The following is a 45,998-nucleotide window of genomic DNA, read 5'->3' on the forward strand; positions in this document are numbered from 1 at the left end:
GGTCAGAGGTCGAGGAGGAGGGTGCGGGGGCCCACGTTGACGCTCTCGACCAGCATGTGGGCGCGGAAGCGGCCAGTCTCGACCCGGGTGCCGCGGGCGCGTAGTGCGTCGACGACCGCGGTCACCAGGGGTTCGGCGAGCTCCGCGGGGGCGGCGGCGGTCCAGCTCGGACGCCGGCCCCGGCGGGCGTCGCCGTACAGGGTGAACTGGCTGACCAGCAGAATCGGGGCGCCGGTGTCGGCGACGCTGCGCTCGTCGTCCAGGATGCGCAGTTCGTGGATCTTGCGGGCCATGCTCTGCGCGATCTCCGGGGTGTCCGAACGGGCCACCCCGAGCAGCACCAGCAGCCCGTCGGCGATCTCCCCGACCACCTGGCCGTCGACCGTGACGCTCGCCCGGGACACCGTCTGCAGCAGCGCACGCATCAGGTCACCGGTTCGATGATGCCGCGTTCGACCAGGTGCGCCACGATCGGCCCGGCCGCCTCGGTCAACTCCTGCGGCGGCACGTCGTGCGCGGCGGCCAGCAGGGCCAGCTGGTCGTGCAGCGCGAGCCGGCCGTCGCATCCGCCGACCAGGGCCAGCACCAGCGGGTCGATCTCCTCGGTCCAGCGCAGCCCGTGCGGCATGGCCAGCGTCTGCCGGTCCACCGCCCAGCCGTCGTCGCCCATGGTGGCCTCCTGGCGCAGTTGCAGCCCCTCGGCGGCCCGGTAGCGCTCGGCGAGCAGCGCGTCGGTGTCGCGTACCCGCAGGAAGTCCTGGCGGTCGAACCAGGCGGCGATCCGGTCGCCCATCGGCGGCTCGACCCGCTGGCGTAGGTCCTCCACCCGGACCACCGGGTCCGCGTGCCCGGACCGGCGCAGCGACACGATGCCGAAACCGATCGCCTCCACCCTGTGCGCGTCGAACCAGTCCAGCCAGGCGGCCATCCGCTGCGGGTCGGCGGCCTCGCCGACGTCGGTGAGCCACAGGTTGACGTACGCCATCGGGTCGGCCACCTCGCGCTGGATCACCCAGGCGTCGCATCCGGTACCCGTGAACCAGCCGGCCACCCGCTCGCCCCAGTCCTCGCCGGCCACGTGCACCCAGTTCGCCAGGTACTGCATGGTGCCGCCCGCGGTGAGCAGGCCCGGCGCGGCGGCGGCCAGCTCCGCGCCGATCGTGTCGCCGACCCGGCCGGAGTCGCGGTAGACGTGGGTGGTGGTGCCGGGACCCACCACGAAGGGTGGGTTGCTCACCACCAGGTCGAAGCGGCGGCCGGCGACTGGGGCGACCAGGTCGCCGCGGAGCAACTCCCAGTCCTGGTCGTTGAGGGCGGCGGTGGTGGCGGCGAAGCGCAACGCCCGCTCGGAGATGTCGGTGGCGGTGACCCGGCGGGCGTGGGTGGCCAGGTGCAGCGCCTGGATACCGGAACCGGTGCCCAGGTCCAGCGCGGTCGCCACCGGTCGGCGCATGGTCGCGCCGATCAGTGTCTGGGTGGCCCCGCCGATGCCGAGCACGTGCTCGGCGTGCAACGGCCGGCCGGGACGGGCGCTGGCCGGCAGGTCGGCCAGCACCCACCAGTCGTCCCCGTACGGCTCCAGGTCGACCCCGGCGCGCAGGCCGTCTCCGTGCCGCTCGACGATCCCGCCGGCCAGGGCGTCGGCGATCGGCAGCGGGGCGAGCGCGGCGGCGACCACCGCCTCGGACTCGGTCTGGTCGCAGATGAACACCCGGATCAGGGTCGCGAGCGGATCGCGGTCGGCGGTGGCGCGCAGGGCGGCCCGGAAGTCGTTGCGGGCGATGCCGCCGGTGGCCGCCGGGCCGAGCCGGCCGGCGATGCCGTTGGAGGTGAAACCGGCCCGGTCCAGCGCGGTACGCAGCGCCTGGACGCCGGCCGGGGAGAGCAGCATGTCGTGTCGTTCCACGTCGACATCCTGCCTGGCCGAGGAGTCGCGGCGGTCGGCACCTGTTACATCCATATCGCTGCCTGGATAGATTCGCTGTTATCTCTTTCATGCATCTCGATGGATGGCTAGCATTCCCCCCAACATCCGTCGATGGGCGTCCCCGCGGCCAGGAACCGCCGGACGCACCGGTAGGGAGTTCAGACGATGTCGACCGTGCCCGTTAACCGGCGCCACGTGATCCGCGCGTTCACCATGACGGCCGCGGCGGCGGCCCTCACCGCCGCCGCCACCACCCCGGCCCTCGCCGCCCCGACCGGCGAGATCCGCCACGCCTCCGCCCCGAACGCGATCAGCGGCAGCTACCTCGTCGTCCTGAAGACCGACGCCGTCGGCGCCGCCAACACCCGCGCCGCCCGCAGCGCCGTGCCGGACCGCGCCACCGCCCTCACCAAGCGGTACGGGGGCAGCGTCGGCGACGTCTACAGCGCCGCGATCACCGGCTTCAGCGCGAAGATGAGCGCCGCCCAGGCCCGCCGGCTGGCGGCCGACCCCGCCGTCGCGTACGTCGAGCAGGACCAGGTGTTGACCGCCCAGGCCACCCAGACCAACCCGCCGTCGTGGGGCCTGGACCGCATCGACCAGCGCTACCTGCCGCTGAACCGCAGCTACACCTACCCGAACACGGCCTCGAACGTGCGGGCCTACATCATCGACACCGGCATCCGGACCACCCACACCGACTTCGGCGGCCGGGCGACCTGGGGCACCAACACCGTCGACAGCAACAACACCGACTGCAACGGCCACGGCACCCACGTCGCCGGCACCGTCGGCGGCACCGCGCACGGCGTGGCCAAGGGCGTCCGCCTGGTCGCCGTCAAGGTGCTCAACTGCCAGGGCAGCGGCACCACCACCGGCGTCATCAACGGCGTCAACTGGGTGACCGCCAACGCCGTCAAGCCGGCCGTGGCCAACATGAGCCTCGGCGGCGGCGCCAGCAGCGCGCTGGACAACGCGGTGACCAACTCGATCAACTCCGGTATCACGTACGCGCTGGCCGCCGGCAACTCCAACGCCAACGCGTGCAACTCGTCGCCGGCCCGGGCCGCCGCCGGCCTCACCGTCGGCGCCACCACCAGCAGCGACGCCCGGGCGTCCTTCTCGAACTACGGCACCTGCGTGGACATCTTCGCCCCGGGCGCGAGCATCGTCTCGGCGTACCGGACCAGCGACACCGCCACCAGCAGCCTCAGCGGCACCTCGATGGCCGCGCCGCACGTGGCCGGCGCCGCCGCGCTGGTGCTCGGCGCCAACCCGTCGTACACCCCGGCGCAGGTGGGCAACTTCCTGACCAGCAACGCCACCACCGGCGTGGTGGGCAACCCGGGCAGCGGCTCGCCGAACCGGCTGCTCTTCGTCGTCAACTGACGACCCGCCCCAGCGGCCCGGTGGACGTCCCCCCCGTCCACCGGGCCGCGTCGCGTCGGTCAGCCGACCGGCAGCGCCGGGGTCGGCACCGGGGTAGGGTTCGGCGCGGCGGGCCAGGCCCGGGCCCGGCCGTCGACGTGGACGCCCACCTCGGCACCGACCGGTACCGGATCCGCCTCGTCCCAGATCCGCGCGGTGACCCGGGTGCCGTCGGCCAATCGCAGGGCGACCAGGGCGTCGTGACCGTGGAAGTCGTGGCGCAGCACGGTGGCGGTCACCGCCGCTCCGCCCGCGGCGGCGGTCAGTCGCAGCTGTTCCGGCCGGACCAGCACGGTCACCGGGCCGTGCGCCGCGCCGATGATCGGTAGGGTCCCCAGCGGGGTACGGGCCGTGTCGCCGGAGGCGACCGCCGGCAGCAGCACCGCGTCCCCGACGAACCCGGCCACCCACTCGTCGGCGGGTTCGCGGTACAGCGCGGTCGGGGAGTCCGCCTGCACCACCCGCCCGGAGCGCAGCACCGCCACCCGGTCCGCCACCGACAGGGCCTCACCCTGGTCGTGGGTGACCAGCACCGCGGTCGCGCCGTCGGTGCGCAGCGCCTCCCGGATGTCGTGCCGCAGGCCGGCGCGCAGCCCGGCGTCGAGCGCGCTGAACGGTTCGTCCAGCAGCACCAGCGAGGGCCGTGGGGCCAGTGCCCGCGCCACGGCGACCCGCTGCTGCTGGCCGCCGGAGAGCTGGTGCGGCATCCGGTCGCCGTACCCGGCCAGCCCGACCAGGGCCAGCACCTCGTCGACCCGGTCGCCGCGCCGGGCGGCCCGGTCCAGGCCGTACGCGATGTTGGCGGCCACGCTCAGGTGCGGGAAGAGGGCGCCCTCCTGCGGCACCACGGCGATCCGGCGGCGGTGCGCCGGCAGGTGGCGACCCGGGCCCGCCACCTCCCGCCCGTCGACCCGGATGGTGCCGGCGTCCAGCCGCTCGAAACCGGCCAGGCAGCGCAGCAGGGTGGTCTTGCCGCAGCCGGACGGGCCGAGCACCGCGGTCAGCGCGCCGGCCGGGACGGTGAGGTCGACCCCGTCCAGCGCGGTCACCGGGCCGTACCGTTTGCCGACGCCGGCCAGCACGACCTCGCTCATCGATCCTCCTTGTCGAGCAAGCCACCCCGGGCGACCAGCCACCAGGTCGGCAGCGCCGAGATGGCCACCAGCAGCGCGGCGTACGGCGCGGCGGCGGCGTACGCCCCGACGGAGGTGGCCGTCCACAGCTCGGTGGCGAGGGTGTCGGTGCCGGTCGGGCGGAGCAGCAGGGTAGCCGGCAGTTCCTTCATGCCGGTGAGGAAGACCAGGGCCGCCCCCGCCCCGATCCCGGGCAGGGTCAGCGGCAGGGTGACGGTGCGCAGCACCGCCAGCGGCCCGCGCCCCAGCGAGCGGGCCACCTCCTCCAGCCCGGGCGGGGCCTGGCCGGCGGCGCCGGCCACCGCGGCGACGGCCAGCGGCAGGAAGAGCGTGGCGTAGGCGAGCGCCAGCAGCCACGACGTCTGGTAGAGCGGTCGGGCCACGGTGATGCCGAAGAAGATCAGCGACAGTCCGATCACCACGCCGGGCAGCGCGTGGGCGAGGTAGGCGAGCCGGTCCAGCGCGGTGGCCAGCGGGCCGGGGGCGCGGGCGGTGAGCAGTCCGAGCGGCAGGGCCAGCAGCATGGTCAGGGCGGCGCCGGCCAGCGACAGCCCGAGCGAGTTGCCGGCGGCGGCGGCGACCTCGGCCAGCGCGCCGGGGCGGGAGACCCCGCTGAGCAGCCGGCGGGCCAGGCTGACCGCGGGTACCCCCAGCGCCAGGGCGGCGACGGCGAGCAGCGCCGCCAGGGCCGGCCAGTGGGCCGGACCGAGCCGTAGCCGGGCGGCGGGGCGGCGGGCTCCGCCGAGCCGGGCGTATCGGGCGCCGCGCCGTCGGGTCGCGGTCTCACCGGCCAGCAGCAGTACGGTCAGCGCCACCAGGACGCTGGAGAGCACCAACGCGCCGGTGCGGTCGAAGCCCAGGTCGAAGGCGACGAAGATGGCCCGGGTGAAGGTGTCGGTGCGCAGGATCGACACGGCGCCGAAGTCGGCCAGCACGTAGAGCGCGACCAGCAGTGCCCCGGCGGCGGTGGCCGGGCGGATCTGGCGCAGGGTCACGTCGGTGAAGGTGCGCCAACCGCCCCGCCCCAGCGAGCGGGAGACCTCCTCCTGCGCCGGGTCGGCGCCCTTGAGCGCCGCGGCGACGGGCAGGAAGACGTACGGGTAGGAACAGAGGGTCAGCACCAGCGCCGCCGGCCAGAACCCTTCGAGGCGGTCGACGGTGGAGACCCAGGCGAACGCGGCGATGTAGGTGGGCACGGCCAGCGGCAACGCGGCGAGCACCGCGAAGAACCGCCGCCCGGGCAGGTCGGTGCGGGTGACCAGCCAGGCGGTGGCCACCCCGAGCACCACGCAGGCGGTGGTGACCACGGCGGCCAGCCCGAGACTGCGGGCGGCGAGCAGCCCGACCCGCCCGGTCCACAGTTGCGCGCCGAGCCGCCCGACGCCGGCCTCGGCGGTGCGTACCGCGAGGTAGACCAGGGGGATCAGGGCTACGGCGACCGCGGCGGTGGAGGCCGCGAGCAGTGCCGGGCGTGGCGCCAGTCGGCGTGCCCACCCGCGTACGCCGAAACGGGCCGGCCCGATCCGGGCCGGCCCCGCCTCGGGGGTGGTGGTGGTCATGCTCAGGGCACCAGGCCCGACTCCGTGATCATCTTGATGGTGACGTCGAGGGTGTCCAGGTCGTTCAGGTCGATGTCGGGGGTGTCCAGGTCGGCCAGGGGCGGCACTCCGGCCGGCGCGGCGACCCCGGTCACCACCGGGTACTCGAAGGTCTGCTCGGCGAAGTACCGCTGCGATTCGGGGTTGAGCAGGAAGTCGACGAAGGCCTTGGTGTCCGGGTCCTCGGCGGAGCGCTTGAGCACCCCGACGCCGGCGACGTTGACCAGCGCGCCGGTGTCGCCGCCGGGGAAGAAGTGCAGCTTCACCTTGAGCCCGTCGGGCGTGGTGCCCTTCTCCTTGGCGACCTCGCCGAGGTAGTAGTGGTTGACCAGGCCGACCGGGATGGTCCCGTTGTCCACGTCCTCGACGATCTTGACGTTGTTGTCGCGGATCTGCGGCTCGTTGGCCTTGAGGCCGGCGAGGAAGTCCTTGGCCTTCTGATCGCCGTGCTGCACCCGGATCGCGGTGACGAACGCCTGGAACGACGCGTTGGTCGGGGCGAGGCCGATCTTGCCCTTCCACTTCGGGTCGGTCAGCTCGAACACCGACCTGGGCAGCTCGGCGGCGGGCACGGTGTCGGCGTTGTAGGCCAATACCCGGGACCGGGCGCTGACGCCCACCCACTGGCCGGTGCGGGACCGGAAGGTCTGCGGCACCTTCTCCAGGTCGGCGGCGGGCAGCGGGGCGAACATACCGCGCTTGGCGACCGCGCCGAGGGCGCCGGCGTCCTGGGCGAAGAAGGCGTCGGCGGGGGAATTGTCGCCCTCTTCGACGAGCTGGGCGGCGAGCTGCGCGGTGGTGGCGTACCGGGTCTTGACCGTGATTCCGGTCTGCTCGCTGAACCTGTCCAGCAGCGGCTTGACCAGTGTCTCGTTACGGCCGCTGTAGACCGTGATCGTCTTGTCGCCGGGCTTGCCCGGATCCCCGGCGTCGTCGCCGCCGGAGCCGCAGGCGACCAGACCGAACGAGAGCAGCCCGGCGGCGGCGACGGCCGCGAGGGGCCTGCGGGCGGGGACGGGCACGGTGTACTCCTTCAGCTCGCTCGACGGGCGCTCCGCCGACCGGCCTGAAGTTAGCACAGCCTTACCTCATACCGTATCGGCCCTGGTGGCAGGCGGGATGAACGACACACCGGTGGGATCACGGCCGGCGTTGGTTGGCTGTGCGGGACAGCTGACCTGAGATCACTCCGCTCGCGCCTGGACACCACCGACCGGCGCAGACGGAGTCGATCAACGCCGGGTGAGGCATGGGAGAGCCGACGGGGGCGGGCAGAGGCGATCACCTGAGGAGTCGGCCTGACGGCCAGTCACACCGGCAGCGCCAGCCGGGTACGGCATCATCAGGACATGGCGCTCTCCCTGCCGATCGACCCCGCGGCGAACGACCTGCTCAACCGCAGCCCACTGGCGCTGCTCACCGGCATGCTGCTGGACCGCACCTACGGCGCCCACAGGAAGCTTCTACCACCTCTTTTCAGGCCGGCAGAAGCTCGTGTTCCTGGAGACGGGCTGCGGCTACTCGTACGTGCTTGTCTGTGAACATGCGCGCCTTGCGGAGACTCCAGGACGCCACTCGCTCGGCCAATTCGGCAGGTGAGCCTGTCGGAGGTGCCTGGATGGAGGCGAAATGCACCGTGGCGAGTAGTTCGAGGCTGTAAGGTGTCTCGAAGCCATCAACCAGCTTTAGCAGCTCACCGATCCGCCGAACGATCTCATCCTCGCCTCGTAGGACTGCTTCGGCTGCCTCGAGGCCGTCAGGAAGTGGGTTGATGGGAGCGAACTGGGTCACCGACGCGGACCGGTCACCGATGCCCGACAGGTAGTGGCCCTCAAGGCTGACCAGCACATGACCGAGACTCGGCGCGTAGGGTCCGTACGCTCCCCGGTTGAACGCCAATCTCAACGGCGTGCCCAGGACCTGGAGGAAGTAAGCGAGTTTCTGGATCTCCAACTCACTGATCCCCTCCCGGACCTCCTGCAGGCGAGCGCGGTCTAGGTATCGGGCGACCGCGATCAACAGCACGGCGCGCAGGGGAGTCAGCACCGGGGGTGGCGTCGCGTTGGGCATGGCGGCAGGCGGCGGAGCCCCTTCCGGAGGAAAGATCACCACGCGCACGCCGGGCAAACGCTCGGCTGCCTGCTCGATGAGCGGACGGACCTCGCTCCACCGCAGGCCGCCGTTGCCGCATCCCAGGGCAGGTATGGCGATCGAGGTGATAGCACGTTGGTTGACCACTTCGACCAGAGAGTCCAGGCCCGCTGCGATGTCCTCCAGCTGCGAGCTGCCACGCCAGTGTCGCTTGGTGGGGAAGTTCAGGATGAATCGGCGGGAACCGAGCACCCCGGTGTCGAATGTCCAGACCTGACCCATGCGAACCTCGCCCCTGGCGCAAGCGGCACGGTAGGCGCGGAAGTTGGCGGGGAAGGCTCGCTTGAACTGCAAGGCGATGCCCTTGCCCATTACCCCAACCGTGTTGACCGTGTTGACGAGAGCCTCCACCTCAGCGGTGAGCAGGTTGCCGTGCCCTTCCTCGATCATGCTTCTCACCTCCTTTCGTACCCGTAGTACCAGGTCGGCCTGACGATAATCCGGTCTGCCAGCGGATGCCCTGCCAGGAGCGCCTGCACCCGCGAGCGGTGATGATCGTCGTGGACGCCGATCCACTGGATCAGCGGCGTGGCCAACGTGTGGTGAACGAGGAATTCTGCCTGACGCCTGCGCTGGCGGTCCATGTCTTCGGCGGTGTTGTTCCACCGCTCCGCGGTCATGAGCGGCCAGTCGACCATCTCGGCCAACGTCTGCAGGTCGGCGGTGAACTCAGTGGTAGCGGTGGCGGCGTTACCGTCGGTGCCGACCCAGCCAGAGAGACCGGTGACCGCGACTCCCACCCGGGTTACGAGATACACGAGCGGTCGGTCCCCGCCGGGATAGCAGTTCGGTTTGCTGTCCCGGTGGTCGCAGGCAATACGGTACATCATGGGTGATTTCGGAGCATAGTAGAACGGCACGTAGTCACCCACTTGCCCGCCGGGGCCAGCCAACACCGGTCGCTGACGGCGAGACTCCTTGATCGCCGGGTCGCCGACCTCGGTCCGCGTCAAGCCGCCGCGTGCGACTGCGTCACAGGCCAGGTAGCCGCAATCGAAGATCGCCTTGATGTTGTCCAGGTGAGTGAAGTGGTAGATCCACCGATCCCTTACGTTGATGCCTTCAGGCATGCCGAGGCATCTCCCGGTTCGCCGTCATGGGCACTCGACTCCTGCGTCTCGTGGGCCCCCGGGCGCAGACTCTAACGAACCGGTTCCGCTCGGCGGCCAGTCGAAGGAGCAGCGCCAGCTGGGGTACGGCATCATCAGGACATGGCGCTCTCCCTGCCGATCGACCCCGCGGCGAACGACCTGCTCAACCGCAGCCCACTGGCGCTGCTCACCGGCATGCTGCTGGACCAGCAGATTCCGATGGAGAAGGCGTTCTCCTCGCCGTACGTGCTGGCCCAGCGGCTCGACCGTGACCCGGACGCCCGGGAGTTGGCCGAGTACGACCCGGACGCGCTGCTGGAGATCTTCGCCCGCCCGCCCGCGTTGCACCGCTTCCCGAAGGCGATGACCACCCGGGTGCAGGAGCTGTGCCGGGCCCTGGTCGACCGGTACGACGGCGACGCCGCCCGGCTCTGGGCCGACGTCGCCGACGGCGGGGATCTGCTGCGCCGGGTCGGTGAACTTCCCGGCTTCGGTCGGCAGAAGGCACAGATCTTCGTGGCCCTGCTCGGCAAGCGCTACGACGTCCGTCCGGCGGGCTGGCGGGAGGCCGCCGGCGCGTACGGCGAGGAGGGCGCGTACCGGTCGGTGGCGGACGTGGTCGACCCGGAGTCGCTGCGCCGGGTACGCGAGTTCAAGCAGGCCGCCAAGGCCGAGGCGAGGGCCGCGAAGGACTGACGGCCCGGCCCGGTGCGGCCACGCCCGCCGCCGGGGTGGCGGTTCAGGCGGCGGTGGGCCGGGACAGCGACGCCAGCGCGCGCCGCACGTCGGCGAGCGAGACGGTGGCGGAGTCGTCCAGGTCGGCCAGCCCGGCCTCGATCCACTGCCGCATCAGGGTGGTGACGCCGATGCCGCGGGCCTCGGCGGCGGCCCGTACCCGCTCGTACGTCTCCAACGGCAGGCGTACCGAGCGGCTGACCATCGGCACGTCGGTGTCGGGGGTGGGCAGTTGCGCCGGCTGGCTCTCGTCGATGAGTTCGGCGAGCGCGTCGCCGCCGTCGTGGAACCGCTTGGTCGCCTCGTCACGGTGCATGGTGACCGTCTCCTCGTCGCCGGTCCCTCCGCACCGCCTCGTCGTAGCGCTTGGCCTCGACGTCGCTCAGCTCGCGGGCGGAGAGAATGTCCCAGTCGTTGTCGGTGCCGTCGGCCTCGGTGAGCAGTACGGCCAGTCGTCGGCCGCGGTGGCTGGCCGCGTAGACGACCATGACGTCGTCACCCAGGTGGCGGATCACCCGGCGGGTGCTGTGCAGCGCCTCCCAGACTTCCCCCGGTGTGACGTCGTAGACCCGCAGGTTGGCCAACGCCTCGGCGGTGAAGCTGAACCGGCTGCCCACCAGTGGAGCGTACCACCGGCGTAACACCTACACGATTCGGATGGATTGTCGCTGATCAAGGCCGGCCGGTGACAGGATGGGGCGTACCCCTCGAGGAGGTCCGTGTGAAGCGTCAGGCGTACCAGCCGATCCTGATCACCGACGCCGCACGCAGCCAGGACGACCAGCTCACCAGCCGGCAGAAACGCTACGTGCTGATGATGGGCGTCCGGGTGGCCTGCGTGATCGTCGGCGCGATCCTGGTCGGCGCGCAGGCCCCGCTGCTCTGGCTCTGGCTGCCGCTGGTCGCGCTCGGGATGATCCTCATTCCGTGGCTGGCCGTGCTGCTGGCCAACGACCGGCCGCCGAAGGAGCAGCACCGGTTGGCGGGCCGGTTCCAGCCCCGCAGCCGGGACGAGACGCCGCCGATGAGCCTGGCGGCCGAGGAACACCCCCACAAGGTCATCGACGCCGAATCCTGACCGGCGCGTCTGCCGGTCGGCCGGCGCGGACGTCAGCCCGCCGTCGGGCGCGGACGTCAGCCCGCCGGCCGGGCGCCGACCAGCGAGACCGCCAGGGCGCCCAGGTCGCTGGCCCGGGTCAGCGCCGCCCGGGGCGGCGCGCCGGCCAACCAGGCCGCCAGCAGTCCCGCCGCGAACGCATCCCCGGCGCCGGTCACGTCGACCACCGCCACCCGCCGGGACGGCACCACCTCCAGCGTCGCGTTCCGGTCGTACCAGACCGCGCCGGCTCCGCCCCGCTTCACCACCACCCGCCGGGCCGCGGCCGACAACGCCCGTGCCTGCGCCTCCGGATCCAGCCCGCCGGCGAGCACACCGGCCTCGTCGGCGTTGACCAGCAGCAGGTCCACGTCGCGTACCCAGGACAGGAACGCCGCCGCGCCGGTCCGCCGCAGCGGCGTCGCGGAGGCCGCGTCCACGCTGGTGGTCAGGCCGCGTCCGCGCGCGGCGGCCAGCGCGGCCAGCCCGGCCGGTCGGGACGCGGCATCCAGCAGCGGGTACCCGGACAGGTGCAGGTGCGCGGCGTCGGGTGCCGCCGCCAAGGCCTGCTCGACGTGCCCGACGGTCAGCCGCAGGTTCGCGCCGCGCTCGGCGACCATGGTGCGCTCGTCGCCGGTGGCCAGCACGATCACCGTGCCGGTGGGGACGTCCGGGCGCACCTCGACCGCGCACCGCACCCCGACCCGCTCCAGCTCGGCCACCCGGTCCCGGCCGGCGCTGTCGTCGCCGACCGCACCCACCAGCGTCACCGGCACGCCCTGCTCGGCGATCCAGGCGGCCGTGTTCGCCGCCTGGCCACCCCCGACGACCCGGATGCCCGCCGCCGTGTCCGATCCGGGGGCGAGCGGTCCGGCCAGCACCGCCACCACGTCGGTGATCAGGTCACCCACCACCACGATCCGGGACGGGCGGGTCATGCCCGGTCGCGCCCGGCGGCCACCGCGATCCGGCCGGCCAGATCGGCGTTGCGCAGGATGATGCGTACGTTGACCGCCAGGCTCGCGCCCTCGGTGGCCGAGTGGAAGTGGGACAGCAGGAACGGCGTCACCGCCTTGCCGGTCACCCCGTTGCGGGCCAGCCGGGCCAGGCCCTCGGCGAGGGTACGGTCGTGCAGCTCCGGGTCGAGCTGCTCGTCGGCCGGCAGCGGGTTGGCCACAATCAGCCCGCCCTGGTGCACACCCTGCCGTGCCCGGGCGGCCAGCACGTCCGCCACCTGCTCCGGGGAGTCCACCGACCAGTCCAGGTCGAAGCCGGCGTCGGTGAGGTAGAAGCCGGGGAAGCGTCGGGTGCGGTAGCCCACCACCGCGACCCCGAGGGTCTCCAGCCGTTCCAGGGTGGCGCCCACGTCGAGGATCGACTTGACCCCGGCGCAGACCACCGCGATCGGGGTGCGGGCCAGGGTGGTCAGATCGGCGGACTCGTCGAAGCTCTGGGCGGCCTCGCGGTGCACCCCGCCGAGCCCGCCGGTGGCGAACACGCCGATCCCGGCCGCGGCGGCCACCGCGCTGGTGGCGGCCACCGTGGTCGCGCCGTCCGCGCCGGTCGCCGCGGCCACCGCGAGGTCGCGCACGGAAAGCTTGCTCACCCCGTCTGCGGCGGCCAGCCGGGTCAGCTCGGCGTCGTCCAATCCGACGACCAGTTCACCGCCGATCATGCCGATGGTTGCCGGGACCGCCCCGGCGTCCCGTACCGTCTGCTCGATCTCCCGGGCCACCCGCAGGTTGTCTGGGCGGGGCAGGCCGTGCGAGACGATGGTGCTCTCCAGGGCGACGACGGGACGACCGGTGCGCAGGGCGGCGGCGACCTCGGCGCCGGGACGGATGTGGAAGTTGGTCACCTGGGTACCGTACGGGCCGCCGTTGGGCGGGCTGCGGTGGACCAGCTCTTTCCGACCTGCCAGACTAAAAAGTTGGAGGTGCGATGTGAGTGCTCAGATTCTTGAGCGTCCAGAGCTGAAGGACGCCGACACCGGTCCCGAGATGTTCCACTACGTCCGTAAGGAGAAGATTGCCGAGAGTGCCGTCATGGGCACCTACGTGGTCGCGCTCTGCGGCGAGACGTTCCCGGTGACGAAGGCCGCGAAGCCCGGGTCCCCGGTCTGCCCGAAGTGCAAGGAGATCTACGACTCGTACGCCGACTGATTCGAGGGCGGCCAGGCCGCCCACCCGAATCAGCGTGGCGTCGAGTGGGGCGACCGACCGCCGCTGGTTATGCTGAGCCGGCCTTCGCGGCACCCGATGCGCGAGGGCCTTTTCATGGGCGGCGGCACCCGTGGCCCTCGGCCGGGGTCCGCCTGGTGCGGTCGGAGAGGAGCTACGCGTGGCACCCCGGTTGCCTGCGCTCGACACGTTTCCGCCCCTGCGTGCCTGGCAGCGCAAGGCGATGGTGGAGTATCTGCGTCGTCGGACCGAGGACTTCACCGCGGTCGCCACCCCCGGCGCCGGTAAGACCACCTTCGCTCTGCGGATCGCCGCCGAGCTGCTCGTCGACGGCACCGTCGAGGCGGTGACCGTGGTCGCCCCGACCGAACACCTGAAGACCCAGTGGGCGCAGGCCGCCGCCCGCGTCGGCATCCAGCTCGACGCCGCGTTCCGCAACGCCGACGTGCACTCCGCCGCCGACTTCCACGGCGCGGTCGTCACGTACGCCCAGGTCGGCATGGCCCCGCAGGTGCACAAGCGGCGCACCCTCACCCGGCGCACCCTGGTCATCCTGGACGAGATCCACCATGCCGGCGACTCCCGGACCTGGGGTGACGGGGTCAGGGCGGCCTTCGAGCCCGCGGTACGCCGCCTCATGCTCACCGGTACGCCGTTTCGCTCCGACGACAACCCCATCCCGTTCGTCAGCTACGAACGCGGCGGGGACGGTTTCCTGCGTTCCCGCGCCGACTCGGTCTACGGTTACGCGGACGCCCTGCGTGACGGTGTCGTCCGGCCGGTGCTGTTCCTGGCGTACTCCGGGGAGACCCGGTGGCGGACCAACGCCGGGGACGAACTGGCGGCGCGGCTCGGTGAGCCGATGACCCAGGATCTCGTGGCGCAGGCATGGCGTACCGCCCTGGACCCGGCCGGGGACTGGATGCCGCAGGTGCTGCGCGCCGCCGACGCCCGGCTGACCGTGCTGCGCAACGCCGGCATGCCCGACGCCGGCGGCCTGATCATCGCCAGCGATCAGCAGAACGCCCGCTCGTACGCCCGGCTCATCGAACAGGTCACCGGCGAGAAGGCCGCGGTGGTGCTCTCCGACGACGTGGGCGCCTCCGCCCGGATCGCGACGTTCGCGGCGTCCGAGCAGCGCTGGCTGGTCGCGGTCCGGATGGTCTCCGAGGGTGTCGACATCCCCCGGCTGGCTGTCGGCGTGTACGCCACCAGCGCCAGCACCCCGCTCTACTTCGCCCAGGCGATCGGGCGTTTCGTGCGGGCCCGCCGCCCCGGCGAGACCGCCTCGGTCTTTCTGCCCAGCGTCCCGCACCTGCTCGGTCTGGCCAGCGAGATGGAGGCCGCCCGCGACCACGTCCTCGGCAAGCCCAAGGAGCGGGAGGGCTTCGACGACGACCTGCTGGCCCGCGCCCAACGTGACGAGCAGGCCAGCGGGGAGTTGGAGAAGCGCTTCACAGCGCTCTCCGCCACCGCCGAACTGGACCAGGTGATCTTCGACGGCGCGTCCTTCGGCACCGCCGCCCAGGCCGGCACCCCGGAAGAGGAGGAGTACCTCGGCCTACCCGGCCTGCTCACCGCCGACCAGGTTTCCCTGCTGCTGACCAAGCGGCAGGCCGAGCAGCTCGCCGCCCAGCGCCGCAGAGCCGCCGCCAGGGCCGCTGAGCCGGCCGCTGCGCCCCCCGCGCCGCCCGCGCCGATGAGTGCCGCCCAGCGCCGGGTGGCGTTGCGACGCCAACTGAACGCCCTGGTGGCCGCCCGGCACCACCGGACCGGCCAGCCGCACGGAAAGATCCACGCCGAGCTGCGCCGGCTCTGCGGCGGCCCGCCCAGCGCCCAGGCGACGATCGAACAACTCGAAGAGCGCATCGCCACCGTCCAGACCCTCTGATCCCGGCGGGGCTGTGCGCGCCGCCGCGCCGAGCTACGCGGATTGCGGCATGGTGCGGCGTCCCAGGGTCGGGTTGCCGCGACGCACCCGGAGTGGATCACTTGGGTTGCGGCGTGGACAGAGACCTGGCGGACGCAGAAAGCCGACCGGAGGGGGCCTGTCGGGCCACCTCCGGTCGGCTATGTCGTCGCTCTTGCGATTCTGCGGACTCAGTTCGCCATCAGATCGGCGCCTCGCCAGCTGAACTCCGGGTCCGTCGCGTACTTCACGGTGATCTTCACGAGATCCTCCGCGTACTTGTTCGCGTGGTGCCCACAGAACACCAGCTCGCTCCCACCCGCCAGAGTGATCCGGAGCTTGCCGGCAGCATTGCAGCGGTCGCACCGTTCATCGGCGGCTGGGGGAGCCACCGTCTCGGGCGGCGGCGTGAGGGTCGGGGTCATCGCCTTCCTCCTCTGGTCGTCACCGATGAACACTCTCTTCGGTCGTTGCTCACTCATCGTGCAACACCCTTGCCAAGCCCTGCCTTCCCTGTGTGCCCCCGGGCGACCGAGGTCACACATGGCAGGACGACAGTGTGCCGTGTGCCAAGGGTGCCACGTCAACGATCACAAGCGGGTAATCGACCGGTCACCTTTGGGTGTTCTACGGCTGGTGGTCAAACCGACACGTTTAGTTGACGAAAGGGGTCAGTCCAGGTAGTCGCGCAGCACCTGGGAGCGCGACGGGTGCCGGAGCTTCGACATCGTCTTCGACTCGATCTGCCGGATCCGCTCCCGGGTCACCCCGTACACCTGGCCGATCTCGTCCAGGGTGCGCGGCTGCCCGTCGGTCAGGCCGAAACGCAGACGTACCACGCCCGCCTCGCGCTCGGAGAGCGTCTGCAAGACCTGCTGGAGCTGGTCCTGCAGCAGTGAGAACGAGACGGCGTCGACCGCCACCACGGCCTCCGAGTCCTCGATGAAGTCACCGAGCTGACTGTCGCCCTCGTCGCCGATCGTCTGGTCCAGCGAGATGGGCTCCCGGGCGTACTGCTGGATCTCCAGCACCTTCTCCGGTGTGATGTCCATCTCCTTGGCCAGCTCCTCCGGGGTGGGCTCGCGGCCCAGGTCCTGGAGCAGCTCGCGCTGGATCCGGCCGAGCTTGTTGATCACCTCGACCATGTGCACCGGGATGCGGATGGTGCGGGCCTGGTCGGCCATGGCGCGGGTGATCGCCTGGCGGATCCACCAGGTGGCGTAGGTGGAGAACTTGTAGCCCTTGGTGTAGTCGAACTTCTCGACCGCCCGGATCAGGCCCAGGTTGCCCTCCTGGATCAGGTCGAGGAACGCCATGCCCCGGCCGGTGTAGCGCTTGGCCAGCGAGACCACCAGCCGGAGGTTGGCCTCCAGGAGGTGGTTCTTGGCGCGCTCGCCGTCCCGGGAGATCCAGAGCAGGTCGCGCTGCATCTCACGGGTGAGCTTCTCCTCGCCCTCCTCGGCCGCGCGCAGCCGCTCGGCGGCGTAGAGGCCGGCCTCGATCCGCTTGGCGAGCTCCACCTCCTGCTCGGCGTTGAGCAGCGGCACCTTGCCGATCTGCTTCAGGTATGCCCGGACGGAGTCGGCGGACGCGGTCAGCTCGGCGTCCCGGCGAGCCTGCTTGAGCGCCTCGGACTCCTCGTCGTCCCACTCGAAGTCGTTGTCGCTGGCGGAGTTGGCGGCGTCGGTCTCGGCGGCCTGGGCCAGCTCGGCCGGCTCCTCGACCACCACGTCCTCGATCTCGGCCGCGAGCTCCTCGGGATCGATGTCGCCCTCGACGCCCTCGCCCTTAACCTTGCCGGCGGCCTTGGTCGCGTCGGCGGCGGCCACGGTCGCCTTGGTGGCGCGGGTGGATCGGGTCGCCTTCGCGGCCGGCGCGACGGCCTTGGCCACCCCGGCGGTGGTGGCCTTGCGGGCCGCCGCCTTCCGCGGGGCGGGGGCCGGGGCCTCGTCGGCGGCGGGCGCCTGCTTCGGAGCGGGCGCGGCGGCCTTCTTGGTGGTCTTGGCGGTGGTGGCCCGGGACGCCGGCGTGGCGGACCGGGCGGCGGCGACCCGACGGCGGGTGCTGGCCGAGCCGTCCACGACCACGGTCACGCCCGCCTCGGAGAGCGCCCGCAGGATCTTCTTGGCCTGGGCCGGGGTCACCTCAGCGGACTCGACGGTGCGCGCGAGCTGCGCCGACGTCAACTGGCCGCCGGCGCTCTGCGCGTGTGCGATCAGAGTATCGGTGAGTGAGCGAACGTCGGCGCCGGTCTGGCGGGGTTCTGTCACGAATGACCTTCCGGAGGCGAAGAGCGAGCACGGCCGGGTCGTCCGGCGCAGCGTGGGGCACCACGCCGGGCGATGTCGTTGAGAGACCCCCGTGTCCCGGGCCGGCCGTCGGTGGCGGTCCGTGGCGCGTGGGCAGGGTGAATTGTAACGCCGTCTGCGGCGATCATCCTGCGGCGCACGGCGAACCGGCGGCGGGACCGCCGATTGGGCGCAGTTGTGGACTTTGTAAGGATGATAACCACGCGTGCGGCGGCAGGTCCCGGACGCGCGGGAAGGGGTACGGATCATGACTCGTTCGGCGCCGGCGCCGACGGAACTGCTCGCGGTCGCGGTCGACGTCGCCCGGGAGGCGGCGCGGACGGCGTACCGGATGCGCGCCGAGGGGGTCTCGGTCGCCGCGACCAAGACCACCGTCACCGACGTGGTCACCGCCGCCGACCGGGCGGTGGAGCGGCAGGTCCTCGACACCCTGGCCAAGCTCCGCCCGGACGACGCGGTGCTGGGCGAGGAGTACGGTGCGGGGGAGGGCGCGGGCTCCTCCGGTGTGCGCTGGATCGTCGATCCGATCGACGGCACCGTCAACTACCTCTACGGCATCCCGTACTGCGCCGTCTCGCTGGCCGCGGAGGTCGACGGCGACATGGTCGCCGGGGTGGTCCGCAACCTGTACACCGGTGAGGAGTGGACCGCCACCGCCGGCGGCGGGGCCTGGCGGGACGGGCGACGGCTGCGCTGCTCCACCGAGACCGACCTCGGCCAGACGCTGGTCGCCACCGGCTTCGGCTACGACTCGGCCCGGCGGGCGCACCAGGCACGGGTGGTCGCCGAGTTGATCCCGCACGTGCGCGACATCCGACGCCTGGGTGCCGCCTCGCTGGATCTGTGCCTGGCCGCCGAGGGGCGGGTCGACGCGTACTACGAGAAGGGTCTGGCCGCCTGGGACCTGGCGGCGGGCGGACTGGTCGCGGCCGAGGCGGGGCTGCGGGTCGGCGGGCTGGCGGGCCGCCCGGCCGGGCCGGACCTGGTGCTCGCCGCGCCACCGGCGCTGTTCGCGCCGCTACACGACCGGCTCGCCGCCCTGGACGCCTCCGGTGGCCCGTGACCGTCCGGCCTGAGTGAACACCCCGGCGGCGGTGTCCCGGGACACCGCCGCCGCGGTCACTTCCCGACCGGCATCGGGCAGGTGCCGGGCGGCGCGGTCGGCGAGCCAAGATCGCCGAGGGACTGATTGACCTCGGTGGTGGTGGCCAGTTGCTGGAAGTCGCTGCCGAGCACCACGTCGACCGTGTCGTCCTGACGCTCGACCTCGAACTTCGTGTCGGCGTTGCCGAGGAAGTACGCCAGCAGCAGGTGCGCCGAACCCACGCCCTTTGGGCCGAACCGCAGCACCGCCACGCGGTCGACCTGCTTCTTCTGGTCGGTGACCTTCTTCACCTGGAACTGCCGGTTACGGAACTCGTCGGCGACCTCGCCGGCCAGGCCGGGGCGGTCCGTGCCGTTGATGACGTTGAGCTTCACGTCCTTGCGCTCGCGCAGCGCCACGTCGGCCAGTGGCCAGCCCTCGGGACAGCCGCCGTTGGCACCCGCCCCGCTCTGGCTGTCCTTGACGATCGCGACCACCACGAAGACCAGGGCGACGACCGCCAGCAGACCGACGACAACGAGTGCTCGCACTCGCGCAAAGCTCATCTGGGCGCTCCCCGGACAGTGGTGGGTGGCGGCGGTCGGCGGTCGGACCCACCGGCCATCGGGTACGCCGCTGAGGTTAACGGGTGTCCGACCGTCGCGTGGAAACAGTCCGACATGCCGGCGCGCCACCCGGGAAGCGGGTACTACTACCCCTATCTTCGTGTCGCCTGAGTCACATTGGGAACAACTCGGGGCGCTGGGGCGTACATCTCAGCCGCGAGGGCGGTATACATGCCTCGCCCGTAGGGGGGTAAGGTTCCGCGCTCGCCGGGGAGTCCTCTGGCGGCACCGGTCCGAACGGCCGTCGGGTCGGGTGACCGACACATTGGTGGCCGGCCAGTGGGAACCGAAACAACGTCGCCCGGCGTTACACCGGCAGCGACAATATCGATATGGGAGAGTGAACCGATGGCCACCGACTACGACGCCCCGCGTCGCGACGAGGTCGACCTCGGCGAGGACAGCCTGGAAGAGCTCAAGGCCCGGCGGGTCGACTCACAGTCGGGTGCCGTGGACGTCGACGAGGCCGAGGTGGCCGAGAGCTTCGAGCTGCCCGGCGCTGACCTGGCCGACGAGGAGCTGACCGTCAAGGTCCTTCCGATGCAGCAGGACGAGTTCCGGTGCGGCCGCTGCTTCCTGGTCCACCACCGCAGCCAACTCGCCGTCGAGCGCAACGGCGAACTGATCTGCCGCGAGTGCGTCTGACCCTGATCCGGGCGGCGGCCTCCTCACCGGGGGCCGCCGCTGCCCGAGCTGCCGTGCGCGCGTGGCGGGAAGCTGCTTGACTCGTTGACGGGCGGTCGGCACGCCGACGCAACCTCGGGAGGTCGGGCGGATGAGTGGACGGACGGGCCGGTTCGGGGCGGACGGTCCTCGAGACGACACGCAGCCGGACGGCACGGCCGGCGAGGCGCCGGCCAGCCGGTCGGCCGTGGGGCCCGACGAGGGGGCGACGGCGGTCGGCGCCGACCGGCCCGGCGAAGGGACCACAACGGGCCGGACCGACCGCGTCGACGACGAGCTGGGCGCGACCGTCGCGGCGCTGACCGCCGACGACATCGAGCCGGCACGTCGGCGGCAACTGCTCACCCGGCTGGTGGGCCAGGCCCGCTCACGCGGGCTGGGCGACCTGTTCAAGCCCAGGGCCGCGCTGCGCTGGATGAGCGACACGATCGCCGACATCGCGCCACACGTGCCGATCCGCGACCTGGCCACCCTGCGCCGGCACTTTCCCGGCCTGGACGACGAGGCGCTGGCCGAGCGGCTGGTCCGTAACGCGAGCCGGGCCACCGCCGGGGTGGGCGCGGCCGGAGGTGGGGTGGCCGCGGTGGAGTGGGCCGTCACCCCCGCGCTGCTCTCCGCGCCGGTGCTGCTGGCCGCCGAGACCGTCGCCGTGGTGGCGGTCGAGCTGAAGCTGATCGGTGAGCTGCACGAGGTGTACGGCCTGCCGCTGCCCACCGGCGGCACCCAGCGGACGGTGGCGCTGGTGCAGTCCTGGGCGAGCCAGCGGGGCATCAACCCGATGCTGCCCGGGGTGGGTGTCGGCGCGGTGCTGGGCACCGCGGCCCGCAAGGAACTGCGGGACACCCTGCTGCGGCGCTTCGGCCGCAACCTCACCACCCTCGGCCCGTTCCTCACCGGCGCGGCGGTCGCCAGCTACCTCAACCGCCGGGCCACCCGCGCCCTGGCCGACCAGCTCCGAGCAGACCTGCGGCGGCAGCGTACGGCGCTGGGCGGCGGGCGACCCGCCCTGCCCTGAGAATCAGCCGGCGTCCCGGGCGGCCAGGATCGCCCCGGCCAGCTCGGCCGGACGCCGGCTGCTCACCACCCAGAACGGCGTCGGATCGGCCGGGTCCTCCAGGACCACCTGCACCGCGCCGGCCACCCAGGGACGCTGCACCACGAACGCGAGCGGATCGGCGCCGACGCCGAGCACCTCCCGCCGCCCCGCCGCGTCCAGCGGAACCGCGTCGGCCACGTACCGCACCGGCAGGTGGGCGTCGTCGACCCAGAGCTGCCCGTCGCGCACCTCCACCCGGACCCGGCCCCACCACCACAGCGCCGCCGCGGTGGCCGGCGGCAGCACCACGAACGGCAGCCACGACCGGACCCCGGAGGCACCCATCCACACCTCGAACGCGAGCAGCGTGGCCAACGCCAGACCGGCCAGCCAGAACCACCAGGGCAGCCGGAGCCGTTCGGAGTACCGCCCGGCCGCCGCGGTGCGCGGCGCCGACGACGACGCAGAAGACGACAGGCTCACTCCTGCCAGGGTACGGCGCGCGACCCGCCGCGCACCGGGCAGGATGGCAGGGTCACTCCGCGAATCGGACGGAAGAGGGAGACCGTGACCCACGTCGTACCCGTGCCCGTGCGTCAGCTCGATCCGCAGCTGCCGTTGCCCGCGTACGCCCACCCCGGCGACGCCGGTGCCGACCTGGTGGCCGCCGCGGACGTCGAGCTTCCTCCCGGCGGCCGGGCCCTGGTCCCCACCGGGGTGGCGCTGGCGCTGCCCGAGGGGTACGTGGGCCTGGTCCATCCCCGCTCGGGGCTGGCGGCCAGACTCGGTGTGACGGTGCTCAACGCGCCCGGTACGGTCGACGCCGGCTACCGGGGTGAGATCCTCGTGAACCTGATCAACCATGATCGGGACACACCGGCGAAGATCTCCCGTGGCGATCGCATCGCACAGCTCGTTGTGCAGCGGGTGGAGCGGGTCGATTTCCGGCCGGTGGCCGAGCTGCCCGGGTCCCGTCGCGGGACCGGCGGACACGGTTCGACCGGGGGACACGCCGGGCTGACGCAGTCCGTCGGCGACCCGACCGCGCGGTCGCAGCTCGCCGACCGGGCAGGCGGACAGACGGAAGAGGTGGCAGGGTGAGTGCGAACAGCGGAGGGTGGGCGAAGTGATCTTCAGCCGCAAGCGGGCCGGTGACGGGCGGCGTGCCCGTGCCGAGCGGGCCGCCGAGGTCCCCGACTCGTACGACGCCGAGGGGGCGAGCGCCCCGTCGCGCGGTCCCTACGACATCTCCGAGGCGCCGGACGGCGTGCAGCGGCTCGACCTGGGTAGCTTGCACGTCCCGGCGGTGCCGGGGGTCGAGGTCCGGGTCCAGGCCGACCCGCAGGGGGTGATCCAGCAGGTCGTACTGGTGCACGAGGAGAACGCGCTCCAGCTCGGGGTCTTCGCCGCGCCGAAGTCCGAGGGCATCTGGGACGAGGTGCGCGAGGAGATCCGCCGGTCCCTGTTCGCCGACGGCGCCGCCGCCCAGGAGGTGCAGGGCGAGTACGGCACCGAGCTGCATGCCCGGGTGCGGACCCCCGACGGCCTGACCGACCTGCGCTTCGTCGGTGTGGACGGCCCCCGCTGGATGGTCCGGGGCGTCTACCAGGGTGCCGCTGCCACCGACCCGGCCGCCGCCGGGCCGCTCGCGGCGTGCCTGGAGGGCCTCGTGGTCGACCGCGGCCAGGAGGCGAAGCCGGTCCGGGAGCCGCTGCCGTTGCGGCTGCCCCGCGAGGTCGCCGACCAGGCGGACACCGCCGAGAACGATGCCGTGCCGCCCGCCCCACGGCAGGCCTGACCGGCGGCACACCCATTGTCGTCGGGCCCGGCGTCGTCCACCGACGGCGTCGCGCCCGACGCCGTCCGGCGGGAGAGGACGGGCCGGCTCCGGCGAAGCGGGCTACGCTGTCGGGACGGGGCCGGCGCCAGGATCGTCCGGCCAGCGTGGAGAGGGTGGCGCGGAGGTCATGTCGACCGACGAGAGCCGGGGGTCGCTGCGGCGGATCCTGCGACGGTTCACCGCGAGCGAGGCCGAGATCGAGGCGCAGGAGCTCCAGCGCGAGAGCGCCGAGTCCGGTGGCACACCGGCGCGGCAGTGCTGCCGGGGCGAGGTGGTGTCGGTGAGTGGGCGGCTGCGTACCGTGGTCTACACCCCCCGGACGAACCTACCGACGCTGGAGGCGGACCTGTACGACGGCAGCGACGTGGTGACACTGGTCTGGCTGGGCCGGCGGCACATCGCCGGCATCGAGCCGGGGCGGCACGTGACCGCCCGGGGCCGGGTCGCCGTCCGCGACGAGCGCAAGGTCATCTACAACCCGTACTACGAGCTGGAGCCGCCGAAGTGACGACCGGACACCCCTCGGCCGCCGAGCCGGGTACCGCCGCCGCGGACGACGAGAAGCTGCCCAGCATCGCCGAACAGATGGCCGACCAGCTCGGCGGCTGGCGGGGGCTGGTCGAGTCCAGCGTCCCGGTGGTCGTCTTCGTGGTGGCGAACATCATCGGCGAGCTGCGCCCCGCCGTGATCGCCTCGGTGGCTGTCGCGATGCTGATCGCGGTGGTCCGGCTGGCTCAGCGGCGCCCGATCCGGCACGCCGTCAACGGGTTGTTCGGCGTCGCCATCGGCGCGGCCATCGCCTGGCGGACCGGCGACGAGCGGGACTTCTACCTCCCCGGCATCCTCTACGGCATCGCCTACGGGGTGGCGCTGCTGGTCTCGGCGGCGATCCGGCAGCCGATCGTCGGCTGGATCTGGTCGGTGCTGGTTGCCAAGGGGCGCTCCGAGTGGCGTGACGACCCGCGCCTGGTGCGTACCTTCACCGGGCTCACCGTGCTCTGGGGCGTGGTGTGGCTGGCGAAGGTGGGCGTGCAGGCCGGGCTCTACCTGGCCCACCAGGACACCGCGCTGGGGGTGGCCCGGCTGGTGCTGGGGTACCCGCCGTACGCGCTGCTGCTGCTGATCACCGTCTGGGTGGTCCGCCGGGAGACCCGGCGGACCGCGGCACAGCCGGTTCCCGGCGCCTGACCACCCGCGGCGGCTCAGCCGTTGGCGCGGGTCCGCTCCACGCTGTCCGGCCCGAGAATGACGGCGCGGACGTCGTCCTCGACGTCGGCGGTGCAGACGAAAACCAACTCGTCGCCGGCCTCGATCGGGTCGTCGGGGCTCGGCACCAGCACCCGCTTGCCGCGGACGATGGCCACCAGGGCGGCGTCGCGGGGAATCGGCACCGCGTGGATCGGCTGGCCGACGTAGGGTGCGGTCGGCGGCAGCGTGATCTCGACCAGATTCGCCTCGCCCTGTCGGAAGGTCATCAACCGGACCAGGTCGCCGACGGTTACCGCCTCCTCGACCAGGGCGGCCATCACCCGTGGCTTGCTGACCGCCACGTCGACGCCCCACTGCTCGGTGAAGAGCCACTCGTTCTCGGCCCGGTTCACCCGGGCGACCACCCGGGGCACCGCGAACTCGGTCTTGGCCAGCAGCGAGACCACCAGGTTGACCTTGTCGTCGCCGGTCGCCGCCACCACCACGTCGCAGCCGGCGATGTTGGCCTCCTCCAGGCTGGTCAGCTCGCAGGCGTCGGCCAGCACCCAGTCCGCGGCCGGCACCCGGTCCGGGCGCAGCATCCGGGGCTGGCGCTCGATCAACATCACCTGATGGCCGTTCTCGATCAGCTCTTGGGCGATCGAGCGGCCCACGTTCCCGGCGCCGGCGATGGCGATGCGCATGGCTCAGTGCCCTCCTTCGGGCGGTGCCGCGGCCACCGCGGTGACCGAGGCGGCGATGTCGTCGGTGACCAGCACGTGGAGCTGGTCACCCTCCTGCACGACGGTGGAGGCCGTGGGGAGCGTGCCGATGCCGAACCGGGTGAGATAGGCCACCCGGGCCCCGGTCGCCTCCTCCAGCTGGTGCAGTGGCCGGCCCACCCAGTCCCGGTGTACCGCAACCTCCATGATCGAGACGGTGCTGGTCGGGTCGCGGAAGATCTCCACATTCCCCTCCGGCACCAGTTGCCGCAGTATCCGGTCGGCCGTCCAGCGGACGGTCGCCACGGTCGGGATGCCCAACCGCTCGTACACCTGGGCCCGGCGCTGGTCGTAGATGCGCGCCGCGACCCGGGAGACGCCGAACGTCTCGCGAGCCAGCCGGGCCGAGATGATGTTGGAGTTGTCGCCGCTGGAGACCGCGGCGAAGGCGTCGGCCCGCTCGATGCCGGCCTGGCGCAGCACGTCGCCGTCGAAGCCGGCCCCGGTGACCGTGACGCCGGCGAAGTCGGGGCCGAGCCGGCGGAAGGCGTCGGCGTCGTGGTCGATCACCGCCACCGAATGGCCCCGGGACTCCAGGCTGTGGGCGAGGGTCGACCCGACCCGGCCACAGCCCATGATCACGACATGCACGGTGTCCCTCCCAAGGTGCGTCCCCGTCGACGGCGCAGACGTCGACAACCGAGCCTGCCACGTCCCGCGCGACGGCGGGGGACCGAACGGTACCGCGTCGGCCTGCGGCATCTGCTCAGGCACCCCTGAGGGCCAGCACGGGGTGGCCGTACCCTTAGCGCTTGTGGCCAGTCCCACCTCGCTGCTGAAGCGGCTGCTCGTCGGTCGACCGTTCCGGTCCGACCGGCTCCAGCACACCCTCCTGCCGAAGCGCATCGCGTTGCCGGTCTTCGCTTCCGACGCCCTCTCCAGTGTCGCGTACGCCCCGGACGAGATCCTGCTGACGCTCTCCATCGCGGGCGCGTCGGCGTACTTCTTCTCGCCGTGGATCGCGCTGGCGGTCGTCGTGGTGATGCTGACCGTGGTGGCCAGCTACCGGCAGAACGTGCACGCGTACCCCTCGGGCGGCGGGGACTACGAGGTGGCCACGGTCAACCTCGGTCCCCGGGCCGGCCTGGCGGTGGCCAGCGCCCTGCTGGTCGACTACGTCCTCACGGTCGCGGTCTCGGTCTCCTCCGGAGTGGCCAACCTCGGTTCGGTGGTGCCCTTCGTCGCCACCCACAAGGTGCTCATCGCGGTCAGCGCGGTGGTGCTGCTGACCGCGATGAACCTGCGGGGCCTGCGCGAGTCGGGTCGGGCCTTCGCCATCCCGACCTACGGCTTCGTCATCGTGATGGTCGGCATGATCGCGACCGGGTTGATCCGCGTGCTCGTGCTCGGCGAGGACCTGCAAGCCCCCAGCGCCGGGTTGGAGATTCAGGCCGAGCACAGCGTGACCGGCTTCGCCCTGGTCTTCCTGCTGCTGCGCACCTTCTCCTCCGGCTGCGCCGCGCTCACCGGCGTGGAGGCCATCTCCAACGGCGTGCCGGCCTTCAAGGCCCCCAAGAGCCGCAACGCGGCGACCACGCTGCTGCTGCTCGGCACCATCTCGGTGACCCTGCTGGTCGGCATCATCTGGCTGTCCCGGCTGACCGGACTGCAGTTCGTCGAGGACCCGAACCTGCAGATCATCTCCGGCCCCGAGGGGTACGTGCAGAAGACCGTCACCGCCCAGCTCGGCGAGACCGTCTTCGGTGCCGGCTCGCTGCTGCTCTACGTGGTCGCCGCGATGACCGCCCTGATCCTCTTCCTCGCCGCGAACACCGCGTTCAACGGGTTCCCGGTGCTCGGCTCGATCCTGGCGCAGGACCGCTACCTGCCCCGCCAGCTGCACACCCGGGGCGACCGGCTGGCCTTCTCCAACGGCATCGTCTTCCTCGCCGTCTTCGCGATCGTGCTCATCGTCGGTTTCCAGGCCGAGGTCACCCGGCTCATCCAGCTCTACATCGTCGGGGTGTTCGTCTCCTTCACGCTCTCCCAGGCCGGGATGATCCGGCACTGGAATCGGCACCTGAGCCGTGAGCGGGACCCGGGGGCCCGCCGGCGGATGCTGCGCTCCCGGGCGATCAACACGTTCGGCATGGCGATGACCGGGACGGTGCTGGTCATCGTGCTGGCCACCAAGTTCCTGCTCGGCGCGTGGATCGCCATCGCCGCGATGGGGGTGATCTACGTGCTGATGCTCGCCATCCGCCGGCACTACGACCGGGTCGCCGAGGAACTGGAACCGACCGAGGTCCGGGGAGTGCTGCCCGCCCGCAACCACGCCATCGTGCTGGTGAGCAAGCTGCACCAGCCGACCCTGCGGGCCATCGCGTACGCCCGGGCCACCCGGCCGGACACCCTCACCGCGGTCACCGTCAACGTGGACGAGAAGGACACCCGCCAGCTCCAGCAGGAGTGGGAACGGCGGGAGTTGCCCGTCCCGCTCACCGTGATCGACTCCCCGTACCGGGAGATCACCCGGCCGGTGCTGAACTTCGTCGCCAACACCCGCCGGGAGTCGCCCCGCGACGTGGTCACGGTCTTCATCCCCGAGTACGTCGTCGGCCGCTGGTGGGAGAACCTGCTGCACAACCAGAGCGCGCTGCGCCTCAAGGGGCGGCTGCTCTTCGAGCCGGGCGTGATGGTGACCAGCGTGCCGTGGCAGCTCGCCTCCACCGCCAACAAGAACCTGGACCGCCTCGACGAGAACCTGACCCGGACCCCGGCCCGGGGACCCCGGGTGGTGCCTCGTGGCGCGCTGCCGCCGGGCGACACCGGCCCGAGCGACGGGGACGGCCGGTGACCACCCGACGCCCGGCGCCGACCGGGGCCGGGCGGCCCGGGCTGGAGGAGGCCGAACGCGTCGAGCTGACCGTGGACGCGGTCGCCCCGGGCGGGCACTGCGTGGCCCGGTTCGACGGGCAGGTCGTCTTCGTCCGGCACGCGCTGCCCGGCGAGCGGGTGGTCGCCGAGGTCACCGAACTGCACCGGGGGTTCGCCCGTGCCGAGGCCGTCGAGATCCTGGACGCCGCCCCCGACCGGGTCGAGCAGCCCTGCCCGTACGCGAAACCGGGCCGCTGCGGCGGCTGCGACCTGCAACACGTCACGCCCGCCGGCCAACTGCGCTGGAAGACCGAGGTGGTGCGCGAGCAGCTCACCCGCCTCGGTGGGCTCACCGGCGCGCAGGTCGACGCGCTCGGCGTCACCGTCGCGGCGCTGCCCGGCGGGCCGCTCGGCTGGCGCTCCCGGGTCCGGTACGCGGTCGACGCCGCCGGCCGGGCCGGACTGCTCAAGCACCGCTCGCACGAGGTGGTGCCGATCGACCGCTGCCTGATCGCCCACCCGGCGATCCAGGAGCTGCCGGTGCTCACCGGGTCCGGCGCGCGCTGGCCGGACGCGGAGGCGGTGGAGACGGTCGCCTCCACCGGCGGCGACGTCACCGTCGCCACCGTCACCGAGGGGGCCACCGCGGCGGTGCGCGGACCCGACCGGGTCCGCGAGCGCGCCGCCGGCCGGGAGTGGTCGCTGCCCGCGACGGCGTTCTGGCAGGTCCACCCGGCGGCGGCGGACACCCTCATCGACGCGGTGCTGGAGTTGACCGACCCGCAGCCGGGGGAGCGCGCCTGGGACCTCTACGGTGGCGCCGGGCTGTTCGCGGCGGCTCTGGCCGGTCGGGTCGGCGACGCCGGTCGGGTCGTCCTGGTCGAGGCGGCCGGGGACGGTGTCGCCGCGGCCCGGGAGAACCTGGGTGACCTGCCGCAGGTGGAGGTGGTGGCGGCTCGGGTGGAGACCGCGCTGGCCCGCCGCCGGATCACCGGCCCGGTCGACGTCGTGGTGCTCGACCCGCCGCGCTCCGGCGCGGGCGCGGCGGTGGTGCGCGCCCTGCTGGCCGCCGGGCCACGGGCGGTGGCGTACGTGGCCTGCGATCCGGCCGCCTTCGCGCGGGACGTGCGCACCGTCACGGCGGCCGGTTGGCGGCTCGCCGCCCTGCGCGGATACGACCTGTTCCCGATGACCCAGCACGTCGAGCTGGTCGGGCTGTTCCTGCCCGGTGATGATCCACCGTCGGGTCGCGGAGTGTCGCGTGGCCGATAGACTCTCCGGTCATGAGTGTTGAAGAGGGTACGGCCAACCACGGTCGGCTGCTGAACGCGGTGCGCGGGCCGCAGGACGTGAAGCGGATGACCGCCGAGCAGCTGGACATCCTCGCCGCCGAGATCCGTGACTTCCTGATCGCCAAGGTGTCCCGCACCGGTGGGCACGTCGGCCCCAACCTCGGTGTGGTGGAGCTGACCCTGGCCATGCACCGGGTCTTCGACTCTCCCCGGGACCGGCTCCTGTTCGACACCGGCCACCAGGCGTACGTGCACAAGATCCTCACCGGTCGGCAGGAGGGCTTCGACAAGCTCCGCCAGCGCGGCGGCCTCTCCGGGTACCCGAGCCAGGCCGAGAGCGAGCACGACCTGGTCGAGAACTCGCACGCCTCCACCGCCCTGTCGTACGCCGACGGGCTGGCCAAGGCGTACGCGCTGCGCGGCGAGCAGCGCGCCGTGGTGGCCGTGGTCGGCGACGGCGCGTTGACCGGCGGCATGTGCTGGGAGGCGTTGAACAACATCGCCACCGCCGGCAACCCGCTGGTCATCGTGGTCAACGACAACGGCCGGTCCTACTCGCCAACCATCGGCGGGCTCGCCGACCACCTCTCCTCGCTGCGGCTCAACCCCGGCTACGAGAAGGTCCTGGACACCGTCAAGGACGCCCTCGGCAACACGCCGTTCGTCGGCAAGCCGATGTACGAGGTGCTGCACGCGGTCAAGAAGGGCATCAAGGACGCGGTCGCCCCGCAGGCGATGTTCGAGGACCTGGGCATCAAGTACGTCGGCCCGGTCGACGGGCACGACCTCGCCGCCGTCGAGTCGTCGCTGCGCGCGGCGAAGAACTTCGGCGGCCCGGTGATCGTGCACGCGGTCACCCGCAAGGGCTACGGCTACCGCCCGGCCGAGGAGGACGAGGCGGACTGCCTGCACGGCCCGGGCGGCGCCTTCGACGTCGAGACCGGCAAGCTGCTCGCCGCCCCGTCGGTGAAGTGGACCCACGTCTTCGCCGACGAGCTGGTCACGATCGCCGACGAGCGACCCGACGTGGTCGGCATCACCGCCGCGATGGCCGAGCCCACCGGCATCGCCACCCTGGCCCGCAAGTATCCGGAGCGGGTGTACGACGTGGGCATCGCCGAGCAGCACGCCGCCACCTCGGCCGCCGGCCTGGCGATGGGCGGTCTGCATCCGGTGGTCGCGGTCTACGCGACCTTCCTCAACCGCGCCTTCGACCAGGTGTTGCTGGACGTGGCGATGCACCGGCTGCCGGTGACGTTCGTGCTGGACCGGGCCGGTATCACCGGGCCGGACGGGCCGAGCCACTACGGCATCTGGGACATGTCGGTCTTCGGGGTGGTGCCGGGTCTGCGGATCGCCGCACCCCGGGACGCCGCCAGCCTCCGCGAGGAGCTGCGTGAGGCGGTCGCCGTCGACGACGGCCCGACGATCCTGCGCTTCCCGACCGGTACCGTCGCCGCCGACCTGCCGGCCCTGCGCCGGATCGGCACGGTCGACGTGCTGGCCGAGTCGGCACGGACCGACGTGCTGCTGGTCGCGGTCGGCTCGTTCGCCGGCCTCGGCGTGCAGGTCGCCGCCCGGGTCGCCGAGCAGGGCTACGGCGTGACCGTGGTCGACCCGCGCTGGGTGCGTCCGGTCCCGGCGGAGCTGGTCGAGCTGGCCGCCGCGCACCGGCTGGTGGTCACCGTCGAGGACGGCGTCCGGGTCGGCGGGGTCGGCGACGCGCTGGCTCAGGCGATGCGCGACGCCGACGTCCGGGTGCCGCTGCGCGACCTCGGCGTGCCCGCCGACTGGCACCCGCACGGCACCCGCGCGCAGATCCTCGCCGACCTGGGCCTCACCGCCCAGGACGTGGCCCGGGACGTCACCGGTTGGATCTCCGGCCTGGACACCACGCCCGTCGAGCCGGTCCACCTTCCGGCCCGCGACGCCAGCGCCCGCTGACCCGTACGCCTGACGGGCGGTCCCGGTGCGCCCGGGGCCGCCCGTCAGGCGTGCCTCGGGGCGGGTTGCGCTGCGGCGGCGGCCACCGGACGGCCCATGCCGCCGGGAGGGTCAGCGGCCGCCGACGGAACGGTAGTGGGTCTTCTCCGCGGTGGCCAGGCTGAACGACTGCTTCGCGGCGGGCATCGGCACGACCACCAGGCCGGGGCGGTCCACCAGGCGGGGTGTGCCGGGCGGCACCGACAGGGACGAGTCCCGGCTGCTGCGCCAGGTGAGCACCACCAGCGGCTGCCCCGGCACCGGCAGCGGGTACGCCTGCAACGGGTTGGACCGGTCGGCGGGGGAGACCACCGGGGTGCCGCCACCGGCCGGGCGGTAGATCACCGCCGTCATCGTGCCGGCGTCGCTCTCCCAACTCAGCTGCTCCAGGTCACCCGGGTCGTCGCCGCCGCCGAGCGCCATCTCGCCGATGCCCCGCACGGCCAGCTTCTCCATCGGCCACGACTCCGGCACCGACGCCGGGGCGTCCCGGTCGCCGATGCGGCGGGGAATGCTGCCGAACGGTCCTCGCTCGCCGGCCAGCACGCAGGTGTCCAACCCGTTCAGCGCCCGCCTGCCCGAACCGGTCTCGTCGCGGACCAGCGGGTGACGCGGGTCGCTGGTCGCGGTGCCCAGGTCGAGCAGCCGGTCGGCGGCCCGCCCGCGCGGCAGCGACTCGGTACGGCGCAACGTCGCGGTCACCGGCACGGCCGCGCACTCGGGCACGGCGACCGGCGCGGTGAGACCGTCGGTGATCCGCAGGGCGCGCCCGTCCGGACCGAGCAGCCGTTGCACCCGGTTGGAGACCAGGTAACGGCGTCCGTCAGCCGACGGCACCGGCAGCACGTCGGCGTAGGCGAGGTAGCCGCGATCGGTGTACTCGGTGGCCCGGTCCACGGCGTACCGGCCACCGGAGCCGGCGAGCTGCAGCAGCCAGGACGCCGCCTCACCGGGCACCTCGGCGGCGACCAGCGCCAGCGGGGCCCCGCCGACCTCGCCGGACCAGAGGATGCCGGAGGAGGGCAGGTGGGCACGGTCCCCGATCGGGGACCGCCAGGCGCGAACCGCCTCGGTCACCGCGTCGGTCGCGGCGGTGTCCTCGGCGAGCGAGCCGCGTGGCGGCCAGACCGGCAGTGTGCCGTCCAGACTGTCGTAGCCCATCCGTAGCTGGCGAGCCTGACGCTCGGCGATCGGACCGCACGCGGTCACCGCCAGCACCAGGGCCAGCAGTGCGGTGACCGTCGTGCCGCAGCGGCGGACTGACCCCACCTGTACGCCCCCGATCGCCTCGCCGTCGTTGTCGGAAGCCACATGGTACGCAACGGCCGCGCCGATGGCTGAATCGGCTGATCTGGCCCGACCTTGGATCGCGTCCGCCCGGGTGCTGCTCCGGAGGCCGCGTCGAATGGTCACAAGGGACACGGGCGTGGATTTCGGCGGATTTATCGGCTCCGGTAGACTCCGCCGACTGTGACGTCTGTCGAGCCCCGTGCCGCCTCCGCACCGGACCCCGACGGCTCCACCGGCCTCGGCCGTGGCGCCACCGCCACCGTGACGGTGCCACCACCGGTGGCGTCCCCGCTCGACACCGCCCCTGCACGGGGCCGGACCACCTCGCCCACGGCCACCGCCCCGGTGACCGACGCGCCCACGACCGCCCCGACGACCGACGCGCCGGACGGTGGCGGCCGGACGGTCGGCGTACCCGGGAAACGGCCGGACCCGACGGCGGGCGACGGCGCGACGGCGGCCCGGCGCTCCTGGCGCTGGCGCTGGACGGCCCGGCGCAAGGATCTCGCCGTCTACGGCACCTTCCTGCTCGTCGCGTTCTGGGTGACCAGCCAGATCTGGGTCGACCCGGCCGGTCGGGTCGCGTCCCTCTACAGCAGCGACCCGGCGCAGGTGCAGTTCTTCATGGCCCACTCGGTACGGGTGGTGCTGCACGGCGAGTTCCCGTTCTACACCGACCAGTTCAACTATCCCGACGGCGTCAACCTGATGGCCAACACGGCCGTGCTGGCGCTGGGCATCCCGATGGTGCCGATCACCCTGCTGTTCGGACCGGCCGTGTCGTTCGTGGTGCTGGTCACCGCGGCGCTCGCCGGCACCGCGTCGGCCTGGTACCACGTCTTCTCCCGGCACCTCGTCCGCCGCCGACTGGCCGCCGCGGTCGGCGGCTGGTTCTGCGGCTTCTCACCGGCCATGCTGTCGCACGCCAGCTGGCACCCCAACATCATCTCGCAGTGGCTGCTGCCGTTCATCGTCTGGCGGGTGATGGTGCTGACCCGCTCGACCCGCCCGGTACGCGACGGCGCGCTGCTCGCCCTGCTGGTCACCGTCCAGGCGTTCATCAACGAGGAGATCCTGCTCTTCACCGCGCTGGCCTGCGGCGTCTTCCTCATCGCGATGGTGGCGCAGCGTCCGGCGCTGTGGTCGGCGGCGTGGCGTCCGCTGGCCAAAGGGCTACCGGTCTGCACCCTGGTGGCGGGCTCCCTGCTGGCGTACCCGCTGTACATCCAGTTCGCCGGGCCGATGGCGTACCACGGGCTCAGCGACGCGGTCCGCGACTACGGCAACGACATCGCCGCCTTCTTCGCCCCCGGGTCGCCGACCTTCGGCGGCCACGAGCGGGCCAACGTGAACCTGGCCCCGAACTACTCGGAGGAGAACGCCTTCTTCGGGTGGAGCCTGTCGCTGATCGCCGTGGGCATCGTGGTCTGGCTGCGTCGCGAGGTGCTGGTACGGGCGCTCGCGATCACCGGGTTCTTCTTCGCCGTGCTCTCCCTCGGCGAGCGGGTGTCCTGGTGGGACCGGGAGCTCTTCACCGGTCCGTGGGAACTGCTGGTCCGGTTGCCGCTGCTCGACGCGGTGGTGCCGACCCGGTTCGGGCTGATCACCAGCGTGGTGATCGGGATGCTGCTGGCGCTGGCCGTGCAGCGGGCCTGGACGCTGCGCGGCACCGAATGGCGGCACGCGAAGACCGTCACGGTGGCCGCGCTGGTCCTGGCGTTACTGCCGATCGTGCCGATGCCGCTGAAGGTGACCTCCCGCCCACCCGTGCCGGACTTCATCACCTCCGGTCGGTGGCGGGAGTACGTCGGTGCCGACCAGACGCTGGTGCCGGTGCCCGTGCCGAGCATGGGCAACACCCACGGCATGCGCTGGGCCGCCTCCACCAACCTCGACTTCAAAATCCCCGGCGGCTACTTCCTGGCCCCCCGCAACGGCAACACCGGCGATCCCGGACGCTTCGGCGGCCGGCCCAGCGGCATCGGCGAGCTGCTCAACGAGGTGGCGACCACCGGCCGGGCCCCGAAGCTCAACGACCGGCAGCGTCGGCGCAGCCTGGACGAGCTGCGCCACTGGAACGCCGCCGTGCTGGTCCTGCCGGTCGGCCAGCACCACGTCGAGCCGCTGCGCAACACCGTCGAGCAGCTCGTCGGCCCCGGCCGCAAGGAGCTGGACGTCTGGGTGTGGGACGTCCGTCCGTTGTCGGCCCGTACCCCGGCGGCCTGACCCGTACGTCCCACCGGGCGCGGGATGCTCCTATGGTTGTCAAGCTGCGAGTTCAAGATTGTGTGATGTGATGGTCTGGTAGGGCTCGCGGGCGAGGTAGCGCTTCAGGCGTCGGACGCTACGAACCTGACTACGCAAACGGATCGGGGCGGGCGTGGCCGAGTTGGCGGCATCCGTCGCCAGCGGGTGGAGCACCTTGCTGACCGGCTCGGAGGTCGCCGCCGGGCCGGCGCAGTCCCCGTCCGGCGGTGACCGGGTGGGTCCCTCTCAGGTCTGCTCCCGTTCAGCCCGGGTGCCTGATCCGTTGACGTCGTCAGGTTTGCAGCGGGCAGCAAGCCCCTGCCTCATCCGCAGGCGGCGTTACCCCACGCCCGGCCGGCCCGATACCGGCTGAGCCCGTTCCGCGTCGCCTGGTCAGACCCCGGGCGAGAGGTGCCTCATGACCATCATCTCTGTCAGTCGACCAGGGGGCGGACGTCCCAGAGCCACACGTCGTCAACCCGCTGCGCCGGCCCCAGCAGGCCGGTCATCAGCTCCCGCAACACCGCCTCGCGCGGATGGTCGCCCAGCACCACCACCGACGCCTTCCAGAACCGCAGGTCCGCCACTGCCTGGCGGCGGTTCTCCTCGGTCAGCTCGGGCACCCGGCCGGCGTCCATGGTGGTGTAGATGAGCGTGCTGGTGGGCCGGTTCGGTGCGCCGAAGACCCCCTCACCCTTCTCGTTCGGGCCGATGAAGTACCCGCCCGGCACGGGGAACTCAAGGCCGGTCAGCGCGCTCCAGCGCAGCGTGGACAGGCCGTGCACGTTGCTCGGGATGGGCACCGGCACCAGGGTGCGCCCCGCCGGCACGTACGGCCGCCAGCCGCCGGCGGTGATGAAGCGCGGCGGGGGATCCACGTGCTGCGCCGGCAGCGGGCGCGGGAACAGCGGCAGCACGGCGAGGGCGACGGCCGCGTACCCGACCGGCCGGATCCAGCGGCGGTGGGCCGGCACGGCGGGCGGGGCTTCTCCGGTGGCGTCCTCGGCGGCCGGGCGGGGGGCCGGCGCCGGCCGTCGGCCGTACCCGGCCGCCGTGTCCCACGCCAGCGCCAGCAGCACGCCGACCGCCGCCGTGGTCACCAGCGCGAGCCGGGTCGGCATCATCATCTCCACCAGCGGCACGTCGTCCGAGATGTACGCCCACGGGCCGTCGACGGTGGTCTCCACCCCGTTGAAACGCACCTTCGGGCCGATCGCGCCGAGGGTGAAGAGCACCACCAGCACCCCGCAGATCCGGGCGGCCAGCGAGCGCCGCCAGAGCAGCACCAGGGCGGCGAGCGCGACCAGCACCAGCGGCCAGCCGAACCAGGTGTTCTGCTCGGTCAGGCCGATGGTCTTCTCGACCGCCTCGTCGCCGGCCACGGTGTCCCGGGCGAAGGTGACGAAGGCCATCAGGTCCTCGCCCCAGTTGTGGAACACCCCGCCCTGCAGGCCACGGTAGGACTGCGGGCCGTTGAACTGGAACCAGATCGGGTAGCCGGCCAGCAGCAGGGCCAGCCCGCCGCCCAGGCCCAGCGCGGCCAGGAAGCCGGCGGCGCGCTCGCGCGCGGCGCGCGGTCGCTGCACCGCGTACGCCACCACGATCACCAGGCAGGCCAGCGCGGTGAGCAGCAGCATCTCCTCGTTGATGAAGATCTGGTACGCCACCAGCAGGCCCAGCACCACCCCGTCGCGCCGCCACCGGCCGTCCCGCCCGAGGCGCAGCACCCGGGCCACGATCAGCGGCAGCAGGAAGTTGGAGACGAAGTTCGGCTGCCCGTTGGCGTGGTGCACGATGCCCGGGGCGAAACCGAGGAAAGCGCCGCCGACGAACGCGCCGGCCCGCGACCGCACCAGGTGCCGGGAGAGCACCCAGTACGAGGTGGCCGCCGTCGCGGCGAGCGCCCCACCCAGGTAGAGCGCGTAGGTCACCTGCGGCCCGAACAGGAGGGTGACCGGCGCCAACGGGATGGTCATGCCCAGCAGCGAGGTGTTGGCGATCATGTTCACCCCGTCCGGGGCGTTCTGCCGCATGCTGAACAGCGGGTTCTCCAGGTGCCGCACCGAGTACGCGCCGTGCGAGAAGAGCCACTCGAACCAGCTGTGGTCGGTCGGAAGGTGCGAGGAGACCCGGTGCTGCACGTCCATCCAGTAGTTCAGGCACACGAAGACGCCCAGCAGCACGTAGGCTCCGATGGCCAGCACGTCGGCCCGTCGGGGCCGCCACCGGGGCCGTCGGGTCGGTTCGGCCGCCACCGCCTCCGGTGCGGACGTCGGGTTCAGCGAGGGATCAACCACCGGCACAGCCACGACGGGCCATCGTACAGGCGGCGACTGGCCCTCCTTTCGGCCCGTGGCCGGCGCGCAGGGGGAGTGTTTCCACCGGGCGGCCGGACCCTGGTCTGCTCGCGGTCCACCGATCAGTTCGGGGTGTGGCGGCTGACCGCCGGCGCCCGGCGGGTGGGGCGTGACCGACGTTTGGCCGGCGGCACTAGGTTGTCGGGCAGGTCGGCGAGGAGGTCGGGATGCGGGTGCTGGTGGTCGAGGACGAGCGGAACCTCGCCGACGCGATCGCGCGTGGGCTGCGTAGACGCGGGATGGCGGTCGACGTGGCGTACGACGGCGACGCCGGTCACGAGGCGGCCTTCGTCACCCGGTACGACGTGGTGGTGCTGGACCGGGACCTGCCCGGCATGCACGGCGACCAGATCTGCGCCGAGCTGGCCGCCTCCGGCACGTTGACCCGGGTGCTGATGCTGACCGCCAGTGACAGCGTCGCCGACCGGGTCGAGGGGCTGGGTCTGGGCGCCGACGACTATCTGCCCAAGCCGTTCGCCTTCGACGAGCTGGTGGCCCGGGTGCAGGCGCTCGGACGGCGGGCCACCCCCGCCCTGCCCCCGGTGCTGACGCTGGCCGACGTGGTCATCGACCCGGCGCGGCGGGTGGTCACCCGGGCCGGGGTGCCGGTCGACCTGACCAACAAGGAGTTCGGCGTGCTGGCCGAGCTGGTCAAGGCGCGGGGCGCGGTGGTCTCCAGCGAGGAGTTGCTGGAGCGCGTCTGGGACGCCAACACCGACCCGTTCACCACCATCGTCCGGGTGACCGTGATGACTTTGCGCAAGAAGCTCGGCGACCCGCCGTTGATCGAGACGGTGGTCGGTGCCGGCTACCGCGCCGCCGGGGAGGCCCGGTGAGCGCCCGGCGGGGACGCCCGGTGCGCGCCTGGCGGGGACCGGTCCGTCCGGCGCGCGGGTCGCAGGCCGGGGTGGCGCGGTGACCCGCCGGCTGCGGCCAACCCTGCGGCTGCGGTTGACCCTGCTCAACGGGGTGCTGCTGGTGGGTGCCGGAGCGATCCTGCTGGTGCTGGCCTGGCTGCTGGTCCACGACGCGCTGCGCCCCACCGACGAGCTGCGCTCCGGCACCACCGTGGTGCTGGCCGACGGCCGGTCTCTGGACGCGGCGGTCTGGCAGCGCCAGCTGGTCGACGCCGCGTCGCGGGACCTGCTGGTCAAAGGGCTGCTCGCGTTGCTGGTGATCAGCGTGGTCGGGGTCGCCGGGGCGTACCTGGTGGCCGGCCGGGCGTTGCGTCCGCTGCACCAGGTCACCGCCACCGCCCGCCGGCTCGGCGAGGCCACCCTCGACCAGCGGATCCGCTGGTCCGGGGCGGACGACGAGGTGGCCGAGTTGGCCCGCACGTTCGACGCGATGCTGGACCGGATCGCCGCCGCCTTCGAGGCACAGAAGCGGTTCGTCGCCAACGCCTCACACGAGCTGCGTACCCCGCTGGCGGTGATGCGGACCGAGATCGACGTGACGCTCAGCGACGACGAGGCGGACACCGGCGAGTACCGGCGGATGGCGACCGTGGTGCGCGACGCCTCCGAGCGGGCCAACAGCCTGGTCGACGCACTGCTGGTGTTGGCCCGCAGTGAGGCCCAGGCCGGGCAGGGGCTGGCCCGCCGCACCGAGTGCGACCTCGCCTCCGGTACGGCCAACGCGCTGTCGGCGATGGCTCGGGAGGTGGAGCGGATCGGGCTGCGGGTGCAGACCTCGCTCAGGCCGGCCCCGGTGACCGGCGATCCGGGGCTGTTGGACCGGCTGGCCGGCAACCTGATCGAGAACGCGGTCCGCTACAACCACCTGCACGGCCGGCTGTGGGTGCGTACCGGCACGGACGGGCAGCGGTCCTGGCTGGTGGTGGGCAACACCGGGTTCGAGGTGGACCAGGCCGACGTGCCGGGGCTGTTCGAGCCGTTCCGGCGCGGCGGTCGGGAGCGGACCGGGGCACGCGGCTCCGGGCTGGGGTTGTCCATCGTCCGGGCGGTGTGCGACGCGCACGGCGGGACCGTCCGGGTCATCGCCCAGCGGGGCGGCGGGCTGGAGGTGACCGTCAGCCTGCCGGCGGCGGACGGGGTGGCCGCGACGTGAAGCGGCCCCTGCGCAGCGGGAGACACGGCCAGACTCGGCGACAGTTCGCCGAGATGGCGTCACCGGGTGAGAAGCGCTCGGATCGCCAGGTATGGAAGCGGCGGCTCTCGGCCAGTGAACCCGTCGAACAGCCCACGTTCCCGTCGTGCCTTCGCTGCCGCCGCCTGCCGGTCCCGTCGGCCCTTCTCAGCCAGGAGCAGATCCAGGTAGTTCCGGTCGGCGTCCTTGGGGCACAGCATTGCGTCGATCCAATCTTCCCGCTGGCGTTCGACAGCACAGAAATCGGCGTCGAGCGTGAGGTCGATGGGCCGGTGTTCGGGCTCGCCGAGCAGTTCGCCTAGCGTTCGGGACTTGATGAGTTGGGCCGCCGCGTACGCCTCCAGAGGTCGGCCGAGTTTGATGCGTACGGCGACCAGCTGCTCGTAGATGGGCAGCTGATTGGAGAGGAATTTCATGCGCTCGTCCACGGTGGCGAACGATGTACGCCATCGTTCGCTGAACTGGACGCACCATGACATGTACCCTTCCGCAAGGTGAAGGTCTCCTTCGGCTATGGCGATCGAGGCCAGGCCGGCCCAGCAGTGGAACTGGGCTTCAGAGCGTGCGTCGGAGCTGTCGAGTTGCGCGAGTGCTCTCTGGTAGGCCGCCTTGGCGTCGGCAAGGTGCCCGAGTTGTCGGCAACAGTCGCCGATGGCGGTGTGTAGTTGGGCGACGAGAGCCTCTGGTACGGCCGGTGTGGTGAGAACAAGGGCGGCGGCGCGAAGCTTATCGAGTGCCTCCTGAGGAGCGGTCCGCGCGAGCATCATCCCCTTGTGGAAGGCTGCGGATGCGTCGAGTATCGGCCGGAGTTCTGCTGTCTCGGCTTCGTCAAGTTGGTCGAGAAGCGGCGTTGATGGTGCGTCGCCTGCTGCGACGAGTTCGGCATACCGAGCCAGGTGGGCAGCCGCTTCCTCGCGCCGTCCGGTCTGTCGGCAGGTCAGGTACGCCCACCAGGTGCTTGCAGTCCGCGGCGGGGGCGTGAGCGGATGCGCGTACGTCGGGGTGATCGTGAGAAGCGGCGTCGAGAGGTTCTCTGCGAGCAGCGGCAGTAGTGCCCGGAAGCGGCGATAGGCCGACTCGAAGTCACCCGCGCTGAATGCGGCAATCCCGGAACGGTGCAACGAGCATGCCAGGAAATTCCGATCCCTCATCGTGTCGATGGCGGTGGAGTGCGCCTCTCGGACCGCGATGTCTAGCGCGACGTCCGAGTAACGCACCGCGGCGGCCAGATCGCCAAGGTGGGAGAGTTGTAGCTCGGCGATAGTGAGGTTGGCGAGCCACTCGAAACGGCGCGCTGGTGAGGCACGCGCCGCCATCAGATGTTCGAGCGCCTGGGCGTGGTGTCCGAGGTCGATGGCGTAGAAAGCCCGGTCGAGATGGTAGCTCGGGGCGGGGGCGGCACCCGGATTCGCCACGGCCACCTCAATAGCCCGGTCGTAGGCGGCCAGCGCTTCCTCCACCCGGCCCAGTGCACGCAGGACGGCGCCGAGAAGGTGGTAATGCCGGGCAAACGTTTTCGGAGCTGTGTCAGCGGGCGCGTTCGCTAGGCAGCGCTGGCCGAGGGCGAGCGCTTCCTCGTACTGGCCACGCTCGACCGCGTACTCGAACAGATGCCCGTCGACCTCGAACACACCCGCGGGATCGCCGGCCTCCGTGCACAGCCGTCTCGCCGTGGCCCAGGTGCTGACCGCCGCCTGTTCGTCGCCGAGCACCCGGTGTGCGTCGCCGAGCGCGGTGTACAGCGCCGCCGACGTCGGACCGTCGCCGAGCCGGCTTTGGAGTTGGTCGGCGAGGGCCAGCAGATTGGTGGCGGCTTCCCGCTCGCCGTCACCGGATATCCGCCAGTACTGCCTGGCCAGCAGCCGAGCTGCGGTGGCGAGCTGGTCATCATGCGTGCCGGCCAGGGCCATGCGGGTGGCGGTCAGGTGGTCCTGGAGCGCGTCGTCGGATTTGCCCTGCGCGGCGTGGATCTGGGCGCGGAGGCTGAGGGCCACGATGACCATGTCGGGCGGCCCGATCTCCTCGAGGATCTTCAGGGCCATCTGGATGGTACGTCCCGCAGCCGCCAGGGAGGTGATCCGGTCGCGAAGTTCCTCCGGCCAGTGGTTGAGGTACATCCGGGCGTGCCACAGCAGGGCGTCGGCCCGCCCTCGGCTCGTGCCTCCGTGCAGGCTTGCCTCCACTGCCAGGTCGGCCCAGGTGAGCCGGTCGGTGTCGTCACCTCTCTTCTGCGCCAGGAAGCTGAGCGCGAGCATGCCCTCCAGCACATGGTCGTCAATGCTGGCGCGTACCCGTACGAGCGCCGCGGCACGGTCGGGCGCGCGTTCGAGGATTCGCAGCACGCCTTCGGCCCGCCGCTCCCTGAGCCAAACCCGGATGCCGCCGGACCGCGACATCAGATGTTGTCCAGCCGGCCGAAGACCGCGAGGTACAGCCGCGACGGTACGTGGCCTTTCTCGACTTTGCTGAGGTGCCGCTGCAGCACCTGGAGCAGCAGGCGGTGTTCCTCCGGAGAAAGCCCTTCAGCGCTCGTCAGCGTTTCGCGGCCGATCTCGACCTGAAAGTCGTAGCCGTGCAAGCGTTTCCGAAGGAGGCTCTCGGTTCGTGTCGCCAACTGGTCTTCGGTGATCGATCCGGCCGTCCATGCCCGGACGAGATCGCACAGGTCATCCCGCAGCATTCGCGCGCGGCGGCCTGCTCGTCCATGCGGCGTCTCGGCTGCACCGAAATACACCATCAACAGTACGACGAACCCGAGCGCGGCCTTCCAACCATGGACTGCGAACAGCAGCCCAACACCTCCGACGACAAGAACCAGACTGAGTACCGTGAGCGCCATGATGATCATCTGGGCGTGTCGCGCGGCACGAAAGAGCGCCGTGGAACGGTTGACGCCGACGCACACGGTCAAGGTCAGCGCAACCCAGGCGGCCGGTGCCAAACCGGCGACAACGCCGAGCAGCATGAGGCCGGCCAGTACAAACAGCTGATGACGGATCGCGCGCACGTGAATCCCCTAAGCCAGCTGGTAGGTCTCATCAATCTCGGCTCGCCTGCGCAGTAACGGAACCAGCTTCCCGGCGCCGTCGATGCTGACTCTGGCGGTCAGGTTGAACCGGGCCAGAAGAGGCACCTCAGCGGGAGACTCCACCAAGAGCCGCAGCTCGCGGTCCGGCTGAAGCTCGTCCCGGCCGGTTGATCGGAAGTCCCAGAACGCCCGCGCGAATCCGCGGCCGGACGAGACGATCGTTGGCTGGTACACGCTACGGGTGGTGGCCTGCTCGCGCCGGGCGTCGACTTCGAGCAGGGCGGGGACGACGCTGAACGTCAAGCCCGCCCCGACCGTGGTGGTGATCTCCACGGGATGTTCACCGCGCACCTCGCGAGGGGACATGTCCCGTACCACGGCTGCCTCTGTGGGCCGCAGATCGACCGTCAGCCGGGCCGATCGGAAGGTACAGCCGGGGCTGGGATGCAGGACGCACAGCAGGCTGATGTCCCAGTGGACAGCGTGGTCCGCGGTGGCTTTATCGTCGTGAAGGCGTCGCGTCGGCCCGAGCGCGAGCGCTATCCGGTTGCGGTGCCGCAGCACAGCTACGTCCCTGTCATCGACCACCACCTCACCCCGACGGACCATCGCCGTCAGTTCGGTGTCGTCCACCTGGAGTTCTGCATCGAACAAGGGCTGGAACGACGTGTCAGCCGGCATGGTTCCTCCACTCTTGGGGCTGGTCATCGCCAATCACCGACCATCACGAACGGCGCCCAGTGGTGGAGCGACCTCCATGTCGGGACCTCCATCGTGTCAAGGATCGCCGCCTGCAGAGCGTCCACCTTGGCCACACCGGGCGTGTGCATTAGATGCTCGTAGAACCGGCGCATGAAGAACGATGTCGAGTCGTCCGCGACCGACCACAGGCTCACCAGAACCGATGCCGCGCGGGCGTAGAGGAACGCTCTGGTCAGCCCGATGAGCTCGTCGCCCGGCTGGTAGTGGCTGACCCCGGTCTCGCAGCCGCTCAGTGTGACCAGCGACGCCTGTACGCGCGGCATGCCGAAGATATCGGAGGCGGTGAGCACGTCACCGCCCGCGAGTTGGAGACCCGACTCAAGCGGATCGACGGGGTCGAAACGGGCGTGTCCGGCGATATGCACCACATCAACAGTGGCGAGCGCCTGCCCGACACTCTGGCGGGTGACTTTCTCGCCGAGGTACGCCTCCACGCCGAACAGGTCTCCCAGCATGGCCGCCTCGGCTGCGGCATGCGGCAGGTTCCGCTGCGAGTCGCCGAAGAACGCCGTCCGCCGGGGTGCTTCGAGGGCGGCGCCAGGGCGAGCCGTCAAGCTGTGCTGCAACGCCGACACGCTCGGCACGTAGGTAACGGGATTACGTTCGATCAGGTACGCCTCGCCGACCCGCAGGGCGTGCAGCGGCAAGCTGTGCAAGGGACCGTATGGAACGAGGCAGATGATGTCGCCGGGGTCGCTCCAACTAGCCAACGGCTGAACAAGAAGGTCGTACGCATGCCAAAGTTCGGGCATGTCTGCTAGGTCCCGGACGCTACGGTGTGAGTCGAAGTTTGCCGCGACGAACAGCGACAGATCGAGCCGGTCGACATCCAGCACTACGACCTGGGGTTGTTCCCAGTCAGCCCGCACGCCAAAGACGGCGATCCGGTCGGCCACGCTGACGTACTCCAGCAGCACGACTCGCCGGTTGGCGGCTATCACGCCAACACCATCTCCCAGACCACACACCGTTGTTCGCGCCTGTCGCCCCCGAAGCTCCATCGGGGACACCTCTCGGCAGCGGCCGGGAGGGCACCATCATCGTGCATCGAGGTGAGTGCCTATGTCAGGTTGTCGTCGCTTCTTTGACGGCTTTCCGACAAACGGCACTGCGTCATGAGTGCGTGGTTGATCAAACCATCGCCTGTGCTGGCCGGCGCGCCTGCCCTGCTCCGAGATCGCATCTGCGTCCGCGTACGGGGAGGGCAGTACGGTGAAGATCCGTGCGCCTCGACCCGCCGCCGCGGAGGCGCGCGGCCGGTGGGTGACGTGCCGGGCCCCGTCCACACAAGGACGGGGCCCGGCACCGGTCGAGGGTCAGTTCTTCTGCTGGATCTGCCCGCGCATCGTCGACAGTTCGGCGGCGGCCTCCTGGCCGCTCTTGAAGTAGACGATGATCATGCCGAGGCTGCCCTTGTCGCTCCACACGCAGATGCCCAGCGGCACGCCCGACGTCTCGGCGTCGCCGCACTTGGCGAGCCCGCCGAGCGGGCCGGCGTCGACGCTCTTCATCTCCTTGATCTGCAGCTGGGCCTGGCCGGCGCCGGCGAGGGTGTCGTCCAGGGTCTTCGCCGGATCGGCGTTGCGGCCGGAGGCCGCCGCCACCATCACCAGGTTCTTCTGCTCCACCGTGCCGTAGAACGCGCCGGCCGTGCTGGTGGCGTCCGGCAGGGACTGGTTCAGCTGGGTCTCGAGTTCCTTGGCACCGGCGAGCAGGCTCGGGTCGGTGGACTTGGCCCGGCCGGCGAGGGTCTCGGGCGCGACGACCCGGGTGTTGGTGGCGGCCTCGACGGCCTCGACGGCCTTCTTGGCCTCGTCCTTGACGGCGAAGAAGGCGACCGCGGCGCCGCCCAGGCAGAGCACCAGCACCGCGGCGAGCGAGATCAGCAGGATCTTGCCCACGTTGGACTTCTTGGCCGCCGGCGCGCCGGGCTGCGACGGGTTGTCGCCAGGCGGCGGGAACGCCGGGGTTTCCCCCGGCTGCTGCGGCGGCGGGTACGAGCCGTGGGGCTCGCCGCTGCCCGGCTGCGGGGGAGAGGGGTTGGCCGGCGGCTGGGACATCAGGGTCAGCTCCAAACGTCAGAATAGGACGGGTGATCTTAGGCCGGACCGGTGCCGGCGCGCTGCCCCACCCCTACCCGGCCGTCTGCCGCCGCGCGTCGGCCAACGGTGGTCCACACCGGACCCCGCAGCCGCCGTGACCTGCGTACCCGCTCTCAGGAGCGCTTCTCGATCTGGCCCCGGATGGTGGCGAACTCGGCCTTGGCCTTCTTCGCCGACGAGAAGAACATCACGATCATGCCGACGCTGCCCTCGTCGGCCCAGACGCAGACGCCGAGCGAGATGTCGGAACTCCTGCCGTCGCCGCACCGGGCCACGCCGCCCAGAGGGCCAGGCTCGATCGGGGCCACCTTCTTCAGCCCCAGCGAGCCGGACAGGCTCTTCACCGCGTCGTCCAGCTCCTTCTCCGGGAGCAGGACCGGGCCGGAGACCCCGGAGACCATCACCAGGTTCCGCTTGGCGGCGCTGCCGTAGAAGGCACCCACCGCCCCGGACTCGTTGGTGACGTCGCTCTTCATGTCGCGGACCATCTCGTCGGCGAGCCGGCGCAGCTGCGGTTCGGTGTTCTTCGCCCGGCCGGCGAGGGTCTTCGGGGCGACCAGCCGGATCCGCGGGGCCGGCTCGGCCTCCTGCGGGCTCTCCGAGGGGCTGGGCTCGGCGGCGGGGCTGGCCGACGCTCCCGGGGAGAGGCCCGGAGAAGGCGTGGTGCCGGGGCGGGCGTCGTCGTGGTCGGCGAGGGCGACGTAGGCCAGCGCACCGCCGCCCCCGCAGAGCACCAGCAGCCCGGCGAGGACCAGGGACAGGATCAGGCCGAGCCGGGACTTCCTCGGCGGCGGCGGGGCCGGCGGCAACCCGTACGCCGGGGTGCCGGCGAACCCGTCCGCGGGCACCGCCGGGTAACCGCCCGACGCCGGCGGCGTCGCCTGCCCCGGCAGGTAGCCGGCGTGCGGCGGGCTGGGCTGGCCGTACCCGACGGGCGGCGCGGAATGTTCACCGCCCGGTGGGGAGACCTGCGGCCACGGCTGGGTGGGCGGCGTGGCGCCCGTGCCGGGCGGCCAGCCGCCGGGCGGCGGAGGTTGGTGCGGGGGCGGGTACGAGCCGGACTGCGGCTGTGTGGACCACGGGTCGACCGGCGGTGTGGACATCGATCAGCTCCAGGCGAGGGTGCGAACGCGTGATGGTAGCGAGCCGGGGACCGGACGCGCTGCCCGGCCCGAGTCTGACCGGGTGCCGCAACACCGGCCGGACAGCACGAC

The 45,998-nt window shown here is 72.0% G+C and carries 42 protein-coding genes and 1 pseudogene; 18 read left to right on the forward strand and 25 right to left on the reverse strand.

The genetic code is table 11. From position 1 onward, the window contains the following. Window positions 1-2: 2 nt before the first annotated feature. Window positions 3-425 carry a D-aminoacyl-tRNA deacylase gene (gene dtd, locus E1166_RS08460; RefSeq protein ID WP_132262210.1) on the reverse strand — a complete coding sequence of 141 codons (423 nt, stop codon included), beginning with the start codon at window positions 423-425 and terminating at the stop codon, window positions 3-5. Next, on the reverse strand, window positions 425-1,906 hold the full coding sequence (locus tag E1166_RS08465; protein WP_207914102.1) for a methyltransferase: 1,482 nt from the start codon (window positions 1,904-1,906) through the stop codon (window positions 425-427). The genes dtd and E1166_RS08465 overlap by 1 nt, the downstream gene beginning before the upstream one ends. A 234-nt stretch (window positions 1,907-2,140) precedes the next feature. On the opposite strand from E1166_RS08465, the pseudogene E1166_RS08470 reads away from it, so the two are divergent. Beyond that, a pseudogene (locus tag E1166_RS08470) lies at window positions 2,141-3,307 on the forward strand (S8 family peptidase); the annotation flags it as partial. 68 nt (window positions 3,308-3,375) lie between these two features. On the opposite strand, the gene E1166_RS08475 reads toward E1166_RS08470, so the two are convergent. From E1166_RS08475 to E1166_RS08500, 5 genes are all read right to left on the reverse strand, one after another. Beyond that, window positions 3,376-4,449 (reverse strand): ABC transporter ATP-binding protein, encoded by a 1,074-nt coding sequence (locus E1166_RS08475; protein WP_132337293.1) that lies wholly within the window; start codon window positions 4,447-4,449, stop codon window positions 3,376-3,378. Continuing rightward, entirely contained in the window at window positions 4,446-6,047 is a 1,602-nt protein-coding gene (locus E1166_RS08480; RefSeq protein WP_132337295.1) for an iron ABC transporter permease, read from the reverse strand. The genes E1166_RS08475 and E1166_RS08480 overlap by 4 nt, the downstream gene beginning before the upstream one ends. Before the next feature lie 2 nt (window positions 6,048-6,049). Next, window positions 6,050-7,108, reverse strand: coding sequence for an iron ABC transporter substrate-binding protein (locus E1166_RS08485; RefSeq protein ID WP_132337297.1), 1,059 nt, complete (start codon window positions 7,106-7,108; stop codon window positions 6,050-6,052). Window positions 7,109-7,562: 454 nt separating this feature from the next. After that, window positions 7,563-8,627 carry a macro domain-containing protein gene (locus E1166_RS08495; protein WP_132337299.1) on the reverse strand — a complete coding sequence of 355 codons (1,065 nt, stop codon included), beginning with the start codon at window positions 8,625-8,627 and terminating at the stop codon, window positions 7,563-7,565. Window positions 8,628-8,632: 5 nt separating this feature from the next. Beyond that, entirely contained in the window at window positions 8,633-9,307 is a 675-nt protein-coding gene (locus tag E1166_RS08500) for a DUF4433 domain-containing protein (protein WP_132337301.1), read from the reverse strand. Window positions 9,308-9,448: 141 nt separating this feature from the next. Here E1166_RS08500 and E1166_RS08505 point away from each other — a divergent pair, with 141 nt between their 5' ends. Further along, entirely contained in the window at window positions 9,449-10,024 is a 576-nt protein-coding gene (locus tag E1166_RS08505) for an HhH-GPD-type base excision DNA repair protein (protein ID WP_132337303.1), read from the forward strand. Between the two features lie 43 nt (window positions 10,025-10,067). On the opposite strand, the gene E1166_RS08510 is transcribed toward E1166_RS08505, so the two are convergent. Further along, window positions 10,068-10,379: a hypothetical protein gene (locus E1166_RS08510; protein ID WP_132262225.1), complete on the reverse strand. Its 312-nt coding sequence runs from the start codon at window positions 10,377-10,379 to the stop codon at window positions 10,068-10,070. Beyond that, window positions 10,369-10,680 (reverse strand): hypothetical protein, encoded by a 312-nt coding sequence (locus E1166_RS08515; RefSeq protein ID WP_243706079.1) that lies wholly within the window; start codon window positions 10,678-10,680, stop codon window positions 10,369-10,371. Before E1166_RS08515 ends, E1166_RS08510 begins: the two co-directional genes overlap by 11 nt. Window positions 10,681-10,784: 104 nt before the next feature. Here E1166_RS08515 and E1166_RS08520 point away from each other — a divergent pair, with 104 nt between their 5' ends. Beyond that, window positions 10,785-11,141: a DUF3099 domain-containing protein gene (locus tag E1166_RS08520; protein WP_132262229.1), complete on the forward strand. Its 357-nt coding sequence runs from the start codon at window positions 10,785-10,787 to the stop codon at window positions 11,139-11,141. Between the two features lie 56 nt (window positions 11,142-11,197). Here the strand turns inward: E1166_RS08520 and E1166_RS08525 are convergent, their stop codons facing one another. Beyond that, complete coding sequence (locus E1166_RS08525) at window positions 11,198-12,097, reverse strand: carbohydrate kinase family protein (RefSeq protein WP_132262231.1); 900 nt, start codon at window positions 12,095-12,097, stop codon at window positions 11,198-11,200. Beyond that, window positions 12,094-13,017 carry a pseudouridine-5'-phosphate glycosidase gene (locus E1166_RS08530; protein WP_132337308.1) on the reverse strand — a complete coding sequence of 308 codons (924 nt, stop codon included), beginning with the start codon at window positions 13,015-13,017 and terminating at the stop codon, window positions 12,094-12,096. The genes E1166_RS08525 and E1166_RS08530 overlap by 4 nt, the downstream gene beginning before the upstream one ends. An 85-nt stretch (window positions 13,018-13,102) precedes the next feature. On the opposite strand from E1166_RS08530, the gene E1166_RS08535 reads away from it, so the two are divergent. Continuing rightward, a complete protein-coding gene (locus E1166_RS08535) occupies window positions 13,103-13,321 on the forward strand; it encodes a DUF3039 domain-containing protein (protein WP_132262236.1) in 219 nt (72 codons plus the stop codon). Window positions 13,322-13,499: 178 nt separating this feature from the next. Then, complete coding sequence (locus tag E1166_RS08540; RefSeq protein WP_132337310.1) at window positions 13,500-15,230, forward strand: DEAD/DEAH box helicase; 1,731 nt, start codon at window positions 13,500-13,502, stop codon at window positions 15,228-15,230. Between the two features lie 209 nt (window positions 15,231-15,439). Here E1166_RS08540 and E1166_RS08545 read toward each other — a convergent pair whose 3' ends face one another. Together E1166_RS08545 and E1166_RS08550 are read right to left on the reverse strand one after the other, a co-directional pair. Continuing rightward, entirely contained in the window at window positions 15,440-15,673 is a 234-nt protein-coding gene (locus E1166_RS08545) for a hypothetical protein (protein WP_088964796.1), read from the reverse strand. A 246-nt stretch (window positions 15,674-15,919) separates the two neighbouring features. Continuing rightward, window positions 15,920-17,518: an RNA polymerase sigma factor gene (locus E1166_RS08550; RefSeq protein WP_132337312.1), complete on the reverse strand. Its 1,599-nt coding sequence runs from the start codon at window positions 17,516-17,518 to the stop codon at window positions 15,920-15,922. Between the two features lie 286 nt (window positions 17,519-17,804). Here E1166_RS08550 and E1166_RS08555 point away from each other — a divergent pair, with 286 nt between their 5' ends. Beyond that, window positions 17,805-18,620, forward strand: a complete 816-nt coding sequence (locus tag E1166_RS08555) for an inositol monophosphatase family protein (protein WP_132337314.1) — start codon at window positions 17,805-17,807, stop codon at window positions 18,618-18,620. A gap of 56 nt (window positions 18,621-18,676) precedes the next feature. On the opposite strand, the gene E1166_RS08560 is transcribed toward E1166_RS08555, so the two are convergent. Then, on the reverse strand, window positions 18,677-19,192 hold the full coding sequence (locus E1166_RS08560) for a LytR C-terminal domain-containing protein (protein ID WP_207914106.1): 516 nt from the start codon (window positions 19,190-19,192) through the stop codon (window positions 18,677-18,679). A gap of 423 nt (window positions 19,193-19,615) precedes the next feature. Between E1166_RS08560 and E1166_RS08565 the strand changes: the two genes are divergently transcribed. Both E1166_RS08565 and E1166_RS08570 read left to right on the forward strand, forming a co-directional pair. Then, window positions 19,616-19,912 carry a DUF4193 domain-containing protein gene (locus E1166_RS08565; RefSeq protein WP_046565779.1) on the forward strand — a complete coding sequence of 99 codons (297 nt, stop codon included), beginning with the start codon at window positions 19,616-19,618 and terminating at the stop codon, window positions 19,910-19,912. A gap of 130 nt (window positions 19,913-20,042) precedes the next feature. After that, window positions 20,043-20,966, forward strand: coding sequence for a hypothetical protein (locus tag E1166_RS08570; protein ID WP_243710249.1), 924 nt, complete (start codon window positions 20,043-20,045; stop codon window positions 20,964-20,966). A gap of 3 nt (window positions 20,967-20,969) precedes the next feature. Here E1166_RS08570 and E1166_RS08575 read toward each other — a convergent pair whose 3' ends face one another. After that, window positions 20,970-21,464 carry a DUF3093 domain-containing protein gene (locus E1166_RS08575; RefSeq protein ID WP_132337352.1) on the reverse strand — a complete coding sequence of 165 codons (495 nt, stop codon included), beginning with the start codon at window positions 21,462-21,464 and terminating at the stop codon, window positions 20,970-20,972. A gap of 90 nt (window positions 21,465-21,554) precedes the next feature. Here E1166_RS08575 and dut point away from each other — a divergent pair, with 90 nt between their 5' ends. The 4 genes from dut (at window position 21,555) to E1166_RS08595 (ending at window position 24,015) form a co-directional block, all read left to right on the forward strand. Beyond that, complete coding sequence (gene dut, locus E1166_RS08580) at window positions 21,555-22,088, forward strand: dUTP diphosphatase (protein WP_132337320.1); 534 nt, start codon at window positions 21,555-21,557, stop codon at window positions 22,086-22,088. A gap of 25 nt (window positions 22,089-22,113) precedes the next feature. After that, the gene (locus tag E1166_RS08585) at window positions 22,114-22,785 is read left to right on the forward strand and encodes a DUF3710 domain-containing protein (RefSeq protein ID WP_132337322.1); all 672 of its coding nucleotides are present in this window, start codon (window positions 22,114-22,116) and stop codon (window positions 22,783-22,785) included. Between the two features lie 169 nt (window positions 22,786-22,954). Next, the gene (locus tag E1166_RS08590) at window positions 22,955-23,335 is read left to right on the forward strand and encodes an OB-fold nucleic acid binding domain-containing protein (protein WP_132262254.1); all 381 of its coding nucleotides are present in this window, start codon (window positions 22,955-22,957) and stop codon (window positions 23,333-23,335) included. Then, window positions 23,332-24,015, forward strand: coding sequence for a DUF3159 domain-containing protein (locus E1166_RS08595; protein ID WP_132337324.1), 684 nt, complete (start codon window positions 23,332-23,334; stop codon window positions 24,013-24,015). Before E1166_RS08590 ends, E1166_RS08595 begins: the two co-directional genes overlap by 4 nt. A gap of 14 nt (window positions 24,016-24,029) precedes the next feature. Here the strand turns inward: E1166_RS08595 and E1166_RS08600 are convergent, their stop codons facing one another. Together E1166_RS08600 and E1166_RS08605 are read right to left on the reverse strand one after the other, a co-directional pair. Next, window positions 24,030-24,719, reverse strand: a complete 690-nt coding sequence (locus E1166_RS08600; RefSeq protein WP_132337326.1) for a TrkA family potassium uptake protein — start codon at window positions 24,717-24,719, stop codon at window positions 24,030-24,032. A gap of 3 nt (window positions 24,720-24,722) precedes the next feature. Further along, window positions 24,723-25,388 carry a TrkA family potassium uptake protein gene (locus tag E1166_RS08605; RefSeq protein ID WP_132262260.1) on the reverse strand — a complete coding sequence of 222 codons (666 nt, stop codon included), beginning with the start codon at window positions 25,386-25,388 and terminating at the stop codon, window positions 24,723-24,725. A gap of 163 nt (window positions 25,389-25,551) precedes the next feature. Between E1166_RS08605 and E1166_RS08610 the strand changes: the two genes are divergently transcribed. Genes E1166_RS08610 through dxs form a run of 3 tightly spaced genes read left to right on the forward strand, consistent with a single transcriptional unit; the run spans window position 25,552 to window position 30,850 of the window. Beyond that, window positions 25,552-27,594 (forward strand): APC family permease, encoded by a 2,043-nt coding sequence (locus E1166_RS08610; RefSeq protein ID WP_132337328.1) that lies wholly within the window; start codon window positions 25,552-25,554, stop codon window positions 27,592-27,594. Beyond that, window positions 27,591-28,886 (forward strand): TRAM domain-containing protein, encoded by a 1,296-nt coding sequence (locus tag E1166_RS08615; RefSeq protein WP_132337330.1) that lies wholly within the window; start codon window positions 27,591-27,593, stop codon window positions 28,884-28,886. The genes E1166_RS08610 and E1166_RS08615 overlap by 4 nt, the downstream gene beginning before the upstream one ends. 11 nt (window positions 28,887-28,897) lie before the next feature. After that, complete coding sequence (dxs, locus tag E1166_RS08620; RefSeq protein WP_132337332.1) at window positions 28,898-30,850, forward strand: 1-deoxy-D-xylulose-5-phosphate synthase; 1,953 nt, start codon at window positions 28,898-28,900, stop codon at window positions 30,848-30,850. Between the two features lie 111 nt (window positions 30,851-30,961). Here dxs and E1166_RS08625 read toward each other — a convergent pair whose 3' ends face one another. Beyond that, window positions 30,962-32,158, reverse strand: coding sequence for a hypothetical protein (locus E1166_RS08625; protein WP_132337354.1), 1,197 nt, complete (start codon window positions 32,156-32,158; stop codon window positions 30,962-30,964). A 201-nt stretch (window positions 32,159-32,359) separates the two neighbouring features. On the opposite strand from E1166_RS08625, the gene E1166_RS08630 reads away from it, so the two are divergent. Next, entirely contained in the window at window positions 32,360-34,405 is a 2,046-nt protein-coding gene (locus E1166_RS08630; protein WP_243710250.1) for a hypothetical protein, read from the forward strand. A 455-nt stretch (window positions 34,406-34,860) separates the two neighbouring features. Here the strand turns inward: E1166_RS08630 and E1166_RS08635 are convergent, their stop codons facing one another. Continuing rightward, window positions 34,861-36,735 carry a hypothetical protein gene (locus tag E1166_RS08635; protein ID WP_132337334.1) on the reverse strand — a complete coding sequence of 625 codons (1,875 nt, stop codon included), beginning with the start codon at window positions 36,733-36,735 and terminating at the stop codon, window positions 34,861-34,863. Window positions 36,736-36,950: 215 nt separating this feature from the next. Here E1166_RS08635 and E1166_RS08640 point away from each other — a divergent pair, with 215 nt between their 5' ends. Both E1166_RS08640 and E1166_RS08645 read left to right on the forward strand, forming a co-directional pair. Further along, window positions 36,951-37,619, forward strand: coding sequence for a response regulator transcription factor (locus tag E1166_RS08640; RefSeq protein ID WP_132337336.1), 669 nt, complete (start codon window positions 36,951-36,953; stop codon window positions 37,617-37,619). 79 nt (window positions 37,620-37,698) lie between these two features. After that, window positions 37,699-38,853, forward strand: coding sequence for a HAMP domain-containing sensor histidine kinase (locus tag E1166_RS08645; protein WP_132262278.1), 1,155 nt, complete (start codon window positions 37,699-37,701; stop codon window positions 38,851-38,853). Window positions 38,854-38,912: 59 nt separating this feature from the next. Here E1166_RS08645 and E1166_RS08650 read toward each other — a convergent pair whose 3' ends face one another. The 6 genes from E1166_RS08650 to E1166_RS08675 form a co-directional block, all read right to left on the reverse strand. Further along, a complete protein-coding gene (locus E1166_RS08650; protein ID WP_132337338.1) occupies window positions 38,913-41,288 on the reverse strand; it encodes a hypothetical protein in 2,376 nt (791 codons plus the stop codon). After that, window positions 41,288-41,899: a hypothetical protein gene (locus tag E1166_RS08655; protein ID WP_132337340.1), complete on the reverse strand. Its 612-nt coding sequence runs from the start codon at window positions 41,897-41,899 to the stop codon at window positions 41,288-41,290. Before E1166_RS08655 ends, E1166_RS08650 begins: the two co-directional genes overlap by 1 nt. 9 nt (window positions 41,900-41,908) lie before the next feature. After that, window positions 41,909-42,601: a hypothetical protein gene (locus tag E1166_RS08660; RefSeq protein ID WP_132337342.1), complete on the reverse strand. Its 693-nt coding sequence runs from the start codon at window positions 42,599-42,601 to the stop codon at window positions 41,909-41,911. Between the two features lie 23 nt (window positions 42,602-42,624). After that, window positions 42,625-43,623, reverse strand: a complete 999-nt coding sequence (locus tag E1166_RS08665) for a CHAT domain-containing protein (RefSeq protein ID WP_165944288.1) — start codon at window positions 43,621-43,623, stop codon at window positions 42,625-42,627. Between the two features lie 375 nt (window positions 43,624-43,998). Continuing rightward, window positions 43,999-44,742 carry a hypothetical protein gene (locus E1166_RS08670; protein ID WP_132337346.1) on the reverse strand — a complete coding sequence of 248 codons (744 nt, stop codon included), beginning with the start codon at window positions 44,740-44,742 and terminating at the stop codon, window positions 43,999-44,001. Window positions 44,743-44,897: 155 nt separating this feature from the next. Continuing rightward, the gene (locus E1166_RS08675; RefSeq protein ID WP_132337348.1) at window positions 44,898-45,887 is read right to left on the reverse strand and encodes a hypothetical protein; all 990 of its coding nucleotides are present in this window, start codon (window positions 45,885-45,887) and stop codon (window positions 44,898-44,900) included. Window positions 45,888-45,998 lie beyond the last annotated feature (111 nt).

This window comes from Micromonospora sp. KC213 (genome assembly GCF_004348325.1).
GTDB lineage: Bacteria > Actinomycetota > Actinomycetes > Mycobacteriales > Micromonosporaceae > Micromonospora.

Coding starts and splice junctions, on each gene's coding strand:
- dtd (WP_132262210.1), bottom strand. CDS start 425: ATGCGTGCGCTGCTGCAGACGGTGTCCCGGGCGAGCGTCACGGTCGAC.
- E1166_RS08475 (WP_132337293.1), bottom strand. CDS start 4,449: ATGAGCGAGGTCGTGCTGGCCGGCGTCGGCAAACGGTACGGCCCGGTG.
- E1166_RS08480 (WP_132337295.1), bottom strand. CDS start 6,047: ATGACCACCACCACCCCCGAGGCGGGGCCGGCCCGGATCGGGCCGGCC.
- E1166_RS08495 (WP_132337299.1), bottom strand. CDS start 8,627: ATGATCGAGGAAGGGCACGGCAACCTGCTCACCGCTGAGGTGGAGGCT.
- E1166_RS08500 (WP_132337301.1), bottom strand. CDS start 9,307: ATGCCTGAAGGCATCAACGTAAGGGATCGGTGGATCTACCACTTCACT.
- E1166_RS08505 (WP_132337303.1), top strand. CDS start 9,449: ATGGCGCTCTCCCTGCCGATCGACCCCGCGGCGAACGACCTGCTCAAC.
- E1166_RS08510 (WP_132262225.1), bottom strand. CDS start 10,379: ATGCACCGTGACGAGGCGACCAAGCGGTTCCACGACGGCGGCGACGCG.
- E1166_RS08525 (WP_132262231.1), bottom strand. CDS start 12,097: ATGACCCGCCCGTCCCGGATCGTGGTGGTGGGTGACCTGATCACCGAC.
- E1166_RS08545 (WP_088964796.1), bottom strand. CDS start 15,673: ATGACCCCGACCCTCACGCCGCCGCCCGAGACGGTGGCTCCCCCAGCC.
- E1166_RS08555 (WP_132337314.1), top strand. CDS start 17,805: ATGACTCGTTCGGCGCCGGCGCCGACGGAACTGCTCGCGGTCGCGGTC.
- E1166_RS08565 (WP_046565779.1), top strand. CDS start 19,616: ATGGCCACCGACTACGACGCCCCGCGTCGCGACGAGGTCGACCTCGGC.
- E1166_RS08570 (WP_243710249.1), top strand. CDS start 20,043: ATGAGTGGACGGACGGGCCGGTTCGGGGCGGACGGTCCTCGAGACGAC.
- E1166_RS08590 (WP_132262254.1), top strand. CDS start 22,955: ATGTCGACCGACGAGAGCCGGGGGTCGCTGCGGCGGATCCTGCGACGG.
- E1166_RS08600 (WP_132337326.1), bottom strand. CDS start 24,719: ATGCGCATCGCCATCGCCGGCGCCGGGAACGTGGGCCGCTCGATCGCC.
- dxs (WP_132337332.1), top strand. CDS start 28,898: ATGAGTGTTGAAGAGGGTACGGCCAACCACGGTCGGCTGCTGAACGCG.
- E1166_RS08640 (WP_132337336.1), top strand. CDS start 36,951: ATGCGGGTGCTGGTGGTCGAGGACGAGCGGAACCTCGCCGACGCGATC.
- E1166_RS08650 (WP_132337338.1), bottom strand. CDS start 41,288: ATGTCGCGGTCCGGCGGCATCCGGGTTTGGCTCAGGGAGCGGCGGGCC.
- E1166_RS08660 (WP_132337342.1), bottom strand. CDS start 42,601: ATGCCGGCTGACACGTCGTTCCAGCCCTTGTTCGATGCAGAACTCCAG.
- E1166_RS08670 (WP_132337346.1), bottom strand. CDS start 44,742: ATGTCCCAGCCGCCGGCCAACCCCTCTCCCCCGCAGCCGGGCAGCGGC.
- E1166_RS08675 (WP_132337348.1), bottom strand. CDS start 45,887: ATGTCCACACCGCCGGTCGACCCGTGGTCCACACAGCCGCAGTCCGGC.